Genomic DNA, 57,501 nt, shown 5'->3' on the forward strand with positions numbered 1-57,501 from the left:
GGTGGCTCCCAAGCGCGCCACTACTGGCCCCCGAGCGCAATATCCGCGCTACCGGCACCCGGCTCCCGGAGGCAATACCGGTGGTCCCCAGTGAGACGAACGTTTACTCCGGCCGGGCTGTTGTCAGTCAGTCGTCGTCGCCGCCGTACCAGTCGAGCAGCCATCTGAGGTGCGTCGATTGCCCTTTAAGTTCTCGTGCGATTTTCCCCTGGGGTGGCTGTCCGCTGAGCTGGGATTGCACATGGGTGAGGTCGAACTTGAGTGCGCGCTTGGTGCGGTTGAACTCGGTTCTACATCGGTCGGAGCAGAACCTGGCCGGTGCGCCTCGAGATGTCTCGTCGTAGGTGACGAGGGCAGCGCACGTGGGATTGCGACAGGGGCTGGCGGTCGGGTACTTGGCGCGACTGGCCCGCAGGTCAGCGACAGAATCGCCTCGCGCCGGCTGAATAGCAGGCATTTGATGGTCCTTGCGTGACTGAGAATCATCTCAGTTTAAGTGGTTGCGAGATTCCGATGAGGTCAGAATACCTGCTAGACGCGGCAGATGTGCGATGGTCACTGTCCGTGTTGAGCATTAATTCAGGTCTCTCCTGCGTGTCGATCTGACGTTGGAAAGAGTCAGTTCTACGGTCGGTCTATCAGTGACCTACGACACGGTGCGTTAGCGCCGAGAAGGAGTGCCATCAGGAGCTATCACGCCGAGAGCGCCGGGGCGCGTGGTACCCCGAGCGGCCCGTAGGGCAACACGGGCGCTCGTAAATCGCAGAAGCCGGGAGCTGCAACTCCCGGCCTCCGGACGCGATGCGAGTGCACCGCTTTCAGTTCACGACTCCTTCGAAAGGAGCTACGTCTATGTTGACGTACGCAGAATTCGCAGTCAATGTTCGCTCCCGGCGTGTCGCCGCTGTCCAGGGGGTCAGATCCCATGGGTAGGTGGCCTCGTCAATCGACGACTGGGGTAGTTTCCGCGGCAGGACCTTCTTTCGTCAGTCAGTTCGACGTCGCTGCCGATTCACCTAACGCGACACAGGACAGGCGGGCGCGGCTTGGTCGGGCCGCCGTGCAAGTGGAGGGGCCGTGGGCGGTGGAGGCTCGCAAGCACGCACTGCGACTTCGGCTAGCAGCGCCCCCACCGCTGATGGACCGCAACGACGTGACGGCGTTGGGCGAGTTGGCCCGGTATTTGGCCTCGTGGGCCGACGGGCGCGGGTATCTCGACCCCGAGGCTGCATTGCGCGCCGCTGAGATCGATCGCTGGGCGGCACGAGAGATCGCGGCTGGCAGCCCAGCGGGGAGCATCCGCAGCCGGCGCGGTCGCCTCGTTGAGGCCGCGCGACAATTGCACCCTCTGGAGTTCGGGCCCCCGCGTGGTCCGGGCCCGGTACCGCGACATTCACGATTCTCTCCTCTGACGGAAGCAGACCTTGCGGCAGCACGGCACGTCCTGTCCGTGGCCCCAGAGGGAATTAGGACCAAGGCTCAGCTGTGCATCGCGTTCGGTCTGGCGGTGGGAGGGCGAGAGAGCGAACTGCGCGCACTGCGAGGGTGCGACGTCTATAGCGAGACTGTCGACGGCGAGGAGCGCATCATCGTCAGGCTAGTCAATCGCGAGGGCCGGGAGCGGATTGTCCCGGCCTTGGACCCTGATGCCGGTGAGTACTTGTCCGCCCGTGCCGAGGCAGTCGGAAGTGGCCTGCTGATCGGCTCCCCTGATAAGAACGCGTTAAACCGAGCCCAGGAGCACATGCGCAAGCGTGGCGTCAATATCCAATTCTCGGTTCGCGCTCTTCGCTACCTCTGGCTGCTGCGCTTGGCAGAGCTCGCTCTTCCCCTGGCGGTGTCGCTACGGATGGCCGACACGTGGAACACCGAAGTGTTCATCGATATCGAATGTTCGCTTCGCGCTTACAGCATCGCAGACACCCTCCGCCTGATTGATCACGCGAAGCAGGGAGATTCGAAATGACGAACGGGAAAGAGGCCGACGCCGGTCGCTATCGCAACAGCAGTGTCAGCGCAGCAGTTGATCTCGTATCTCGGTCTAACGCAGTGGGGATGATCACCGCCTGGCAGCGAGAAGACGGGATCGTGCAACGACCGGCACACCGCCACCCTCAATTCACCCTCCAGGCCGTCCTGGTCGCAATGGTCCTGATTCCAGAAATCGGGGTGACCACGACCGTGCGGGAGATCCTCCGAACCATCTATTCACTGACCGACCTCCAATTGAGCACGGTGGGGATGACGATCAATAGTGAAGCGCGCGCGGCGTTCGATGACGATCCGAAGAATCGGGAAGAAGCTAGGTTTCGGGCCTGGCTACACGCGCAAGTGACCTGTATCGACTCGTTCTGGGACCTGCCTGCACGGACTATGAGCAACGGCGACTTTGCTACCGCGCTCGCAGCCCGGACCCCAGATGAGCGCGCATTGGCGAGCAGACGCAACCTCCGTGCGGGTGAGCTCGTCAACAGCCTGATTGCAGCATCGATCGACTGGCCTGGATTGGCGAGGTGGCGCGGTGACATGGTTGCCGACGAGACGATCCTTGACCTTGCCGCTGTAGGAGAAGGCATGGGATCGAAGCCCGACAAGATCAAGTCGGCCGTTTCTCGCGCACGCTTCTACATCCGCCAGGACAACAACGAAGTTCGCGGCGACGGTGCCTCGGCTACGCGAACCCGAAAAATGGCCTTCGGCATCGGGGTGACCGCGGTGATGGCGATTGGGCCCATCCGCGCACCGGGGGCTGTACCCCGCACCATCCTGGCGGTGGAAGTCGGCGGGCCCACATCAGGAGACGCAGCCGCATTAATGCGATGCCTTGAGCGAATCGATGGCTGGCCGCAAACGCCGAAGCCCAGATCGCGCCAGCGAAATCGACTTCTGGGAGTCGACATGGGCTATCGCGCTAAGCCCGAATTGGCGCACTTCCTCTTGACCCGCCGGATCGATCGCATCCACCGGTATCCGAAGTCAGACAAGCACGCAGGACGCCGCACCACCTTCATCCTTCCCTCGGTATGGCCCACAGAGGAGATCCGTGACCAGAAGGCACCAACGCTGCCCGGGCCGGTGCTGGCATGGGGAGACTTCTACTGTCCAGCTGCAATGGATCGACTCGTCGGAAACCCGACTCACCGGCTCCGACAGATCAACGAAGATCCCGCAGGCCTGGACCGGTACGACAAGATGCTTGCCGAGCGCCTCCCGTTCGTCATGGGACGCCTGGATCGCCCGCGGCTCCGTGACATCAAGCGAGCCGCCCGCCTACCGGGAGAGGCGAAGGACCTCAGGTGGAAATGCAGGCTCCAATGCCCGGCTGAACAAGGCCGCGTGCGATGCCCTCTCAAACCGCACAGCCTCGACGGCGACCACACCAAACCACTGGCGGCGCCGGACTGGGACCCCAGCCGGTACCAGTGCTGTCAGTCAGAAGTAACCGTCACCCTCAGCGAGCGGCAACTGTCGTCATTCCAACCCGGGCCGACACCAGGCAGCTTCGAATACCAGAGCATCCTCGATACCTACCGGTCACGGACCGAAAGTAGGTTCGCTCACCTGAAGCACCCTTGCGTAACCGCGGTGAAACGCACCAACGTCGGACCACGCAGAGAACCCCTGCTCATGCTGCAGATCGGCATCGCCATCGCAGTCAGCAACCTCAAGCTTCAGCGGAACTTCAAACAGTAGTGCCCCATAGTGTGGTGTAACTCGGTGGCCGAGATCGTCTCCGACATCCGTGTCGTTGACGGATGTAGAGCGGCCACCGCGTGATCCTTCGAGTCAACCGTCTAAAGAATCCTCGAGGAGTCATCGCGATGACCGCACCCCATATTGTCGACCCTGCAGGCCTGCTTGGCCAAGCCCTATCCGATGCATCACCGGATCTGATGCGTGAGCTGCTGCAGACCATGATCAACGCATTGCTGTCCGCCGACGCCGACGCCGTGTGCGGCGCCGAATGGAACGCTCGCACCGCCGAGCGCACCAACCGGCGCAACGGCTACCGCCACCGGCCCCTGGACACCCGCGTCGGCACCGTCGACGTCGCCGTGCCGAAGCTGCGCTCGGGCAGCTACTTCCCCGAGTGGTTACTCGAACGCCGCAAGCGGGCCGAGTCCGCGCTGATCACCGTCGTGGCGGACTGCTACCTGGCCGGGGTCTCCACCCGCCGGATGGACAAACTCGTCAAGACCCTGGGCATCGACTCGCTCTCCAAGTCGCAGGTCTCCCGCATGGCCGAACACCTCGACGAGCAGGTCGCCGCGTTCCGGCACCGCCGCCTGGACGAGGCCGGGCCATTCACTTTCGTCACCGCCGACGCGCTGACGATCAAAGTCCGCGAGAGCAACCAGGTCGTCAAGGCCGCCGTCCTGCTGGCCACCGGCGTCAACGGCGACGGCCACCGCGAGGTCCTGGGCATGCAGGTCGCCACCAGCGAGACCAAGGCCTCGTGGAACACCTTCTTCGCCGACCTGGTCGCCCGCGGCCTGGGCGGGGTACGACTGGTGACCTCCGATGCCCACGCCGGGCTCGTCGAGGCGATCGCGGCGAATTTGCCGGGAGCCGCATGGCAGCGCTGCCGCACCCACTACGCGGCCAACCTCATGGCCGTGTGCCCCAAGTCGATGTGGCCGGCCGTGAAGGCGATGCTGCACAGCGTGTATGACCAGCCCACCGCCACCGCGGTACACGAGCAGTTCGACCGGCTCCTGGAATACGCCGACGGCAGGCTGCCCGACATGGCTGACCACCTCGGCGATGCCCGCGAGGACCTCCTCGCGTTCACCACGTTCCCCGACGACGTCTGGCGACAGATCTGGTCCAACAACCCCACCGAGCGACTCAACCGCGAGATCCGCCGCCGCACCGACGTCGTGGGCATCTTCCCCAACCGCGAGGCCATCGTCCGCCTCATCGGCGCAGTCCTGGCGGAGCAGACCGACGAATGGGCCGAAGGACGCCGCTACCTCGGACTCGAAGTCCTGGCCCGCTGCCGACTCACACTGACCACCGGCACCAGCTCGACGACGGAGGTGACCACCGATCCACTGATGCAACTACCCGCCTGATCACCAACGAAGGATCAAAAACCAGTTACACCACTACTAGGGGCTTGACCCTTCAAACCAGACCACACGGACGTGATCGAACGGAACTTCAAGCTGACAGACCGCGCCCTCGGACGGAAGGCCACGCGCAAACCATATCGATCCTGACCTGACCTACCCCCTCAGCCGGCTGGACCCCGACCGTCAAACGACGGCCGGGGCCCAGCCGCGTCCGTCACAGGCGATCCAAGCGGTACTTTCCGGGCATCCTCGGCAGCTCACGCCTACGGCGCGATCTCGGCCGGTGTGCAACAGCGCCGACAGAATCGGCGTTGACTGTCGGATGTGGCGGAAGATCGCGACTCAGGGCACAAAGCTGCAGGTCAGGTCTCGTAACCACGTGGAGTGATCCTTGCGGAACTTTCGGGCAAACCTTGCGGTTTCGCCGCGTGAAAACCACCCCAGTGCTCGACGTTTCAACTCCTCACCACAGAAATGCCCCGAATGCTGGTTCTCCAGGATTCGGGGCATTCCACGTTTCTAGGGTGCCGGTTAGTCTGGGACCCTAGAAACGGACTCTAGAAGAAGTTCATCCCAGAGGAGATGAGGGCCGGCCCCTCGCTGACAATGCTCCCCATGGGGTTCTCGGCGCCACCGACGGCGATGGTCCTGGTGACCGGGACGTTGTCCGTGGCGCAGTAGGTGATGAGCGAATGCACGCCGGTCGGGACGTCTTCGGCGGACAGGGTGACCGGACGGGTCACCACAGGGAAGGCGACGGGGTTGCCCGAGTCGGTACGCAGGACCGTGGTCCTCTCACCGGAGAGAGTGCCGACGATGTTGTCCAAGCTGATGTTCTTGATCATGTCGGCTATGCCCTGGGCATCGTCGCGCTCGGCGATCACGGCGACGCATCCGTCGACGGGGGCGGTGAGCCCGGCCTTGAAGGTGGCCGAGACGGCGTTCCCGTCGACGTTGTAGCTGGCGGTGGCTGCAGAGGCGATACCGGCGGCGCCGACGGTGACCGCCGCGGAGGCGGCTAGGGCTGCGGCGACACGCGTGGCGATTCGAGAAAAACTCATGGGAGCTCCTGGTGAGTGGGTGGGTGCAGGGTGGAAATGGTCGTGGCCCTCCGGCGACGGAGCCGGTTCGGACTGGCGAATAGTGCGCGGGCGGGACTCGTCGGCCTCACCGTCCTTGTTCTCTATCGGGAGCCCGCTGGTCGCACGAGCGGAATTTCGGTTCGTCCCTGCGGCAGCAGGCAGCGGGGACGAACCGGGCCTCTAGCTGCCCAGCGACCCGAGCGAGACCGCGCTGTGCAGGCCCACGCCGGCCGAGCCTATCGAGCCGATCAGCCCGATCAGCCCGATCAGGCTGAGTGAACCGGCGGCCGGCACTCCCGGATCGGTCCCGGGGTCCGATTCGTCGGTCACGGTGAGCGTCTCGGTGGCGGTGCTCGGAGCGTAGGCCTCGGGATCCGTCGGGAGGAACTCGGCCCGGACCGTGTAGCTGCCACGCTCCCCGGCGACGTGGACCAGGGTGGCGACGCCGTCGATCACCGGAACGATCCGCTCGACGCCGTCGATTGTGAAGCGGACGGTTCCCTCGGCGTCGGCGGGGTCCACTGTGGCGGTGAGGGTGACCTCCGCGCCCGCCTCGGCCGTCCCGGAGTCGAGCGCGAGGCTCGTGACCTCAGCGACGGCGTCGGCCTGCACCACCACGGCGCGGGTGTCGGTGCTGCCGCTGTAGCGGTCCGTGTCGGACGGGATGAAGGTCGCGGTGATGCTCAGCTGGCCTGCCGCGGTGGCGGGGAGCTCAGTCACTGCGACGCCATCCGTACCGACGGGAACCCTGATGCTGGTGCCCCCGGCGGTGAACTCGATCTCGCCCCCGACACCGGCCGGCGTAACGCTGGCCGTGGCCGTCACAGTCTCGCCGACGGTCACCTCGGCAGCATCCAGCGTGAGCGCGGTGTGGGTGGCCTCGGCATCGACGTTGACGGTCTCCGTGTCTGAGCTCGTGGTGTAGCGCTCGCTGTCGACGGGGACAAAGGTGGCGGTGATGGTCCCTGTTCCGGCTGCCTCGGTGGTGAAGTCCGCGGTGGCGGTGCCGTTGCTGACCGTGACGGTCTGGGTCTGGTCGCCGTAGTCGAAGCGAACGTGGCCGTTCGCGTCGGCCGGGGTGACGTTGGCGGTGGCGGTGATGGCGCCGCCCGCGGTGATCTGGACCGGGTCGAGTGTGAGTGCGGTGGTGGTGGTTTCTACCTCGACGTCGACCGTCGCCTGGGCCGCGCTGCCGCTGTAGCGGTCAGTGTTGGCCGGGGTGAAGGTCGCTCCGACCGGGTACGTGCCTGCGGCGGTGAAGGTGTGGTCAAGGGTGGCCACGCCGTCGCTCACGGTGGCGGCGTACTCATCGTTGCCGATGGTGAAGGTCACGGTGCCGGCCGCGCCTGCCGGAGTGACGGTGGCGGTCAGTGTGGTGTCCTCACCGGCGCGGGGGTCGGCCCCCACGGTGAGCTCCGTCTGGGTGGCCTCGGCCTCGACGTTGACCGTCTCCGCGTCGGAGCTGGTGCTGTAGCGGTTCGGGTCGGTGGGCAGGAAGGTCGCGGTGACGGTGTCTGTTCCGGCTGCCTCGGTGGTGAAGTCCACGGTGGCGGTGCCGTTGCTGACCGTGATGGATTGCGTCTGGTCGCCGTAGTCGAAGCGAACGTGGCCGTCTGCGTCGGCCGGGGTGATGGTGGCGGTGGCGGTGATGGTGCCGCCGGCAGTGACCTGGACCGGGTCGAGTGTGAGTGCGGTCTGGGTTGCCGCCGCGGTGATGTCGACGGTCTGGGTGTCACTGCTGCCGCTGTATCGCTCCAAGTTGGCCGGGATGAAGGTGGCGGTGACGGTCAACTGTCCGGCAGCCTCGGCCGGGAGCACGGTGGTGGCCGTACCGTCGGCGCCCACGGGGACGCTGATGGTGGTCTCGCCGTCGGTGAACTCGATTTCACCCCCGGCGCCGGCCGGGGTCACGGTGGCCGTGGCCTGGATCATGTCTCCGGCGGTGACCTCGATCGCGTCAAGGGTCAGTTCGGTCTGGGTCGCCTCGGATTCCACGTTGACGGTGGCCTGGCCCCCGCTGGCGATGTAGCGGTTGGCATCGGTCGGGGTGAAGTGGGCGGTGACGGGATACTGGCCTGCGGTGGTGAAGGTGTGTTCCAGGGTGGCCACGCCGTTGACCACAGCCGCTGGGAGTTCCTGGCCGTCGATGGTGAAGGTGACGGTGCCCGCTGCGTTCGCCGGGGTGACGGTCGCGGTCAGCGTGGTCTCCTCGCCGGCGCGAACCGGATCGGCGTCGACGACGAGCGAGGTCGAGGTGGTGATCTGCTCGAGCACGTTCACGGTCTGACTGTCCGAGCTGCCGGCGTAGCGCTCAGGGTCGGCAGGGATGAAGGTGGCCGTCACCGTCACCTGACCGGCGGCTGAAGTCGCGAGATCAGCGGCGGCGGTGCCATCAGCGCCCACGGGAACGCTGATGGTGGTGTCACCGGTGGCGAACTCGACTTCCCCCTCGGCGCCAGCGGGGGTGACACTTGCGGTTGCCCGGACAGTGCCCCCTTCGATGACCTCGGTCGAGTCCAGCGTGAGGCCGGTCTGGGTGGCCTCGGCGTTGATCCCGACTGTCTGGGTGTCACTGCTTTCGGTGTAGCGCTCGGTGTCGTCCGGGAGGAAGGTGGCGGTGATGGTGCCCGTTCCGGCGTTGCCGGCGGTGAAGGTGGTGGTGGCCTGACCGTCGGTGACCTCGACGGTCTGGGTCTGGTCGCCGTAGTCGAAGCGGACCTCGCCGTCGGCGTCGGCCGGAGTGATCTGCGCGGTGGCGGTAATGGTCCCGCCTGCGCTGACCTCGACCGGGTCGAGGGCCAGGGTGGTCTGTGTTGTCTCCGCCTCGACGTTGACCGTCACCTGACCCGAGCTGGCCAGGTAGCGGTCGGTATTGGTCGGGGTGAAGTCGGCGACGACGACGTGCTCGCCCGCAGTGGCGAAAGTGTGGTCGAGTGTCGCGGTGCCGTTCGTGACGGTCGCCGGGTAGGTCTGGTCGTCGATAACGAAGTCGACGGTCCCGGCTGCGGTCTCCGGAGAGACGGTCGCCGTCAGCGTGGTCTCCCGGCCGGCCCGGACCGGGTCCGCCTCCACAGAAACCTCGGTCGAGGTCGAGGTCTGCTCGAACACGTCTACGGTCCGGCTGTCGCTGCTCTCGGTGTAGCGCTGTGGATTGGTCGGGATGAAGGTGGCGGTCACCGTCATCTCGCCCGTCGTATTGGCGGAGAGCTCGGCCGTGGCCGTGCCGTCGGCGCTGACGGGGACGATGGTGGTCGTGTTACCCGAGGCGAACTCGATCTCGCCCTCTGCGCCGGCCGGTGTGACGCTGGCGGAGGCCTGGACGGTGCCGCCTGCCAGGACCTCGACCGGATCGAGAGTCAGATCGGTCTGGGTGGCTTCGGTCTGCACTCGAACGGTTCCGGTGGCGTTGGAATTGTGCCACCTTGCCGAGGTGGTCGGACTGAACGATGCGGTCACCGGGAAGTTGCCGGCGGTATCGAATGTCGTTGTGGTGGTCGCAACGCCATTGCTGACGTTGGCGGAGAGATCCTGCCCACCGACAGCGAAATTCACCTGCCCGGTGGGGGTGTTGCTGCCCGCAGTGGAGTCGACGCGAGCCGTAAGGGTGACCTCTTCGCCAACGCGTATCACCGTGGGGCTGACGGACAGCGAGGTCCTAGTGCCGACCTGGGGAACGGTGAATCTCATGACGTTGTTCGTGGGGCCGTTCCAACTGCCGCCGGTCCCCAGGTGAGCCATGATTCCGAACTGGTAGGTGGTTCCGCCCTGCGTGTTCTCGGGGATCCGCATGGTCAGCCACCCGTCGCGAGTGCTACCTCGGCCCACCGACCGGTCGACGAGGCTGGGCTGCCCGCCCCAGAAGTTGTTCTGGGCTCGGCCGTGGTCGCCGACGCCGCCCATGTGATTTCCGCCGCCGCCGACACCCACAAACCCACTGGGCATCGTCACGCCGTAGGTGTTCAGGACCGATGGTGTGAAGGGAAATCCGGACTGGTGGTTACGCGCGAGCATGTTGATCCGAATCGTGGCGCCGGGCAGGCGGCTGTTTTCGGCGGTGGCGAGCGTCGCCGTGAAGTCGAAGTCGCCGAGACGGGTGGAACCCGACTGGGCTGAGGCCACAGGCGCGAGCCCGAGCACGAGCGCGAGCGCCGAAAGCATGACGATCGCGACTCGCGCGATTCGATTGGTCGGAACCGCGGTGCGAGACCGGGCTGGGCGGGTGTCAGTTGACATCGAGAGACTCCGGACAGGTTCGGCGAGGGGAAGATTTGAGTGATCGGTAGTCGCGTCGATCCGGCCGGCTAGTGAGCGTGATCTCGACGAAGTAACGATCTTCATCCACATCTTAGCGGTAGAAACTCCTTAGTGAACCTATTTCGGTCAGGCTTCGAACGGTGAGTGACGATCGGGGACTCGTGATCGCAGTGGGCGGTCTGCGGAGTGCTTGGCTCGTTCGCGGAACGTCAAAGTGCCAGGTTGAGCGGACACAGTTAACGGAATGGGTACGCGATGCGACGTCCGGTACAACAGGTGTGGAGCAGCTGATGGACGAGCGTCCCCGTGGGAACGATTCGTCTCAGTTCCCTTGCGCGACTGAGAATGGCCTATATAGTCCGTTCAGACAGTTAGACAAGCGCCCAGCCCCTCCGGGCGCGCCCTCCCACATTCGAGGAATCTCATGCGCCGCGTTTTCGCGTGGTTCTCCGCCGTCGTCGTCACGCTCGGCGTCGCCACCGTCCCGACGGTGGCCACCGCTCAGACGTCCCGGTCAACCACATCATTCGCCACCACCTGCTACATCGCCGCGCCCAGCGTCGCCGGGATGGGCGGACCGATGGACATCACCCCACAGAACCCGGTGCAGATCCATGTGACCGCCCCCGAGGCGGTCGACGTGGGCGACACCTTCGACGTGACGTTCGAGATCGATCCGATCAACGTCGCGCTCGACAGCCTTCCCTCGGCAGTCAGCCTTCAGAGAGCATCTCGACTCAAGCTGGATCTGCAGCGCCCTGCTGGAACCAAATTGCTCGGCTACAACTTCAGCGGCGGCAACATTCCCATCGCGGACGGTCAGGTAATCACGGTCAACGAGAGCGGCGCGCCCGATGCCAACGGCAACGTCCTTCGCCTGACCAACAGGGGCCACAACACGATTGGTAACGGCGGCAACGTCTCGCAGTCGAGCCACGCTGGCCTCGGTATGAACTTGGCCGGAGCCAACTCGCTGGACTTCGAGTTCCCCCGGGTGACGCTCACCTTTGAGGCTGAACGCGCCGGAAACGCCGCGATCGGTGTACGCACACAGGGCAACGCAGCAGGTTACGGACCGAACCCGGCAAGCTTCCTCACGCTGCTCGCGTCTGCGAGTGTGCCGCTTCTCGGTACGCAGTGGGTCCCCGGTTTTTGCAGCCCGAGAGGGTCGTCCACGGCGCCGATCGACCAGAATGCAGCGGCTATGAAGACCGTGGAGATCGTGGGTCTTCCCACCTCGGCCAGCCTCACCGGCCCCGACACCGTGTACCTGCGTACCCCTGCCGAGTTCATCGCCACCGTCGAGCCGAACATCCCGGGCGAGGTCACCTTTGTCAGCGGAGGCCAGCGCGTGACCGTCCCGGTATCTTCCGGCGAGGCTCGTGCGGAACTCACCTTCACCTCGCAGCCCGAAGGTCCGGTGCGCGCGATCTTCACCCCGACGGACCCCCGATACGCCACCGCGGTCTCTGAACTTCCGGTCACTGTGGAGCGACTCGCCACTGAAATGACCCTCAGCGCGCCCGCGACTGCGGACGCGAACACCCGAACCACGCTGTCGGTGAGCCTGCCCAGCGAGGCCCGTGGCACCGTCACTTTCACCGGGGGCGGTCAGGAGCGCACCGTGGATGTCCGTGACGGCCAGGCCACGACCAGCCTGACCTTCACCGAAGTCGGGCCCGCCGAGGTCGAAGCGGTGTTTACCCCTTCCGCGACTTCTGCCTACGCATCGGCCACGGCAACCGCCTCGATCGTCGTACAGGAGAGCACCAGCACCACGCTGGTCCTCAACGGGTTGGACACGCCGGCCTACGTAGCCGACCCGGTGACCTTCGAGGCCGTCATCAATCCGGCCGAGGGGACCGAGGACCCTCAGGGGCGGGTCGAGTTCATGGCCGGTTCGCAGACGCAGATCGTTGACGTCGTGGACGGACGCGCAAGCGCCGAGTTCGTCTTCGGACGTGCGGGCGATGTGGAGGTCTTCGCGACCTACCACCCGGCCGGGACCGAACAGTCCCGGGCAACCGACGCGGGGACACTCCAGATCCTCGACGCCGTCGCCACCGACTCGCAGCTGGTCGGGCCCGCCCGGGCCGAGCCCGGTGAGACCACCCCGTACACGATCGTCGTCTCCCCGGCCGGGGCCGAAGGCGTGGCTGACGTGCGGATCGATGGCCGGGTCGTTGCCGCCGATGTGGCGATCGTCGACGGCGAGGGCCGCATCGACCTTGCGTTCCCACCAGCAGCCGCCACGGATCGACAGGTCGCTATCGAGTTCACCCCCACCGATATTCGGGTCCTCCGGCCGCACACCTCGGTGCACACGGTTCGGGTTGAGGCGTCGACGATCAACGAAGATGCACTGTCCATGACGGTGACCGGCCCCGATGGCGAAGTGCAGGCAGGAGAGACCACCGCGTTCCGCGTGGTGGTGGCTCCGACGGACGACACGGCCTCTTCGGCCACGCTTAACGGCTACCTCACGGTCAGCAACAACGGGGAGCCCGTTCTGGACGCCGAGGGCGAGCCGGTTCGGATCGCCGTGACCCGCGGCATCGCCGACGTGGACGTCACCTGGACCAGCGGGTACCCGCAGGCCAAGTTCCTCCAGTTCACCTACCACGCCGCCGACGGGACAGAGCTGGTCTCCGGCGGGACCAACGTCACCGTCATCGGGGAAGGGACCGGCGGCGACGACGTCACCGTCAGCCCGGGACCCGGCGGAGGCTCGCTGGACCTCGGCTCCCTCATGGGCGATGGCGCCGGTTCACTCGATGCGGGCAGCCTGACCGGCTCGCTCGGCAGCTGACGGCCAGGAAAAGGACACAATCATGCTTCGTAAACTCGTCGTCGCCCTATCGGCGATAGCCCTGGTGGTGGGACTGGCTCCCACTGCAGCGGCGCAGAACACCGGATCCGTTCGCATCGGTGACTTCACCTTTAACGCCTCCATCAACTCGGGTCAGAGCCAGCTCCGCCCCGGTGGGCACGTTCGAATTGATCTCACCGCCACCAACACGCATGGTGAATGGCAAGGTTGGCCACCTGCTGCCCCGGCCCGGGTTCTGAACACCTACGGGGTGACTATGCCGAGTGGATTCACGGGTCTATCCGGCGGCGGCTCCAATATGACCAACCTTGGTGACCATAGCCAAGCCAACTACTGGGGTGGGCAGCCGAGCGCGACTGATCGATTAGTCAATCGCGATAGCTCTCGCTCCGGCTGGCTCAGCGTCCGCATTCCCGAGGACGCCCAAGGGGGGAGCACCCATCAGTTCGGGCTCCGCGCCAATCTGGAAACTCTCCAGAACTGGCAACCGACCCGCGAGAATGTCATTCGTTTCACGCTGCCGGCGGTGGCCACCAACACCTCGGTGACCGCCAACCCCGCCACCGTGGAGGAGGGCACCAACACCACGCTGACCGCCGACGTGTCCGCGGTCCACGGCAGCAACGGCGTCACCGCCGGTGACATTGTGTTCGAGGTGAACGGCACCTCGGTCGGATCCGCGCCGGTCGGACCGGACGGTAGGGCGAGCATCCCGTATACGGTGCCGCTACTGGACAACCGGGACCCGATCACGCAGAACGTCACGGCCCGCTATTCGGGTGATGCACCGAGGTTCGCCGCCTCAACCTCCACCACGACCGTCCGGATCGAGCCCGAGGCGAAATCCGAGGTCACCAGCACTGTCGACCTGGCCGCGACGCGTGGACTGGTCGAGAACGGACGACTACCGGTTACGCTCGACGTGGCGATCGACACGAGTGACGGTCTGGACCTACCCGAGGGCGCCGAGGTCGAGATCCTGCGCGACGGCGTCGTCGTCGACACTCTCGCCGTCGACGGGGTCACGGCAACCTTCACCGATGACCTCGACGCCACCACCGACGCGACCTACGTCTATACGGTCCGTCTGCTGGAGACGGAGACCTACGACACCATTTACCGCTCGGCGGAATCCGAACCGGTGGAAGTGGAGGTCGCACCCGAGGTCACGCCCGAGGTGACGGTAGGCGTCGACTCGGCCGCCGTTCTCATCGGACGCGCCGTCGACATCACCGCCACGGTGACTGCAGACGGAACCCCGCTGCCGGCCGGCACCGTGGTGTCCATCCGGTCCAACGGTCGTGACATCGGTACCGTCACGACCGACGACGACGGCAACGCGGTCCTGGCCGGCCACGAGTTCGACACCCCCGGTGACAAGCGCATCGTCGCCGTGTTCGACGGTGGCCGGATTGGCGGCACCACCTACGGTGCCGTCACCTCCGCCCCCGCCACGGTGACGGTCGAGGCGCTGCCCGAGATCGACACGGGCACCACCATCGAGTTGGAGACGGTGGCCACCGCAGGCGACGAGGTCACCATCACAGCCGTGGTGTCCCGCCTCGACGGAGGGGACCTCACCGACGCGGGAACCGAGAACCTCGGCTCTGTGTGGTTCTTCCGGGACGGGGACGCAATCGGCTCGGCTCCGGTCGTGATTGACACGGTCACCGGTGAGGCGACCGCGGTGTTCACCCACCGGTTCGCCGAACGCGGAGAATTCCGGATCACGGCCGACTACTCCGGTGCGTCCGGCTCGGACGAGGTGATCGCCCCGTCCGAGACCACCGAGGCGACCGTGGTGACGGTGTCGCCGTCCGACATCGTCATCGACGAGCCGGGGCCGCCGTCCAACGAGCTCGAATTGAGCTTCGGCTCCCTCGATCTGGGTAGCGTCATGGACGCGATAGGAGAAGAAGGTCTGAGCAGCCTGGGAGGCCTGGTCGGTGGGAACTGAGCTATCCCGAGCTCTGCTCGACTGAGGAGCGGCCCGACTCCTATTGGGGGCGGGCCGCTTCTCTTGATCGAGTCACCACGGGTGCCAACCGGGCGGCTTTCCCCTACGGCGCGCAGGCTTGTGTCTCCAACCTGAATCGGGTTCAATTGTTGGCGTGACGTAGGCTCACGCAGAAGTTCTCCCGAGGTCGGCGCCACCATGCCGACGCTCCGGAGAGCGAGGCAATCCCGGTGGACGGAGCAGAGATCACCCTCTCGCCCGCGCCACCCGTGAGCTCGCATCCCACGGTTGGTATCCCACAGCTCGGATCCCACCGGTGCCCGGCGTGATCGGCGGACCATCCCACGCCGGGACCCGGACACGATGTAATGAACGGACATTGTCTGAGTCGGCGCACGCGCGTCGGCTCGCCACAACGCTGTCGAACCACAACGCTGTCGAAGGAACCCCAATGGCCTCGAGCCTCGAAGAGATCCCCGATATGTCCCCGCAGACCGAGGTGAAGGACACCGCTGCCGCCCCCTCGGTAATCGGCGTGGTCGCCGAGTCCGATGCTGCGGAGAACCGGGTCGCCGCGACGCCGGCGACCGTCGCCAAGCTGATCGGCCTGGGCTACCGGGTCGTGGTGGAGAACGGGGCGGGGACCCGCGCCGAATTCTCCGACGCGGCCTACGCCGAGTCCGGCGCGGACCTGGTCTCCGGTGACGTGGCCTGGTCGAGCGACGTCGTGTTGAAGGTCGCGGTGCCCACCGAGACCGAGGTCGCGCGGCTTCGGTCCGGCGCGACCCTGGTCGGTCTGCTGGCGCCCGCACAGAACGAGCGACTGCTGTCGGTCCTCGCCGAGCGCGGGGTCACCGCCCTGGCGATGGACGCGGTCCCGCGCATCTCGCGGGCCCAGTCGATGGACGTGCTGAGCTCGATGGCCAACATCGCCGGCTACCGCGCCGTGATCGAGGCCGCCCACCACTTCGGCCGGTTCTTCACCGGCCAGGTCACCGCGGCGGGCAAGGTCCCGCCGGCCAAGGTGCTGGTGGCCGGTGCCGGTGTCGCGGGTCTGGCGGCGATCGGCGCGGCCAGCAGCCTGGGGGCGATCGTCCGCTCCACCGATCCGCGTCCCGAGGTGGCCGACCAGGTCAAGTCGATCGGCGGCGAGTACCTGCCCGTCGAGGTCCCGGATGAGGAGAAAGAGGTCTCCACCGACGGGTATGCCAAGGCCACCAGCGAGGCCTACGACCGCGCCGCGGCGGACCTGTACTCGGCCCAGGCGGCCGACGTGGACATCGTCATCACCACCGCGCTGATCCCGGGCCGGCCGGCCCCGCGTCTTCTCACCGCCGCGGATGTGGCGTCGATGAAGCGCGGCTCGGTCATCGTGGACATGGCCGCCGCCCAGGGCGGAAACGTCGAGGGCAGCGTCGCCGACGAGGTCGTGGTGACCGAGAACGGCGTGACGATCATCGGGTACACCGATCTCGCCGGTCGCCTGCCCGCACAGGCCTCGCAGCTGTACGGCACCAACCTGGTCAACCTCACCAAGCTCGTCACCCCGGACAAGGACGGGCGGTGGGCGCTGGATCTGGACGACGTCGTCCAACGCGGGGTCACCGTGGCCAAGGGCGGCGAGATCATGTGGCCGCCCCCGCCGGTGCAGGTCAGCGCCGCCCCCGCCGCGGCCGCCGCCGCGCCGCTCGAGCCGCGCCCGGAGAAGAAGAAGCTCTCGGCGGGGGCCAGGCTCGGACTGATCGCCACCGGAATGGCGCTGCTGCTCCTGCTCACGGCCGTCGCGCCGGGCGACATCCCGCGCCACATCACGGTGTTCGTCCTGGCGATCGTGATCGGCTACTACGTGATCGGCAACGTCCACCACGCGCTGCACACGCCGCTCATGTCGGTGACCAACGCGATCTCGGGCGTGATAGTCGTGGGCGCGCTACTGCAGATCGGGATCGACAACACCGCCGGCCTGGTCCTGGCCACCATCGCGATCCTCGTCGCGTCCATCAACGTCTTCGGCGGCTTCGCCGTGACGCGCCGCATGCTCGGCATGTTCTCGAAGGGAGCCTGAGGAGATGTCACTCGTGACCGCCGCCAATGCGGCCTACCTCGTCGCCGCGCTGCTGTTCATCATGTCCCTGGCCGGCCTGTCCAAGCACGAGACCGCCCGTCGGGGCCTGAGCTTCGGCATCGCCGGCATGGCGTTGGCGCTCCTGGCCACCGTCGCGCTGGTGATCGACCACCAGCCCGCCACCATCGGGATCGTCCTCATGGTGGTGGCGGTGCTCATCGGCGCGACCCTCGGGCTGTTGCGCGCCCGCCGGGTGCAGATGACCGAGATGCCCGAGCTGATCGCCCTGCTGCACTCCTTCGTGGGCCTGGCCGCCGTGCTGGTGGGCTGGAACGGCTACCTCGAGCCCGAGCTGCACGGTGAACTCACCGGTTCGCTGCTGGACATCCACCACGCGGAGGTGTTCATCGGCGTGTTCATCGGCGCCATCACCTTCACCGGCTCGATCGTGGCCTACCTCAAGCTGTCGGGGAAGATGAAGTCCGCGCCGCTGGTGCTGCCGGGCAAGAACCTCATCAATCTGGCCATCCTGGTGGCGTTCATCGCGCTCACCACGGCGTTCGTCATCAGCCCGGCACTGTGGATGCTCGCCCTGGTCACGGTGCTGGCGCTGGCCCTGGGCTGGCACCTCGTGGCGAGCATCGGCGGCGGCGACATGCCGGTCGTGGTCTCGATGCTCAACTCGTACTCCGGGTGGGCCGCCGCCGCGACGGGCTTCCTGCTCGGCAACGACCTGCTCATCGTCACCGGCGCACTGGTCGGCTCCTCGGGTGCCTACCTGTCCTACATCATGTGCAAGGCCATGAACCGGTCGTTCTTCTCCGTCATCCTGGGCGGCTTCGGCATCGAGGCCGCCTCGGGCGAGGGCAAGGACCACGGGGAACACAGCGAGATCGACGTCGCGGGTGCGGCCGAGATGCTCGCGGGCGCCTCGAAGGTGATCATCGCCCCGGGTTACGGCATGGCCGTCGCGCAGGCGCAGTACCCCGTCGCCGACCTCACCCGCACCCTGCGCGAGCGGGGAGTGGACGTGCGCTTTGCCGTGCACCCGGTCGCCGGTCGCCTGCCCGGGCACATGAACGTGCTGCTGGCCGAGGCCAAGGTGCCGTACGACATCGTGTTCGAGCTCGACGAGATCAACGACGACTTCTCGGACACCGACGTGGTCCTGGTGATCGGCGCCAACGACACCGTCAACCCGGACGCCGCCGAAGACCCGGGCAGCCCGATCGCCGGCATGCCCGTGCTCCACGTGTGGGAGGCCGCCGATGTGATCGTGTTCAAGCGGTCCATGGCCGCGGGTTACGCGGGTGTCCAGAATCCGCTGTTCTTCCGCGACAACACCCAGATGCTGTTCGGCGACGCCAAGGACCGTGTCGACGACATCCTGGGCGCGCTCAAGGAGCAGCCGGTCGGGGCGGGCCGCTAGAACCGGTCGGAGAACCCGGCACGACGACGAGGAGGCGGTCCCACCAGGGGACCGCCTCCTCGTCGCTGTTAGGGGTGAGCAGCAGCTACGGGCTGACTAGGTCGAGGAGGTGGGCGGGGACGCGGTGGCCGCCTCCGACTCCTCCTCCTCGGCCACGACCACGGCGTCGGTGCCGAGTCCGTCGCCCTCGAGCCCGTCCTGGAAGTAAGCCATCTCGCGGTGGTAGGCCTTGTCGAGGCCCTCCAGCTCGTCCTCCTCGGTGACCCGTAGACCCATCGTCTTGTCCAGGACCAGCGCGATGAGCAGCGTCACGGTGAAGGAGTAGGCGAGCACCGCGGCGGTGGCCAGCGTCTGGGCCCCGAGCTGCCCGAACCCGCCGCCGAACAGCAGTCCGGCCTCTCCGACGGGGGAGGCGGGATCGGCGATCACACCGATGAGCAGGGTGCCGATGATGCCGGCGACCATGTGCAGTCCGGCCACGTCGAGGGAGTCGTCGTAACCGAGCCGGTACTTGAGGCCCACCGCGTAGTGGCAGACCACGCCGCAGATGAGCCCGATCGCGATGGCGCCGAGCGGGCTGACCGCCGCCGCGGCCGGGGTGATGCCCACGAGCCCGGCCACCAGGCCCGAGGCCACGCCCAGAGTGGTGGGGTGCTTGGCACGGACCTGCTCGGTGATCATCCAGGCCAGGGCGCCGCAGAGGCCCGCGACCACGGTGTTGAGCGCGGCCACGGCGGCGGTGTTGCCCGCGGCGACCGCGGAGCCGGCGTTGAAGCCGATCCAGCCGGCGAACAGCATGCCGGCGCCGAGGAAGGTCAGAGGAACGCTGTGTGGCCTGCTGATCGTGGGGAATCCGGCGCGTCGGCCGAGCACGAGCACCAGGGCGAGCGTCGCGACGCCGGCGTTGATGTGGATGGCGGTGCCGCCCGCGAGGTCGATGGCGCCCAGGTTGTTGGCGATCCAGCCACCCGTGACCGAACCGTCGTCGGAGTCGAACGCGAACACCCAGTGGGCCACGGGGAAGAACACCAGCACCGGCCACACGATCGCGAACACCAACCAGGTGGAGAAGCGCATCCGGTCCGCCACGCCGCCGGCAACGAGGGCGACGGTGATCCCCGCGAACAGCAGGAGGAAACCGGCGAACAGTGCCGGCGGCAGGCCCGGGGTCTCGGGCTCGGCCATGATGCCCCTCAGCCCCAGGTACTCGAGCGGGTCGCCGAGAAGTCCGACGCCCCCGATGGAGTTGCCGAAGGTCAGTGAGTAGCCGACCAGGACCCACAGCACGGCCATCACGGCGACCGCGCCGATCGTCATCATCATCATGTTGAGCGTGCTGCGGATGCTGACCATACCGCCGTAGAACAGGGCGAGGCCGGGGACCATGAATGCCACCGCGACCATGGCCGCGAGAACCCAGGCGGTGTCGGCCGCCGCTATGGCTACGTCCATCATTCTCTCTTCTCTCTGAGGCCACCGGGAGCGGGGCGACGTTGGGATCGTGCGTTTCACAGTGTGATCCGGGGTTGCTTTCTGCCAGGTACCGCGACGGTTGCCATTCGGTTACCGCACCGGAGCCGCACAGTGCCGGGGGCGGGTGTTTCGACGAAACCTGCACTACGACAGCCATTCTGGCGAGCTCGAACACGTAACACAGCGGTAACCACAGCGGGGTTTAGTGACAGTACATTTTGATCACCACGCAGAAACCCACGGATCAGGAGACGTCATGACAGTCACCGCAGACCCCTCCGTCGGGGTCGCCGACCGTGCGAACGGCGCGAGCAGGCAGTCGTCGTTCCCGACACTCGACCCCGACCGGGCCCCCGAATCCGCTCCCGGCACCCTCGCCCGGCTGGTCGCGGACTCCGGGACGCGATTCGTCCTGGCCGTGTTCACCAACCTCCGGGGCAAGCCGTGCGCCAAGCTCGTCCCGGCCTCCGCGGTGGATCAGCTGGAGGCCGGCGAGCTCGGGTTCGCCGGGTACGCCGCCGACGCGATCGGTCAACAGCCCAGGGATCCCGACCTCTTGGTGGTCCCCGACCCCCGCTCCTTCACCACCCTCGACTTCGTCAAACCCGGATTGGCCCTGGTGCACTGCGACCCCTGGGTGAGCGGGGAGCCGTGGCGATTCGCGCCGCGCGTCATCCTGGGCCGGATGCTCGCGGACGCGGCGAACGACGGGCTCGAACTCAAGGTAGGCGCGGAGGTCGAGTACTTCCTGGTCCGCAAGAACGCCGACGGGTCCCTGCGCACCGCCGACCCCAAGGACGACGAGTCCCACCCGTGCTACGACGCCCGCGGCGTGACCCGCATGTACGAACACCTGGCCGGTGTCTCCGACGCGATGAACGTGCTGGGTTGGGCGAACTACGCCAACGACCACGAGGACGGCAACGGGCAGTTCGAGCAGAACTTCGCCTACGACGAGGCGATGGTCACCGCCGACCGGGTCATGACACTGCGCTACATCATCTCAATGCTGGCCGAGCAGCGGGACATGATCGCCACCTTCATGCCCAAGCCGTTCACCGACCGCACGGGATCGGGGATGCACCTGCACATGTCCCTGTGGCGCGATGGGGACCCGGTCTTCCCCGCCGCCGGTGACGACCCGTACGGGCTCGGACTCTCGCCCACCGCGTACTCCTTCATCGCCGGAGTCCTCGCCCACGCCTCGGGGATGCACTCGGTCCTGTGCCCCACGATCAACTCCTACAAACGTATCGGGGCGCGCACGACCGCGTCGGGGGCCACCTGGTCGCCGACCGACGCCACTTACGGGGGCAACGACCGGACCCACTACCTGCGCGTCCCCGACGGCAACCGCGTCGAACTCCGCGGCGGCGACGGCTCGGCCAACCCCTACCTGGCCGTGGCGGTGCAACTGGCCGCCGGCCTCGACGGCGTGCGGAAGGACCTCGACCCCGGCCCCCCGGCCACGGTCACGGAGACCACCCACACCCTGCCGCCGACGCTCCTGCACGCCGTGGAGGAGATGTCCCGGGACGAGGTGGTCCGAGCCGCCCTCGACATCGTCGGCGACGGCGTGGCGGAGTACTACGCCGACCTCAAACGCGAGGAGTTCACCTCCTGGCACAACACCGTCACCCAGTGGGAGATCAACGAGTACCTGACCGCGCTGTGAGGCGCGGTGGCGGCTCGTGGGCCGCCAGGCCCGTCGGCCGCCAGCCCCCGACCCCCGACCCCCGACCACGACATCACCAGGAGAACCCCATGTGCGGCATCGTCGGACTCCACCTGCGCGACCCGGACCTCGAACCCCGGCTCGGCGACCTGCTCACCACCATGCTCGGCGAGATGACCGACCGCGGTTCGGACTCGGCGGGAGTCGCCGTCTACGGCAACCCCGACTGGACCCCGGCCGGATCGGCCACCGTCACCGTGTTGGCCGACGGCGTCGACGCGCTGACCCTGTCCTCGCGTGTCGGCACCCACCTGGGGTGCGAGGTGCGTGGTCGTGAGCTGGGCGCGACCGTGCTCCTGTCCGCCGGGACCGGGACCGGCCCCGAGGCCCTGGCCTCCGCTGTGCGCGCCGCCGTCCCGGAGGCCGTCCTGGTGGGGCTGGGAAGCGAGCTCGCCGTCCTCAAGGGCGTCGGCCTGCCGCTGGACCTGGCCGCGGGTTTCGGACTGCCGGGAGCCTCCGGATGGCAGGGTGTCGGGCACACCCGGATGGCCACCGAGTCCGCCGTCACCCCGGCTGGTTCCCACCCCTTCTCCGTGGGCCCGGACCAGTGCATCGTCCACAACGGGTCCTTCTCCAACCACGCCTCGGTGCGGCGCGAACTGGCCCGGCGCGACATCCACTGCGACACCCTCAACGACACCGAGGTCGCCGCCCGGTTCGTGGCGGCGCAGATCGCACTCGGGGCCGGCATCGACCAGGCACTGGCGGAGATGGCCGGCGTCCTCGACGGTTTCTACACGCTGCTGGTGTCCACCGCCGAGGAGTTCGCGGTGTTCCGGGACCCGATCGCCTGCAAGCCGGCCGTGATCGCCGAGACCGACCGCTACGTGGCCATGGCCTCGGAGTACCGGGCGATGGCGCATCTGCCGGGCATCGACGAGGCGCACCTCTACGAGCCCGAACCCGGCCGCGTGTACCACTGGCACCGCTGACACCGGCACCGCTGAACCCGCCCACCGGCGCGGCCCCGGCACCACCACAGCACCGCGGACACCCCACCAGGAAGGAAGAACGATGACCGTCATGCCGGAACAGGCCTACGCGCCGGAGGACCTCACACCCGACGGGTATGCGCGGACCACACCCTCGCAGGTGATCGACGTCCGGGAGACCGGGTTGCGCGAGACCAACCGGATCCTCCAGGAGTCCGACGGCACCGGCCGATATCTGCTCACCGAGCCGAGGGGGGCGCACGCGCTGGCCGTGGGTCTGGACCACCCGGACGAGATCGTGATCGACGGGCCCACCGGGTACTACACCGCAGGGATGAACGACGGCGCCCACGTCACGGTCAACGGGAACGTGGGGGTCGGGGTCGCCGAGAACATGATGTCCGGGACGGTGCGGGTCACCGGGTCGGCCTCGCAGTCGGCGGGGGCGACGGCCCACGGCGGCCTGCTGGTGATCAGCGGAGACGCCGGTGCCCGGTGCGGCATCTCGATGAAGGGGGTGGACATCGTCGTCGGCGGGTCGATCGGCCACATGAGCTGCTTCATGGGCCAGGCCGGACGCCTGGTGGTCCTGGGTGACGCCGGCGACGCGCTCGGTGACTCCCTCTACGAGGTCCACATCTACGTGCGGGGCCGGGTCGAGTCCCTCGGCGCGGACTGCGTCGAGAAGGAGATGCGACCCGAACACCACACCGAGCTCGGCGAGTTGCTCGACCGGGCCGGCGTCACCGGGGTCACCACCGGTGAGTTCCGGCGCTACGGCTCGGCCCGCACCCTCTACAGCTTCGACGTGGACAACGCCTCCGCCTACTGACCGCCCCGCCGCCATCCCCGACAGGAGCCCGACATGCCCTTCGACGGCCACATCCGATCCGATCAGGCCACCCACGCGCAGATCCCCGCCGGTGTCGACGACCCGACGTTGCGCGAGTCCGCCACCTTCCCCCGCTCGGTGATCCACGAGATCCAGCGCGCCGCGGCGACCGGGATCTACGACATCCGCGGGTGGGGCGCCAAGCGCAAGGTCCCGCACTTCGACGACCTGCTCTTCCTGGGCGCCTCGATGTCCCGGTATCCGCTCGAGGGCTACCGCGAACGCTGCGACACCGACATCACCCTGGGCACCCGGCACGCCTCGAAGCCTGTTCACCTGGACATCCCCGTGACCATCGCCGGGATGAGTTTCGGGGCACTGTCAGCGCAGGCCAAGGAGGCCCTCGGGCGCGGGGCGAGCGCCGCGGGCACCTCCACGACCACCGGCGACGGCGGCATGACGGCGGAGGAGCGCGGTCAGAGCTCGACTCTGGTCTACCAGTACCTGCCCTCGCGATACGGGATGAACCCCGTCGACCTGCGCAAGGCCGACGCCATCGAGGTGGTCCTGGGGCAGGGCGCCAAGCCCGGCGGTGGGGGCATGCTCCTGGGGCAGAAGATCTCCGACCGGGTGGCGCAGATGCGGACGCTGCCCAAGGGGATCGACCAGCGTTCGGCCTGCCGGCACCCGGACTGGACGGGCCCCGACGATCTCACCATCAAGATCCTCGAGCTGCGCGAGATTACCGGATGGGAGAAGCCGGTGTACGTCAAGGTCGGTGCCACCCGCACCTACTACGACGTCAAGCTCGCGGTGAAGGCCGGCGCGGACGTGGTGGTGGTGGACGGCATGCAGGGCGGCACCGCGGCCACGCAGGACGTGTTCATCGAGCACGTGGGTATCCCCACGCTCGCGGCGATTCCGCAGGCGGTGCAGGCCCTCCAGGAGATGGACATGCACCGGAAGGTGCAGCTCGTCGTCTCCGGCGGGATCCGCTCGGGTGCGGATGTGGCCAAGGCCATGGCGCTGGGCGCGGACGCGGTGGCCATCGGGACGGCTGCGCTGATCGCGCTGGGGGACAACGATCCCCGGTACGAGCAGGAATACCGCGCGCTCGGTTCGGCGGCGGGGTTCTACGACGACTTCCAGGACGGCCGCGACCCCGCCGGCATCTCCACGCAGGATCCGGAGCTGGCGCGGCGGCTGGACCCGGAGGCGGCCGGTCGACGCCTCGCCAACTACCTTCACGTGCTCACGATGGAGGCGCAGACCATCGCCCGGGCGTGCGGCAAGTCGCACCTGACCCATCTGGAACCCGACGACCTGGTGGCGCTGACGATGGAGGCCGCCGCGATGGCGCGGGTGCCGTTGGCCGGGACCGACTGGATCCCCGGTCGCGCGGGGCGGGAGATGTAGATGACCGTCGCATCGGGGGACCGGACGGTGCCGAGCCCGGCGCCGGTGACGGGTTCGGACTTCCGCCAGGGGGAGTCGATGACTACCGTCGAGGACATGGGAGCCGGCCGGGACGACGCGCGGAGGGTCGTCCACCAGGCGACGCCGCGTGAGCTCCCGGTGGACGTGCCGACCGGCAACGATCTCGAGCGGATCATCGGTTTCCACGTCCGCAGGCTGCGCCTGGGCGAGGGCCTGGGAGTGGCGGAGATGGCTCAGCGGATCGGGATCTCCAAGGCGATGCTGTCCAAGATCGAGAACGCGCAGACGTCGTGCTCCCTGAACATGCTCGCCAAGCTGGCCACCGGCCTCGACGTCCCGGTGACCTCGCTGTTGCGCGGCGCGGACACCAGGCGCGACGCGGTGTTCACCCCCGACGGTCAGGGCGCCACGATCGTCGGACGCGGCACGTCGGCGGGGCACGACTACGAGCTGCTCGGTGCGCTGCGTGGGTCCAACAAGCGCATCGAACCGGTACTGGTGACCCTGACCGCCGAGTCGGAGGCGCATCCACGTTTCCAGCACCCGGGCACCGAGCTGCTCTACATGCTCTCCGGCGACATGATCTACCACCATGCCGAGTCGGAGTACCGCCTCCGCCCGGGGGATTCGTTGCTCCTCGACGGCGAGGGTGTCCACGGCCCGGTGGCGATGCTCGAGCTGCCCATCCGATTCCTCTCCGTGACGGCCTACCCCGACGGCGTCGACGGCTGAACGGCCCCGTTCCGCAGAACCGCTGACCCGCTGAACCGCTGACCCGCTGAACCGCCGGGCCCCCGAACCGCCGAACCGCTGAACCGCCGTACCGCGGCACCCCAGCGCCGCAGACCGCGGCACCTGACTCACGCCACCCCGATCGGGGCCGTGGCACACCCATCCCGTCTCCACCCTCCGACACCCCGAGGAGCACGACATGACGACATCGGTCGCCACCACCGTCACCTCGCTGATGTCCGCGATCGCGGACGTCGGCACCGACCCGTCCAGGGGCGGGTACAGCCGCCCCGTCTACTCCGTCGCGGAGCTCGAGCTGCGCGAGTGGTTCCTGGCCGAGGCGGCCGCACGCGGCCTGGACACCGAGACCGACCGCAACGGGATCATCTGGGCCTGGTGGAACCCGGCCCGCCACCCGCTGGAGGACGCGGTGGTCACCGGAAGCCACCTGGACTCCGTGCCCGGGGGAGGGGCCTTCGACGGCCCACTGGGCGTGGCCTCGGCGCTGGTGGCGGTCGACCTGCTCCGGGCCCGGAATCTGCAGCCGCGGCGGGCCCTGGCGCTCACCGTCTTCCCGGAGGAGGAGGGTTCCCGGTTCGGGCGGGCGTGTCTGGGTTCGCTGCTGCTCACCGGTGCGATGGACCCGGACACCGCGGCGGGACTGACCGACGACGACGGCACCACCTACGCCGAGCTGTGCGCGGCCAACGGGGTGGACCCGACCGCCCTGGGCCGTGACGACGAGGCGCTGGGACGCATCGGGCGCTTCGTCGAACTCCACGTGGAACAGGGCCGCGGTCTGATCGAGCTGGGCAGCCCGGTGGCGGTGGCGTCGTCGATCATCGGTCACGGCCGCTGGCGGCTGACCTTCACCGGCCAGGGCAACCACGCCGGCACCACACTGCTGGCGGATCGCCGGGACCCGATGATCCCGGCCGCCCGCACGGTGCTGGACGTCCGGCGGATCGCGCGCGTCCACCGGGGGGCCAGGGCCACCGTCGGGCGGATCGTCCCCACCCCGGGCGGAACCAACGTCATCGCCTCCCGCGTCGACCTCTGGCTGGACGTGCGCCACCCCGACGACGCCGTGACCGCGCGGATCGTCCACGAGATCACGGAGGCGGCCTCGATGGCGGCCGCGCACGAGGGCTGTGGGAGCACGATCGTGCAGGAGTCGCTCAGCGGTTCGGTCTCCTTCGACCCGGTGTTCCGCGACCGACTGCTCGACGAGCTGCCCGGGGTCCCCGTCCTGGCGACGGGGGCCGGTCACGACGCAGGCGTCCTGGCCGCCCATGTCCCCACCGCCATGCTGTTCGTCCGCAACCCGTCCGGGGTGTCGCACTCCCCGGAGGAGCACGTGGAGGACGCCGACGCCGAGCGGGGTGCCGAGGCCCTGGCCGACGTCCTCGCCGATCTGCTCACCGCCGAGCACTGAACCCCACGCACCGCTGACGCGTGCCGATCACCGACCACCAGCACGGAGAGAGTGACTCCCATGACCGCCACAGCGCAAGTGACCACCACAGTGAAGTTCCTCGTGATCGGCGGCGGCCTCGAGGGGCTGTCGATCGCCTGGAACCTGACCGAGCGCGGCGAGACCGAAGTACTCGTCGTGGAGAGGGACACCCTCTGTTCCGGGATGACCGGCAAGTCCAGCGGCATCGTGCGCTGCCACTACGGGTCACCCACCATGGCGGCCCTGAGCTGGCACAGCATCCCGGTGTTCGAGAACGCGACCGAGTTACTGGGCGACGATATGGCGTTCCGCCAGTGCGGGTACGCGGTGATGGTGGGTGAGGAGAACGTGATCCCGCTCCGGGCGAACGTGGCCATGCAGCAGAGCCTGGGGATCGAGACCGAGCTCATCCCGCCGGACCGGATGGCGGAGCTGTGGCCCGGACTGAACGTGGACGACGTGGCAGCGGCGGCGTGGGAGCCACGCGGTGGTCGCGGGGAGGCGTACATGACGGGGATGGCGTTCGCCGCCGCCGCCCGCCGACGTGGGGTCCGGGTCCGCCAGAGCACCCGGGTCACGGCGCTGGTGCGGGGGCGCGGAGACCGGGTGGTCGGGGCGGAGCTCGCCGACGGCACCACCGTGTACGCCGAGCAGGTCGTCCTCGCGACCGGCGTGTGGGCGCCGCAGCTCGGCGCCACCGTCGGTCTGGATATCCCCGTCCGGGCCCAGCGCGCCCAGCTGGTGCTGGTCGACCAGGGTGAACCGCTGGAGCAGGTGCCCACGCTGTCGGACCTGGTGGGGCTGCAATACCTGTGCCGCGAACCCAACGGGGAGATCCTCGCCGGTAACTCCGACCACCACTCGCCGCAGTACATCGATCCCGACGGTTACTCGAACCGGGCCGACGAGTCGACCGTCGAGAAGGTCGTGGAGCGGCTCATGCACCGCCTCCCCGACATGCCGGAACCGTCGATCACCGGCAGCTACGTCGGGGCCTACGACACCACTCCCGACTACAACCCGGTGATAGGTCCGTCACCACTCGACGGGCTGTTCCTGGCGGTCGGCTTCTCCGGGCACGGGTTCAAGATGTCGCCCGCGGTCGGTCGGCTGGTCGCGGAGCTGCTGCTCGACGGGACCACGACGATGTCGGGCGTCGACCCGGCGGACTGCCGCTTCTCCCGGTTCGCCGAGGGCAGTCCCACCACCAGCCTCAACCCGTACGTGGGCGCGGGCGAGATGCGCTGACCCCGGGTCGGGCCCGGGCCGTGCGGGCCGCGGTGGTGTGGTCATCCCGCGTGGATCTCCCCCTCCACGAGGTGCGCGACGTGCCCGGTCACCCAGATGCCGGTGCCGGGGGCGTCGTCACATCCGGCGGCGATCTCCACGCGCCCCTCACGGCCGAGCACGGTGCCCTGCCGGGCGGTGTAGCGCGGGGGAAGCGTGCCGTTGCCGGTCAACCAGACCGCCAGTCCCGCATGGAAGCTGCCGGTCACCGGGTCTTCGAGCATGTCGGCCGAGACGGGGAAGAAGCGGACCTCGACCTCGACCCGGGGCTCATGGCCCGTCGGGTCCCCGTGCGTCGGGTAGGGGCCGACGACCCCGACCCGGTCCCCGTCCAGGGCCCGCATGTCGGGCCTGACCGCGAGGACCGCCTCGGCGTCGCGGAGCAGCAGTGCGCAGGAACCGGGACCGTTGTCCACCCAGGCGTGGTCCACCACGTCGTCGCGGTTCAGCCCCAGCCCCGTGGCCAGTCGCGCCACCTCCGACTCCTCGAGGGGACCTGATCTGAGCAACTCCGGCGCGGCGAAGGACCAGTCGCCGGCGCCCTCGTCGCGGACGGTGACCGGCCCGATCCCGCATTCCTAAACGGTCCTGCCCGGTACCCGGGGTCGGCCACCCGCCGAGTGCCACGCGGCGCACGCGCCCAGCGTGGGGTGACCGGCGAAGGGCAGTTCGGCGCCGGGGGTGAAGATGCGGACCCGGTAGTCGGCCGCCTCGGTGGTGGGGGTCAGCAGGAAGGCGGTCTCGGACAGGTTGGTCCACCTGGCTATGGCCGCCATCTCCGTCTCGGACAACCCGTCGGCGTCGTGGACCACGGCCAGGGGGTTGCCCCGGAACGGGACGTGGGAGAAGACGTCGACCTGTGAGAACCTCATCCCCCGACGCTACGCCCGCCCGGCTGGAGGACTCCGATGAACCGGACGCGTCGGCCTACCCGGTCTCTAGCTCCCCTTGAGCACGTGGGTGCACGTCAGGCGCAGCTTCTCGAGCTGCCCACCGTGCTCGAGTGCGCGCTCCACCAGCGCCTCCAGGGTGGGACGGGGAAGTCGCGGGTCGTCGATATCGAGCAGTGCCCTGAATCCGAGCTCCTTGCCCCGCACGGCGATGGTGAGTGCCTCCACCTCGAGGAGATTGCTGAGGGGGGACCTCTGGGCGAACCTCTGGTTGGGCTTGAGCTGGCCGAGCTTCTCCGCTGCCCGGGCCGGGAGGTCCTTGAGCGCCGACGGCGCCGTGCCCACCAGCGTCATGAGCTCTTCGAGGTTCCGGAGGTCCTCCTCGGTCTCGTCGCCGATACGCGAGAGGACCGCACGGATCTCCGGGTCGTCGTGCTCCTTGGCCACCCGCCGGAAGAGGTCCACCCCGGCGGCGGCCCCGGCGTGGTGGTCCTGCATATACGTGTGCAACAACTCGGTGGCCATGAGAGTGACGGTACGTCGATTCGGCGGCGGGGCAACCGCGAGACCTGTGGTGTCAGCGACCGAGAAGCCCCTTGGCGATGTGCGTCACCTGGATCTCGTTACTACCGGCGTAGATCATGAGCGACTTGGCATCCCTGGCCAGCTGCTCGACGCGGTACTCGGCCATGTAGCCGTTGCCGCCGAACAACTGCACTGCGTCCATGGCGACGTCGGTGGCGGCCTCCGAGGAGTACAACTTCATCGCGGACGCCTCCGCCAGCGACAGGGGCTTGCCCGCCCTCGCCCGCTCGATGGAGTTGAAGACCATGTTGCGCACGTTCATCCGCGCCACCTCCATCTTCGCCAGCTTGAGCTGGATCAGCTGGAAGCGACCGATCTCCTGGCCCCACAGGGTGCGCTCGCGGGAGTAGTCCACGCACAGTCGGTGGCACTCCTCGATGATGCCCAGCGCCATGGTGGCCACCCCGATCCGCTCGGCGGTGAAGCTCGACTTGGCGGATTCGCGCCCGTCCCCGCCCCGGTGCTCCTCGGTCTCGCCCAGCAGTCGGTCGCGGCCGAGGCGGACGTCGTCGAAGAACAGCTCGCCGGTGGGGGAGCTGTGCAGGCCCATCTTCTTGAACGGCGCACTCTGCGTGAGGCCGTCCATCCCCTTCTCCAGAACGAACGTCAGGACCTTGCGGTCGCGCCTGGCCGCCACGGCGTCGGTGCCATCGGCACCGGCGGCTGCGCCCTCGTCGAGCTTGGCGTAGACGATCATCACGTCGGCGTGCGGGCCGTTGGTGATGAACGTCTTGCGGCCGTTGAGGATGTAGTCGTCGCCGTCCCGTCGCACGTAGGTCCGCATCCCGCCGAAGGCGTCGGACCCGGAGTCCGGTTCGGTGATCGCCCATGATGCGACCTTCTCCATGGTCACGATCCCCGGCAGCCAGCGTTCCTTCTGCGCCAGCGTCCCGCGCGACATGATGGTGGTGGCACCGAGTCCGATGCTCACGCCGAGCGCGGAGACCAGTCCCATGCAGGCCCCGGAGAGCTCGCTGATCACCACGGCCATGAGCGAGTCCTGTCCCTCGAGACCGCCACCGGAGCCGGACCCGCCGCCGTCACCACTGCCCGCACCACCGCCTGCACCGCCGGAATCGGTCCCCGACTCGCGCGCCCGTTGCGTGGCCAGCATCTTCTCCACGCCGTCGGCGGCCATCGTGTCGATCCCGAACTCCGCGAACAGCCTGCGGATGATCGGGTACGGCGGCATCTCACCGCTCTCCAGGGCATCGAGATTCGGGCGGATCTCCTTGTCGATGAAGCCCCGCACGGCCTCACGGATCATCAGGTCGGTCTCGGACCACTCGTACATCGGTGTCTCGTCTCCTCGTTGCCACACCTCACGGCTGGAACACGTTCCTCCCCAGTCTGTCGCGGTCCGCCGCACGGGGCCGGGTTTCCCGCAGAACGCCGGGGCGTTCGGGCACACTCGGAGGCATGAGCGCACTCCACGAGAACGCATCCCACGGGGCTGACGAGAACCTGGCCCGCAACAGTCAGGCGGGCCGCGGTCAGCTGGGGAGGGTCGGACTGTGGACCGGGTCGCTCGAGGGCGTGCCGCCGGCCGGGATCCCCGATCTCCTCGGGGAACTCGACGAGCAGGGCTGGGGGTCGCTGTGGTTCGGCGAAGCCGTCGGGCGCGAAGCCTTCACCGCAGCTCAGCTCTATCTGGGCGCGACCCGCCGGATGGCCATCGGCACGGGCATCGCCAACATCTACGGCCGGGACGCCTCGGCGGCGGGGGCGGCCGCGCGCACCATCGAGGCCATGCACCCCGGTCGGTTCGTCCTGGGCCTGGGCGTGTCCCACGCCCCGCTGGTCGAACGGCACCGCGGGCACAACTACGGGCGTCCGCTCTCGGCGATGCGCGAGTACCTCGACGCGCTCGACCGGACGCAGCCCATGGCGGTGGGGGAGGACACCATGCCGCCGGTGGTCCTGGCCGCGCTCGGACCCAAGATGCTCGAGCTCTCCCGGGACCGCACCGCCGGAGCCCACCCGTACCTCACCCTCCCCGAGCACACCGCGCGGGCGCGCGAGATCCTCGGCGGCACCGGGGAGGACGGACCGGCCCTGGTCGTGGAACACGCCGCGGTAGTCGCTGCGGGTGTAGAGGACGACGACGAGCTGTGGCGGTCGCGGGCGCGGGACCACCTCAACATCTACACGGGGCTGCCCAACTACCGGAACTCGTGGACCCGCCAGGGATTCGACGAGTCCGACTACGTCCGCGGCGGCAGCGACCGCCTCAAGTCGGCCATGGTCACCCGGGGGGTCGAGGCCACCCGGGCACGGGTGCAGGAGCACCTGGACGCGGGCGCCTCGACGGTGCTCGTGCAGGTGCTCGGGGACAACATCCTGGTACCGCCGATCGAGGACTGGCGGCACGCGTACGAGGGACTCCTGGCCTGAGGGAACCAGGGGCGGGGTCAGCCGGTGTAGCCGACCGTGTCCACGACGATCGGTCCCGCCACGGCGCCTCCGGTGGTGGTGAGTCGGTATTCGACCCGTCCTGCTCCGGTGGAGATGATCGCGTCGTACGGGTGCGCGATCGGATCCGGCACCCCGAGGGAGATCCGCGGGTGGGGGATCTGTGCGACCTTCTGCCCGGTCGCGCCGGTGTCGAGGTTGCGCCACGAGAGCGTGGCGGTGAGGTTGCAGGGGCCCACCCCGACCACCGCGAAGGCCCAGCTCACACTGGCCGAACCGGGGTAGCCGTCACCCTGCAGTGAGGTCGACACACCCCCGGCGCAGGCGCCGGTGGGAGATCCGCCCCAGGCGACCAGACGGTCCGGGGCGGGCAGGAGTTGTGCGATGGCCTCAGAGGAGCCCTGCGCGTTCGCGGTGGCCGGGGCCGCGAGGGCGGCGGAGAGCGCGACGGCCGTGGCGGCGAGGGTCGCGGTCACGGTAGCGGTGGGTCGGCGGGAGGCCCGCCGGGTCGTGCTGGTGGTGTTCACCTCTGCCATGGTGGCACCGGGTGATGTGGACCACAAGGCCCCGGGGTGGAATGTCAACACGTTCGACACCTGTCTGTAGTGTCCGACTAAAGGGTTTCCGAGAGGACACATCAATGGGCGGCAGGACGCGGGGCGGGGACGCCGTACGGGCGGAGCAGAACGGACTGATCGTCGTCCTGGCCTTCGGCGGGATCGTCATGTCCCTCACCCAGACCCTGGTGATCCCGCTGCTGGGGATGCTGCCCGCCATCCTCGGCACCTCGGCGACCAACGCCGCGTGGGTCGTCACGGTGACCCTGCTCGCCGGAGCGGTGGCCGGCCCCATGATGGGCCGCCTCGGCGACCTCTATCCCAAGAAGAACGTCCTGATCGGCGTCACCGCGGTGATGGTCATCGGGTCCGTCCTGTGCGCCCTGTCCACCTCGCTGTGGCCGATGCTCATCGGGCGTGCGCTCCAAGGCGTGGGGATCGGCGTGATCCCGATCGGCATCGCGACGATGCGCGAGGTGCTGCCCGCGGCGCGACTCGGCCCGGCAATCGCCCTCATGAGCTCCTCGTTGGGGGTCGGTGGCGCGCTGGGGCTTCCGGCGGCGGCCGCGCTCGCCCAGTACGGCTCCTGGCAGTGGATGTTCTGGGGCTCCGCCGTGCTGGGTCTGGCGATCATGGTGCTTATGGCCCTGCGGATCCGGTCGCTGCCGGCCGCCAAGCCAGACGGAACCCTGGACCTCATCGGTGCCGTGGGTCTGGCGGTGGGTCTGATCTCGCTCCTCTTGGCGGTGTCCAAGGGTGCAGATTGGGGCTGGGCGTCCGCGTTGACGCTGGGCCTGCTCGCGCTGGCGGCTCTGGCGTTTCCGGTATGGGGCTGGTGGGTGCTCCGGCATCCGTCGCCGCTCATCGACCTACGCGTGGCGGCCCGCCGACCGGTCCTGCTGACCAACATCGCCTCGATCCTCGTGGGCATGGGTCTGTACGCGCAGCTGCTCGTCATCCCGCAGATCCTCCAGCTCCCGGTGGCCACCGGCCACGGGCTCGGGCAGTCGATGGTCGCCATGGGGCTGTGGATCGCGCCCGGCGGGTTGGCGATGATGGCGGTGTCCCCCATCAGCGGACGTCTCATCACCACCCGGGGTCCCAAGCCCACGCTTATCCTCGGCTCTCTGGTCATCGCATCGGGGTACGCCTCGGCTATGTTCCTCATGGGCTCGACGTGGGGCGTCATGATCGCGGCCGTCATCACCAGTTCCGGCGTGGGTCTGGCCTACGGCGCCATGCCGGCGCTCATCATGTCGTCGGTGCCGCACTCCGAGATGGGGTCGGCCAACAGCGTCAACACCCTCATGCGCTCGATCGGCACCACCACGGCCGCGGCGGTACTCGGGGTGATCCTCACGCAGATGTCCATGGACTTCGGGGGGCTGTTCGTGCCCACCGAGACCGGTTTCCGCGTGGGCCTGCTGCTCGGGTGCGGCGTCGCACTGGCCGCTGCAGCGGTTGCCTCCATGATCCCGCCGCCGTGGGAGACGGAGGACTGACCCGCGGCGCCTCAGGCCCCGCGGCGTCCCAGGCTTGCGGTGCGTGTCGGGACCGATCCCACAGCGTGACCGGGAGGCGGTCCGACATTCCGCCAGCGTAAGTCGAAGGGGCGACGCAGATGGGGCGGGTCAGTACGCGCCGGACAGGATCTGGTCCGCCTGGTCCCCGCTGATCTTGGTGGTCGATCCGCAGGCCGTGCACGTGGCGGAGAACGACGAGCCCAGAGGGATGATCGGGATGAAGAACACCGAGAACGCTCGCTTGTTGCGGTCGACCCGCTGGGCGGCGCGGTTGCCGCAGTGCGGACACGCGGCCTGAGCCAACCCGAGGTTCCGGGACGAGTTCTTGAAGCCGAAGATGACGAGCATGCGCCCAGCGTGACACCCGGCCGTCTCCCCCGCACCCGGTGCCGCGTGCATCCGGCCCTCCGCGCGCCCGGTGCCGCGTGAACCAGGTCGCGTGGGTGTCAGCTCCCGGCGCGGGCGATGATCTCGCGGGCCAGCTCGACCGGACGCTCCTCGGGTATCCAGTGGCTCACGCCGCTCATCTCGACGAAGCGGTAGTCGGCGTCCACGTAATGGGCGGTCCGCTCGGCGCCGCCGCGACCGAGGGCCGGGTCGTGGTCGCTCCAGACGAAGGTCGTGGGCACCCGGACGCGGGCGGTCGCCTTCTTGGGCGAGGCGAAGGGCACCGCGCGGTACCACCCCAGTCCGCCGGGCACGGCGCCGGCGGCGACCATCTCGGTGCGGAAACGCCCGATCATCTCCGGCGTCATACCCATCCCGGCCAGAGCCCGTTCCGGCCGGTTGCCGCGCGAGGTGAGCAACCGCTCAGGCAACCAGGGGAGCTGGAATAGTCCGATGTACCACGAGCGCAGTAGCTGGTCGGAGACGATCATCGCCCGAAGGAAGGCCGCCGGGTGGGGAACCGACACCGCGGTGAGCGACCGGACCCGGTCGGGGTGCGCAGCAGCCACGCCCCACGCCACGGCCGCGCCCCAGTCGTGGCCGACGACGTGGGCGGCGGGGAGGTCGGCACTGTCGAGCAGCGCGATCACGTCGCCCACCAGTTCGGGCAGTCGGTACGCCCGCCGGCCCCTGGGGCGGGCGGTGGCGCAGTAACCCCGCTGATCCAATACCAGCGTGCGGAATCCCGCCGCGTGGAGTCGAGGTGCCACCTCGTCCCAGCTGCTCGTGCGCTGCGGGAAGCCGTGGAGGAGGACCACTGCCTCGCCGTCGGCCGGGCCGGAGTCGATCGCCCGGAACCGGAGAGGGCCGCGGGTGAAGGTGATCTCTTCGGACCTCGGCGGTTCGGAACCCAGTGGAGTCGGACCTGGGGTGCTCGGGTCAACCACGGACGTATCCTCTCCGGACGGCCCGCTCGAGGATGCCCAGTGTCGCTTTGAGTGCCGACGCGTCCAGCACCGGAAGGATGCCGGAATCGCGCCACTTGGGATGGGCGTCGGACCAGTCGTAGTAACTCACGACCTCGGTACGTTCCCCTGTGTGATCCCCGCTTTCGTCCCCGCCGCCGAGCGGGGTCAGGCGGTACCCGTAGGTGTGGCCGATCGGCGGCTTGATGGTGCCGTCGATGGTCCAGGCGATCTCCTCGCCCGGTTCGAATCGCGTGATGATCACGGTCACGTCGTACCGACCGAGGTCGTAGTCACCGAGGGACTCCCGGTCCATGTGGACGACGAACCGGTCGCCCGACGCCGTGACCGTCGACCCCTCGGCGGACTGGAGCATGCCCGAGGAATCGATGGCCACGTGACCCTCGGGATCGCAGAGCACGGCGAACACCCGGTCCGCCGGCGCCGCGATGACCCGACTGGCCTCGAGGCGTGTCCCGGGGGCGGCGTCGTCGGCCCCGGACGAGCTGGTCGATTCGCTGTCCGTCATGCCGTTGACGCTACCCCCGGGGCATCAGCCCCTCACCTCGATCCGGGACATCAGGCCCGCGCAGGCGCCGGACCTGCGCGGGCACCAGCCCCCGCGGGAATCAGATCCGAGCGGGATCCGGCCGGTCCCACGCGCGGTGGGTCGCCAGCAGCGGCTTGAGCGCGGGCAGGACGCCGGCCGCCTCGTCCACCACCACGACACCGGGGGTGTCGGCGGTGAGCCCGAAGTCGACGAACTGGTCGACCGGTGCGAGTGAGGCGATCGCCTTCTTGTGGCGGAACATCTCGCTGATCAGAACGTCCGTGTTCGGGTCGGCGGGCAGGTCCACCACCACCAGCGCGTCGAACTCGATGGACCGCTGGGTGCGATAGGTGCGGGACACCGTGACCGTTGCGGGGTCGTCCGGATCGCCGCCGCCGAGTTTGCCGCCGGTCGGGGCGATCACGAGCGGGACCATGTCGTCGTCGAACACGGCCTGTTCGAGTACCTTCACCGCGGCGACGTCGGAGGCCTCGGTGACGAGGATCCCGATGAGGCGCCCGTCGGAGGGCCACTCGCGGCCGATCTGGGACAGCGCGGGGCTGGTGACGACCTTGGCCACCGGGACCTTGGCAGGCGCGGGGAGACCGAGGCCGGTGGCGACGGTGACGGCGAGATCGTGGTCGATGTGGGCCAGCTGCTCGACCTGCCGGACCTTGATGTTCTCCTCGTAGCACTTGCCCAGCTCGAAGGTGTACGCGCCGGCGATGTGCTCCTTCTCCACCTCGGTCATGCTGTTGTAGAAGAGCGTGGCCTGCGAGTAGTGGTCGTCGAAGGACGCCGGCGCATCCCTGACCACCTGGGCGTCGGCGATGTGCTGCGCCACCTCGACGAGGGCACCGTCGTCGGCTCCGGCCAGGAACGGGCAGCCGCCGTCGAGGCTGTTCGGCTTGTACGGCGCGACCCCCACGTGGTCGGCGGTCTGGTGCATGCCGTCCCGCAGCATGTCGTTGACCGGGGCGTGCGGGCGGTTGATCGGGATCTGGCCGAAGTTCGGCCCGCCGAGGCGGGAGATCTGCGTGTCCAGGTAGGAGAACAACCGACCCTGCAGGAGCGGGTCGTTGGTCACGTCGATGCCCGGCACCAGATGGCCCGGGTGGAAGGCGACCTGCTCGGTCTCCGCGAAGAAGTTCTTGTTGTTGGCGTTGAGCGTCATGGTGCCGATGATCTGGACCGGCGCCAGCTCCTCCGGGACGAACTTGGTCGGGTCGAGCAGGTCGATGCCGTGGAACATCTCGCTCACCCCGTTCTCGTCGACCGTGTCGGGGAACACCTGGATACCCAGGTCCCAGCTGGGGAACGCGCCCGCCTCGATGGCGTCGGCGAGGTCACGACGGTGCAGGTCCGGGTCCATGCCGGCCGCGATCTGGGCCTCCTCCCACACCAGCGAGTGCACGCCGAGGTGGGGCTTCCAGTGGAACTTGACCAGGTTGGTCTCACCGGCGGCGTTGATCAGCCGGAACGTGTGGACGCCGAAGCCCTCCATCATCCGGTAGGAGCGGGGGATGCCCCGGTCGGACATGTTCCACATGGCGTGCGCCTGGCCCTCGGTGTGGAGGGAGACGAAGTCCCAGAACGTGTCGTGTGCGCTCTGGGCCTGCGGGATCTCACGGTCCGGGTGGGGCTTGCCGGCGTGGATGACGTCGGGGAACTTGATCGCATCCTGGATGAAGAACACGGGGATGTTGTTGCCGACCAGGTCCCAGGTTCCCTCCTCGGAGTAGAACTTCGTGGCGAACCCGCGGGTGTCCCGCACGGTGTCGGCGGAGCCGCGTGAACCGAGGACGGTGGAGAAGCGGACGAAGACCTCGGTCTCCTTGCCCTCCGCGAACAATCCGGCCCGGCAGACGCTCGCCGCCGCGCCGTTGGCCGTGAAGACACCGTGCGCACCGGTGCCGCGGGCGTGGACCACGCGCTCCGGGATCCGCTCGTGGTCGAAGTGGGTGATCTTCTCCCGCAGGTGGTGGTCCTGCAGCAGGGTCGGGCCCCGACGGCCGGCCTTCTGGGAGTGGTCGGTGTCGGTCAACCGTGCGCCCTGGGCGGTGGTGAGGAACTCGCCCTGCTGGCGTGCGGCGTCCTCGGTGTCGGCGGACTCGGCCCCGGTCGGGCTGAACGGCGTGGCGCCCTTCTGGTCCGGCTTGGGGGGCAGGGGGCCGGTCGGGGAGGTGGGCTCCTCGAGTGACGGGGGCGTGGGGGCCGGGACGCCGGGCACGACGTCTCCGCCGCCGATGACCTCGTCGGCGAGCTTGCCGGCGGCGTCGGCGACCTTCTTGGCAGCGGCTCCGGCCGTCTTGGATGCGGCGGACTTCTTGTCAGACATGTGACTCCTCCGATGGGTTGGGTGTGAGTTCACGGGTGTCACACCGACTCTTCCACTCGCGACGAGTTGCGCAACCAGTCGCGGAGGACATGGATGGGGAGTATCGTCCGGCAGCCGATCACACCTTCCGACGGGCACGGACGATCCACCTTCTGACGGGCACGGACCCGCTTAAGGTGATCACCATGACGACCCCGGGACCCTATGGCGACGACGCCGGTCCGGCCGCGATCGCCCGAGCCCATCTGCCCTACCCGGTGGTCCTCGCGGCGGCGTGGTCGGCGTGCCTGCTGCTGATCGCCGGAGGCGGCTGGATCCTCGGCGAGGCGATCGGCCGGGTCTCGTTGATCGTCGCGCCCGTCGCCATCGCGGTGTTGCTCGCGGCCATGCTCAGGCCCCTGGTGGACCGCGTGCCCGCGCGGGTCCCGCGGGCGGGGGCGGCCCTCGTCGTCGTCGTCGGGGTCCTGGTCCTGGTCATGGGAGCGCTGGCGGCGGTGACCACCCAGCTCGCCACCGGGTTCCCCGAGATGAGGGAGAAGATCAGCAGCGGCACCGACGCCGCCCTGCAGTGGCTGGAGGACGGCCCCCTCCACCTGACCGCAGATCGGCTGCAGGAGGCCGTCACCCAGGTGCGGACCTGGCTCGAGTCCAACTCCGAGGCCGTGGCCGCGGGTGCGGTCCAGTTCGGCCACAGCGCCGTCGACGCCGTGGCCGGCCTGCTCATCTGCCTGGTCACGCTGTTCTTCTTCCTCTACCACGGCGAGAAGCTGTGGGAGTTCTTCGTCCGCTGGTTCCCGCGGGCCAGCCGCGGCCAGGTCGACGGGGCGTTCCGCCGTGGCTGGGGCAGCCTCGGGGCATACACCCGGACCCAGCTCACGGTGGCCGCCATCAACGCGACCGGGGTCGGCCTCGGTGCGCTCGTGCTGCGCGTGCCGTTCGTGATCCCCATCGTCGTGGTGGTGTTCCTGGCGTCCTTCGTGCCCATCGTCGGCACCCTCGTCGCCGGCATGATTCCGACCGCCCTCGCGCTCGTGGACCGGGGGCTGGTGATCGCGATAGCGATGCTGGCGATCGTCGTGGTGGTGCACCAGATCGAGTCCCACCTGCTGCAGCCCATCCTCATGGGGCACGCCGTGGCGCTCCATCCGCTGGCCGTGATCCTGGTGGTGGCCACGGGAACGTACCTGTTCGGGGTGGTGGGCGCGCTGTTCGCGGTGCCCGTCACCGCCATGGCCAACACCGTGGTGAGATACCTGGCCGCGGGGGAGGGGCCGGGTGGGGAACCCGCCGGGGAATCCGCCGGGGGGCCGGGGCTGGTGCCCGACCGCGCCGAGGTGTCCGGGCCCGACTCCGACGACGACGACGCCGGGCGCCGGGACGACGACGAGGCCGGGCGCCGGGACGACGACGAGGCCGGGAACGAGCGCGCCGTCCCCGGCGGCGACCCCACCACCCGCTGACCAACCGCCCCACCGAGAGGATCCGATGACCTTCAGCATGGAACTGACCGAGGAGCAGCGCGAGCTGCAGAACTGGGCTCACGCCTTTGCCGAGGAGGTCATCCGGCCGGCCGCCCACGAGTGGGACGAGCGCGAGGAGACGCCGTGGCCGATCATCCAGGAGGCGGCAAAGATCGGCCTGTACGGCTACGAGATCATGGCGACGCTGCGGCAGGACGCCACCGGGCAGTCGTACCCGATCCTGTGCGAGGAGCTGTTCTGGGGCGACGCCGGGATCGGCATGTCCATCATGGGCACCGGGCTCGCCGCCGCGGGTATCGCCTCGGCCGGGACCACGGAGCAGATCTTCGAGTGGGTACCCCGCTGCTACGGCACCGAGGCCGAGCCGGCGGTCGGCGGGTTCTGCTCGTCCGAGCCGGAGGCCGGCAGCGACGTGGGCAACATGCGGACCCGGGCCCGCTACGACGAGGCCACGGACGAGTGGGTGATCTCCGGCCAGAAGGCGTGGGTGACCAACGGCGGCGTGGCCTCGGTGCTGGTGGTGCAGGCGGTGGTGGACCCGGAACTCGGCTCCCGCGGCCAGGCCGCCTTCGTGGTGGAGGCCGGGACCCCCGGGATCGTGGCCGGCAACAGACTCAAGAAGCACGGACTGCGCGCCTCGGCGACGGCCGACATCTTCTTCGACGACGTCCGGGTGCCGGGCTCGGCGCTGCTCGGGGGCAAGGACACGCTCGACGAGAAACTGGCCCGGGCCCGCGAGGGCGAGCGGACCGGGGGCCAGGCGGCCATGGCCACGTTCGAGCGGACCCGCCCCACCGTGGGAGCGATGGCCGTGGGCATCGCCCGGGCCGCACACGAGTACGCCCTCGAGTACGCCAAGGAGCGGGTGGTGTTCGACCGACCGATCATCGAGAACCAGGCCATCTCGTTCCTGCTCGCGGACATGGCGGTGGAGATCGACGCCTCGCGACTGCTGGTGCGCAGGGCGGCGTGGTTGGGCGCGACGCGGCAACCCATGGCCCGGGCCGAGGGCTCGATGTCCAAGCTCAAGGCCGGTCGTACCGCCGTGTGGGCCACCGAGCGCGCCATCCAGATCCTCGGCGGGGTGGGCTACACCCGCGAGTACCCGGTCGAGCGGATGCACCGCGACGCCAAGATCTACGACATCTTCGAGGGCACCGAACAGATCCAACAGCTGGTGATCGCCCGTGCGATCTCCGGATTGCGCTTGCCGTGAGTCCGGGGGGTTCCCGGGGAACCGGGTCCGCGGTCGAGGTGGTGCGGTCGAGCGTGGTCCGCGCCCCGCGTGACGAGGTGTGGGCCCGCGTGGTCACCGCCGAGGGGGTCAGCGACGAGTTCCGGCCCCTGCTGCGCATGCGGTTCCCGGCGGGACTTGCGGGGGCCTCCATCGCGGACCTGCCGCTGGGACGGTCGATCGGGCGGGCCTGGATCCTGCTCGGCGGGGTCATCCCGGTGGAGTACGACGACCTGGTGGTGGTGGAGATGGAGGCGCCCCGGTACTTCCAGGAGCGCTCGGAGCTCGGGTCGTGTCGGGTGTGGGAGCACCGACGCGAGCTCGACTCGCTGGCCGACGGCTCCACCCGGATCACCGACACCCTGCGGGCCGTGCCTCGTGCGCTCGTTCCCGGACCGGTCGTCCGCGCGGTGGTCAGCGCACTGTTCGACCACCGGCACCGGCGGCTCGCCCGCGGATTCAGGTGAGGGTTCCGGCGCGGTGTGATAGAGAGAACTGCTCGCCAGGCCCCTGATGGCGCACAATGGGGTCTGGTACTCCTGGCGACGAGGTACGGCGCGGAGTCCGTCCCCGAGGGGGAATGCGACATGCAGAACGCCGATGTACACAAGACCGAGATGCAGCGGACAAGGCTCCACGGCCGCGAGCTGGCCTACCGCGAGGCGGGGGCGGGCGCGGGAAAGCCCACGCTGCTGCTCATCCACGGTATGGCGGGTAGTTCCATCACCTGGCGCGAGCTGATCCCGCGTCTGGAATCGAAGTTCCACATCATCGCCCCCGACCTGCCCGGTCACGGGGAGAGCTCACTCGACTTCGACGACTATTCGCTCGGTGCGATGGCGTCGGCCCTGCGCGACCTGCTGGTGGTCAAGGGCATCACGCGCTGCACGGTCATCGGCCAGTCGCTCGGTGGCGGCGTGGCCCTGCAGTTCGTCTACCAGTACCCCGACTTCTGTGAGCGCATCGCGCTGATCGGCAGCGGCGGCCTGGGCAAGGAGGTCAACTGGATCCTGCGCCTGCTCGCGGTCCCCGGCGCCGAGCTCCTGCTGTCGGCGGGCGCAGCCCCGTTCGTGGTGTCCGCCGGGGACAAGGCCCGCGGATTCTTCAGCGGCAAGGGTGTCCGCGCTATCGCCCTCCAGGAGCCGTGGGCGGCGTACGAGTCCCTCGGCAGGCCCGGCCACCGGCGCACCTTCTTCAAGACGCTCCGGGCCGTCGTGGACAACAAGGGCCAGGCCGTCTCCGCGAACAACCGGCTCTACCTGGCGGCGCAGCTGCCGTTCCAGCTGATCTGGGGCGACCGGGACCCGATCATCCCCGTCTCACACGGGCACACCACCCACGAGGCGATCCCGGGCAGCCGGCTCGCGATCGTCGAGGGCACCGGGCACTACCCACACGTCGAGGATCCCGCCGCCGTCGAGCGGATCCTCACCGACTTCCTGGAGTCGACCGAGCCCGGCCACATCGATCACCAGCTCCTCAGCCAGCTCGTGACCGCGGGCGGCGACGCGGACCAGTAGGGGCTCCGGAGCGCGGACCGGTGGGGGCCCGGAAATGACGTCAGCCCCGGCTCCCCTCGCGGGGGGCCGGGGCTGAGCCGGGGCTGTTCTGAGCCGGGTCTGTCAGGCCTCGGCGTCGACCGCGTCGTCCTCGACGGTGTCGTCCCCACCGGTGTCATCGCTGCCGGTGTCGCCGCTGCCGGTGTCACCGTCACCCGGGACCTCGGCGTCGATGCCACGGAGGATGTCGATCGCACCGGGGATGTCGCCGGTCATCGCGGTGGAGATGGCCAGATCGGCGTTCGCCTCACACTCGTCGCCCGACAGGCCGGGGGCCACGCCGCCCACGGAGCCGAGGAAGTCGTACGCGGAGATCGTGCCGCAGAGCTGCAGCGCGATGTCCGACACCTCGGCAGGGGTCTCGACGTCGTCGAGGTCCGTCTCGCCGGCCGCGGGGGCGCCCACCGAACCACTGTCGAGGCCGGGGAGGTCGCTCTGGGCGGCGGCCAGGCCGGCACCGGAGAAGGACAGTGCAGCAGCGGAACCGATGATCGCGATGGTCTTCTTCATGGTGGTCACCTTTCGATCGAGCACCGGGATCTCCCGGAGGCACGGCGGTCACCGTAACGGCGATGGCCAGTCGCATGCTGTGACGGCGCTCACATCGTCCCGATCCGCGGTCGATGGAATCCGGCGATGCGCAGGAGCAACGCCGCCCGGACAAATTCTTCTTCATCTCGCCGAGTGTTTGCCGCGCCGCCGCTCTACAGGGATGCTTATTCCATGAGCGGAACCGCCGAGATCTATGACGCAGTCCTCAGCCCGGGCAAGATCGAGCTGCTCCGGGCGTGGATCCGCCACCAGTCCTGGTTCGACGGCGACCCGGCGCGACTCGAGCAGGTGACCGCCTACCGGTTCGTCGACCCCGACGGCGAGGTGGGCATGGAGTCCTTCCTCGTCACGGATGGCACCCGCACGTTCCACGTCCCCGTCACCTATCGGGGGGCGGAACTCCCGGAGGCGCAGGACGCCCTGGTCGGGACCATCGAGCACTCTGTCCTCGGGCGGCGCTGGGTGTACGACGCGCCGGCCGATCCCGTGTATGTCGCCGAGGTGCGCCGGGTCGTCAGCCACCGGGACGCCGCCGCCGACCATCTGGCGGTGGAGGACGGCACCATCACGCCGTCGCCGGTGAACATCCGCGGCGGCGGGGACGGGTCCGTAGGAGACGCCGACGCCGATGCCGCACCGCAGGTCATCCGGGTGATCGACGAGGAGAACGACGCCGAGGCGGACTGCCCGCTCATCGGATCCCCGGGCACACTCAGCGGAACCTGGCAGGACGCCGACGGCTCGCACACCGCGGTCTTCGTCGTCGTCCCCTAGTCCGAACCCTGGCCCGTCACCCGGCCCGCGCACAGGCCCCGCCCTCGCCGGTCCGGACCGCTACGCGAACAACGCCGCCCCCACCTCGTAGGAGGTGGGGGCGGCGTTGCGCGAACCGGGCGTCTCAACCGGGCGTCTCGCCCGGGTTGCCCAGACGAGTTGCTCAGACGGGGGTCCAACCGGGGACTGCCCGCCCGGGCCGGGTCGGGCTCAGGCCTCCTTGATGGCCGAGAGCTCGATCTCGAGGGTGACCTTCTCCGAGACGAGCACGCCACCGGTCTCGAGCGCGGCGTTCCAGGACAGACCGAAGTCACTGCGGTTGATCACGGTGGAGCCCTCGAACCCGGCACGGAGGTTGCCGAAGGGGTCGGTGGCGGTGCCCTCGAACTCGAAGGGGATGGTCACGGACTTCGTGGTGCCCTTGATGGTGAGGTCTCCCGTGACGTCGACGCCGCCGGAACCGTTCGGGGAGATGGTGGTGGAGTGGAAGGTGATCTCCGGGTGGTTCTCCATGTCGAAGAAGTCATTGGACTTGAGGTGGCCGTCGCGGTCGGCGTTGCGGGTGTCGATCGAGGAGGCGTTGATGACGACCTCGGCGGTCGCGCCCTCGACGCCCTCCGCAGGGACGGTGACCTTGCCCGTGTAGTCGTTGAACGACCCGCGGACCTTGGTGACCATCGCGTGGCGGGTGACGAAGCCGAGGCGGGTGTGGGTCGGGTCGAGGTTCCAGGTGCCGGTCAGGTCGGTGAGGGTGGCGGTCATGGTGACTCCTTCAGAGGATGTCCCGGCTGGACGCCGGGGCGTTTGGTTGTTGTGTCACCTACAATAACGCGCCGATGGTGATGCGTCAACAAGCAATGCGGAGAAGGCGGTCAACCGAGGTGACGGCGCAGGAAGTGCAGTGCGTGTGTCACCGCGAGCTCGTGGCACTGTCGCCCGGGGAAGAGGTCGAAGTGGTCACCCGGGTAGTGGCGCACCTCTGCGCGGGCAGCGAACGCCGCGTTGCCCGCGGAGTGTGGTGGCGCACTCCGGTCGAGGTCGGCGATCTGCATCAGGACGGGGAGCCCGGCGAGATCCCCGGCTCTCGCTCCGGGCCGGAAGGAGCCCAGTACCGCCCCGACCCCGCCCCCGATCTCGTTGCGCCAGGTCGGTCCCGCGACCGAGCGGTAGGCATCCTCGTACCCCTCCAGGGAGAGCACTGCGTTCGATCCCGGCGGGCCGACCAGCGGGACCATCGGCTCCGTGCGGCCCAGGGCCGCCGCCGCCTTGGCCGCGAGTGTGGTGCCGGCCGAACGGAGCAGGGTGCCCGGCTGGTGCTGACGCGCGGCGGCCACCGCCGCGGCCCGACCGTCGAGTAGCGGGACCACCGCGATCACCCCGGCGATGGTCGACGACCCACCCGGATCCCGCGCCACCTCGAGCGCGTGCCCGCCGCCCAGTGAGCACCCCCACAGCACGATCCGGTCGGCGTCGACGTCCGGCCGGTCCGAGACCGCGGCGACCGCCGCCCGGAAGTCGTCCTGCTGCCGGGACGGCGACACGACCTGGCGGGGTCCGCCACCGGACCGGCCGAAACCCCGGTAGTCGAAGGCGAAGGCCGCGTACCCGGCCGCCGCGAAGGCCTCGGCGAACGGGAGCAGGCCCGAGTCGGCCGTGCCCCCCAGACCGTGGACCATGACCACGCAGGGTGCGGGATCGGTCCCGCCCGCGGGGAGGAACCAGCCACGGCAGGTGTCCCCGCCGGAGCGGAACTCGAGGTCGACTGGAGTGATCTGACTGGTCACGAGTGTTCTCCTGGATTGTCGACCGACGGGTCCGGACGGCCGTAGATGGCCCGGACCCACAGGTCGGAGGCGGTGGCGATCATGGGTTCCCGATCCGCACCGGGGTCATAGACGAGGTGTTCGAGCACCGATTCGTTGATCTGGATGAGGGCCGTGGCGAGCGAATCCGCATCGGCCCCATCGGGGGCCCGGCCGGCCGCCCGCTCCGAACGGATGTACTCGGCGATCGGTGCCGCCAGCTCGGCCCGTCCCTCGTCCCAGAGGCGGCGCATGGGCTCGTGCGTGGTGCGCGCGGTGAGCAGGGCCCGGTAGACGTGCGCGTTGTCGACCATCCGGTCCGCGAGGCGGCTCAGCGTGGCGGACACGCGGGACCGGAAGCGGCCGTCGGAGTTCACCAGCATGTCGTTCGACTTGGCGGCGGTCGCCTGGATGGAGGAGAGCAGCACCGTCACGGCCGCGGCCTTGGAGTCGAAGTAGAAGTAGAACGCCGAGCGGGTGATCCCGGCCGCGTCGGTGAGATCGGCCACGGAGATGTCGTCGAGTTTGGTGGTGCGCAGTTGTCGGTCGAGCTCGGCCAACAAGGCCTCCCGTCGACGGTCCCCACGCGGGGAACCGTTCGAGCCCTCACCACCGGTGCCGCCCGCGCTCACGCGGTCGCCGCCGACCGGATCATCCCGCCGAGGCGTGACGCGCGCTCCCTGCCCTGGGGGATCTCGTGGGTACGCAGATCGTGTTCGTAGAGGAAATAGTCCACCTGCTGCTGGTGTCGCGGGGTGTCGAGCATGTGACCGATGTACTTCTTCTCGTCGGCCACGATGACCTGCTCCATCTCCGCCCGCCCCGGGGTCCGGTACAGGCCGGCCGCCCACGCGGCGGCCAGCCGGGCCTGGGCCTCGACGAACGGGAACAGAGTGGGTGTGGACTGGGCGAAGCCGACCATCACGAGGTCGTCGATCCCCGGCGAGAACATCCGCTTGTAGAGCGGCACGTGGTTGTGCGCGTCGGCGCTGAGGAACTCGGGGTCGAAGAACGGGAACGAGGTGTTGTAGCCGGTGGCCTGGATGACCACGTCGAACTCCTGGGCCGTGCCGTCCTCGAAGTGCACGGTCCGTCCCTCGAAACGAGCGATGTTGCCCTTGGCCGTGATGTCCCCCGAGCCCAGCCGCAGCGGCAACTCGACGGACTGGGTGGGGTGGGCCTCGAAGAACTTGTGGTTGGGCTTGGGCAGCCCGTAGGACTCGGGTCGACCCGCCGACATCGGCTGCATGGCCTGGATGGCCTTGCGCTGCCACGAATAGGGCAGGAACGGGAACGTGGCGAAGTACTTGTCGGCCGGTTGGCCGGCGATGTACTTCGGGACGATCCACGCGCCCGACCGGGTGGAGATCACCACCTCGTTCCGCATCACCTTGGAGGACAGTTCGACCGCGATGTCGGCGGCGCTGTTGCCCAGGCCCACCACGAGGACGCGCTTGTCCATCAGCTCCAGCGGGTCCCACGGGTCGACGTAGGCGTGCGAGTGGATCATCTCGCCGGTGAACTCGCCCGGGAAGTCGCCGAACCGCGGGTCCCAGTGGTGTCCGTTCCCCACCACCAGCGCGTCGAAGCGACGGGTGCCGGTGTGCTCGGTGGTCAGCTCCCAGCCGCCGCCCTCGAGGCGCTCGGCGTGCAGCACCCGGTTCTCGAACTCGATCGATCGCAGCAGGTCGAAGGCCTCGGCGTAGTCGTCGAGGTACTGCTTGATCTGCGAATGGTGCGGGAAGTCCGGGAATTCCTCGGGCATGGGGAAGTCGCGGAAACTCAGCTGGTGCTTGGAGGTGTCGATGTGCAGCGACCGGTACGCGCTCGAACTCCCGTTGGGGTTGTCGAACGCCCAGTTGCCGCCGATCCGGTCGGAGGCCTCGAAGCACACCGCCCCGATGCCGTAGTCCTCGAGCATCTTCAGGGTGGTGAGACCACTGATGCCCGCGCCGATGACGGCGACGGTGGGGATGGATGTCATGGGAACCTCTTCGGGCCGGGGGACCGCCGCGCCGGAAAGCTATGGCGCGAATCACATTGCGGTCCTAGATTATGGCCAGGGATTGACGGGCGTCAACAGCGTCCCTGGCGCGCTGACGGGGCACCTCGCCCCGGGCCCCATCCCGGACGGAGGCGGAAATGGCAGACGACACGACCGGTAGGCGGCACGCGGTGGTGGTCGGCGGCGCATCCGGGATCGGATGGGCCACGGCGCGGCAGCTCGCCTCGGACGGGTGGCGGGTGACGGTGGCCGACGTCAACGGCGACCTCGCCGAGGCGCGCGTGGCCGAGCTGGCCGAGCTGGCGGACTCGGCCGGCCTGGGGGCCTCGACCGGCCCCCACGGTCCGGGTCACGACCACAGGGTCGTCGACGTGGTGGACGAGTCCTCGGTGGAGGCGCTGTTCTCCGGCACCGGCCCCGAGCTGGTTGTCACCACAGCCGGGGTGAGCACGCTCGGGCTGGTCACCGACCACGACACCGCGGAGTTCAGGCGTGTCGTGGACGTGTGTCTCACCGGCGCGTTCCTCGTGCTCAAACACGCCGGACGGGTGGTCGGCGAGGGCGGGTCGATCGTCGCCATCGCCTCGCTCAACGCGCGGCAGCCCGGCCGGGGGATGGCCGCGTACTGCGCGGCCAAGGCCGGTCTGGTGATGCTGGCCCAGGTCGCCGCACTCGAGCTCGGGGAGCGGGGGATCCGGGTGAACACGGTCTCACCCGGGTTCCTGGTCACCCCGCTCACCGAACCGGTCCTGCAGATCCCCGGGCTCGCCGAGGAGTACGCCGAGAACGCGGCGGTCCCGCACCGGGGCACCGCGGAGGACGTCGCCCGGGCGGTGCTCTACCTCGCGGACTCGCCCTGGATGACGGGGGAGGACCTGGCCGTCGACGGCGGCGCCCAGTTGCGCCGCTATCCGGATGTGCTCGGTCTGGCCACCAAGGCGTTCTCGTGAGGCCGGGTCGGGGCCGCCGGGGAGACGGCCGCCGCAGGGGAAGCCGCGGTGACGGCCGTGGTGCCGCGGCGCTGCCAGGGCGGTCCGCGATCGTCACCGGCGGCGGCTCGGGGATCGGCGCCGCGCTGGCCCGCGCCCTGGTGGCGGCCGGGGCCCACGTCGTAGTGACGGACATCGACCCGGTGGCTGCCCGGCGGGTCGCGGAGGAGATCACCGCGGGAGCCGGCGGCGCCGGGGGCGGGCCCTCGGGCGCGACGGTCACCGGAACCGCCCGGTCGGCGGCGCTCGATGTCACCGATGCCCAGGCGGTGTCCGACCTGGTCGGCGAGGTGGTCGCCGAGCACGGGGGCCTGGACCTCATGTTCGCCAACGCCGGCATCACCTGGGGAGGGGACACCGAGCAGCTCACCCTGGGGCAGTGGGACGCGATCATCGAGGTGAACATCCGCGGGGTCGTGCACTGCGTCCACGCGGCGTACCCGGAGATGATCCGCCGGGGGTCGGGGTCGATCGTGCTCACCGCCTCCATGGGCGGGTTGTGCCCTGCGGGCCTGATCACCAGCTACGCCATGACCAAACACGCCGTGGTGGGGCTCGGGCTCTCGCTGCGCGCTGAGGCGGCAGGCCACGGCGTCGGTGTGACCGTGGTGTGCCCGGCCGCGGTGGACACCGCGATCCTGGACAAGGGCGAGCTCGACGGCTTCGACGGCCGCCACTACTACCTCGAGGGTCAGGGCGTACGGGAACCGCTGGACCCGGATCTGTTGGCGGAGAGCGTCCTGCGTGGTGTCCGGGAGAACCGGGCGCTCGTGATCGAACCCGCGCGGGCCCGGGCGACGTGGCGGCTGCAGCGCCTGTCGCCCGCGCTGATGGACCGGATGCTCACGAGGTACGTGCGCGCGACGAGGCGCCGGCGGGACGAGGGTCCCGCCGGCGCCTGAACCCGGCGCGTCGCCAGGCGCCCCGGTTGTCGTCGACTCAGGGCGCGACGTGCCTCAGTGCTCGTCGGCGTCCGACTCGGCCTTGGTCGCGTGGACGGTGCCGTGCTCGTGCTCCGGCGGGGCGTAGATCGAGTAGACCTTGAGCGGCTCGTCGCCGATGTTGGTGACGTTGTGCCACGACCCGGCGGGCACGAGGATCACCCAGTCGTCGCCGACCTCCTCGTCGAACTCCAACCGGTCCTCGGCCGGCCCCATCTGGACGCGGCCGCGACCCTGTTCGACCCGCAGGAACTGGTCGTGGTCCTCGTGTACCTCGAGTCCGATGTCGTCCCCGGGGGCGATCGCCATGACCGTCATCTGCAGGTTCTTGCCGGTCCACAGCGTGGTCCGGTAGTTGGTGTTGCCGAGGGTCTCGTCCTCGATGTTGACGACGTAGGGGTGGGGTCCGTGATCGGTGGTGGTCATGGTGTGGTCCTCTCGCTGTCGTGCACGTCGGCTCGCGCCGGGTCGCCTCCATCATGCCGGGCGCGGTCGGCTCGCGATCCGGCTCCCTTCTGCCACGGCCACCGCCCGGAGATCTCCAGCTCGAGCGACCAGCTGAGGAAGGTCCTGATGAGCACGACGAGCGCGAGCAACCCCACCGAGTTGTAGCTCGGTGAGATCGCGACGGTCCGGATGATGTCCGCGGCCACCAGGAGTTCGAGGCCCAGTAGGATCGCGCGGCCGAGTCGGCGACGGAACGCGGTGTAGACGTCGCCCTCGTGGCCGGACCGCCGACGCGGGTCCAGGGCGAACAGTGCCGCCACCAACGCCCCCACCACGATGGCGGCCACGCCGGCCGCATCCATCGTCTTGCCGACCAGTTCCACGGCCTCGGTGAACGTCATGAACGAACTGTAGACCCGCCCGGCCGGGACGTCAGGGGTGTCCGCGGACCCTATGGTTGACAGGTCAACTAATGTGATGGCATGACTCAGCACACCACTTCCGACACGACCCCCTCGTCGTCACAGTCCGTCGCCTTTGGCCTCGACACCTTCGGTGACACCACCGTCGATCAGCAAGGCGCGCGGGTCCACCACGCCCAGGTCATCCGGGACGTCGTCGAGCAGGCGGTACTGGCCGACCAGGTGGGCGTCGACGCGTTCGGGGTGGGGGAACACCACCGGCCCGACTACGCCGTCTCCGCCCCGGATGTGGTGCTCGCCGGCATCGCGACCCGGACGAAGCGCATCACCCTCGGCTCAGCGGTCACCGTCCTGTCCAGCGACGACCCGATCCGCGTGTTCCAGCGCTTCTCCACGATCGACGCCCTGTCGAACGGGCGCGCCGAGGTCGTGTTGGGGCGCGGGTCCTTCACCGAGTCGTTCCCCCTGTTCGGCCTCGACCTCCAGCAGTACGAGCAGCTGTTCAGCGAGAAGTTGGACCTGTTCTCCGCGCTGCTGCCCGAGACGCCGGTCACGTGGTCCGGGGAGCTGCGGCGCCCCCTGGTCGACCAGCGCGTGTACCCGGAGACCGAGGGTGGGCTCTCCGCCTGGATCGCGGTGGGTGGCAGCCCCGAGTCCGTGGTGCGCGCGGCCCGGTACCGGATGCCCCTGATGCTGGCGATCATCGGCGGGGCCGCCGGTGGGTTCGCCCCCTTCGCCGACCTGTACCGCCAGGCCAACGCGCAGCTCTCGGGCGCCGACGCGCCGCGGTTGCCGATCGCCGTGCACTCACCGGGCTTCGTCGCGGAGACCGACGAGAAGGCCGCCGCCCTGGCTATGCCGCACTGGCTGGTCAACCGCAACAAGATCGGCCGTGAGCGCGGATGGGGGGACGCGGTGGAGGCCGATTTCCACCGCGAGGTGCGGTCCGGGGCGATGTACGTGGGCTCACCCGAGACCGTCGCGCAGAAGATCGCCGCGACCGTCCGCACGCTGGGCCTGGACCGCTTCGACCTCAAGTACGCCAGTGGACCCACCCCGCACGAGCACCTCATGAACTCTGTCGACCTCTACGGTCGCAAGGTCATCCCGCGCGTCCGGGAACTGCTGACCGGGGCCGGGTACGAGCCTGGTGTGCCGCAGCAGGTGTCCCGCGTCTGACGGCCGGTCCCGGTCGGACCTCGATCTGCGCCGCGCCGGGGAGAGGCCTACCGTGGGGCCATGCTCTTCGCGTTCTCCGTCGCACCCACCACCACCGAGGACGCGACGGCGTCCATGAGCGAGGCCGTCGCCGAGGCGGTGCGGGTGGTCCGCGCGTCCGGTCTGCCCCACGAGACCACCTCGATGTTCACCACCATCGAGGGCGACTGGGACGAGGTCATGCCCGTCGTCCGCGCCGCCACCGAGGCGGTCCTGGCGGTCTCCCCGCGCGTGAGCCTGGTGCTCAAGGCCGACCTGCGACCCGGCCGCTCCGGTGAGCTGCGCGGAAAGGTGGACCGGGTGGAGCACCGCCTGCAACACGGCCTGGCGGCGGACCCTGGGGGTGGGACGACAGACGGCGACGACGACGAGGTGGTCGCCTCGTGACCTCCCGCACTCCCTCGGATCACTCTGTGAACGACTCCGGATCCGCCGGCCCGCACGGCGCGGACGGCCCGGCCCCGCGTGGTGCGCAGACGGTCGCGTACGTGGCGGCCACCGCGCTCGGCGGGATCGGCGCGCTCGTGGTGGCGGCCGTAGAACTGACCTCCCCCGAGGCCGGCACCCTCGACGTCCTGCTGTGGAGCGCGCTCGCGGTGTTGCTTTTCGCCGCGGCCGCCCGCCGGTGGTGGTTCGGGGCCAGCGGCGAGGACCGCTCGCGTCGCATCGCCTCCGAGCTCGGGGCGGCCGAGGTCGCCGAGGCGGTGCAGTCCTCGTCCGGTGAGGTCGACGCGGTCCGGCGACTCCGGGTGGCGCACCCCGGTCTCGGGCTCCGGGACGCCTACGAGCTCGTCCAGCGCCACCGCGGCGACCGTCGGAGCGTGGAGGGCCGCAGCAGCGGTATCGGCTGACCCGGCTCCGGCCCTCTCGAGGCCGGCGATCTCATCAGGCTGAACTCAGCAGGCGCCCGCGCCGCCGAGTGCCCGGGCGACCATCGAGTGGGTCCGCGGGTCGAGCGCCATCCCGCCGTGGGAGGTCGGGCCGCCGCCGCAGGCCTGCTCCGGGACCCGCCACCCGACGCCGGGCCCCGGCACGAAGCTCCGCTGTGGTGGCAGGAGATGGTCGCCGCCGGTGGCGATGAGCGTGTACGCGACCCCGGGCAGGAACGGGGTGCGGTCGAGTCCGTACCAGGCGGTGAGCATGGGGCTCCCGGGCGACAGTTCGGCCAGACCCCGCAGGTTGGCGGCCCATAGCGCCGCGCCGGCGAGCCCCGGCGGCAACTGGTGGGGGATCAGCCCGCTGTTGTCGGCGCCCCAGTACCCGCCCACCGAGACCACCCTGCCCACCGCGCCGGGACGCAACACCTTGGTGGTGTACCCCGCGATCGAGGCGCCCTGGGAGTAGCCCACCAGGTCCACCTGGGCCGCTCCGGTGACCGCGCGCACGTGGTCGATCACCCCGGCGAGCTGCGGACCGGACGCGCCGACGATCGAGTCGAGACCTCCCCGGGCGGGGTTGCCCGCGTACGCGCCGAGGGTCGGTGCGATCACACAGAACCCCTGCCTCCGCAGCGGCTCGCCCAGTCGCGGCACGGTGTTGGGGCCGTTGTCGAACGTCCCGTGGACGAGGATCACCGGTCGCGGGTGGGCCGGGGTCGGTCGGCACGTGACCGGGGTGTCCACGGCGGCCGGCGGGCCGGGGGCGCCGATGGGTCCGTTGATGCCGTTGAGTGCCTCGGTCACGTACGGCCCGAGCTCACCGGTGGGGTCCAGGTCCCCGACGAGGCCCGTCAGTGCGTCCTCCACCGGCCCGGCGGCGGCCTGCGGGACGAGCGTGGGCGCGGCGGTGATGGTCGTGACCGCTGCGGCGACGGGTACGGCCAGCGCGGCGGCGACGAGGGCGCCAGCCAGTCGGGAACGCAGGCGGCGTGGGGTGCGGGAACCGAGCATGGTGACTCCCAAAGAGTGTGAGGTCACACAAGTATGCGAGTGCCGAGCGGGATCGGGTACCGCACGGACCTCACGTTCTCTTCGCTCGGGACGACTACTGCGGACGCCGTCGGCCGGGCGAGTGCCTGGGTCTGGTCGAACTCAGGTCGCGGACGCCAAGGTGACCTCTGCTCTCAACAAGGCTCAGTGCAACGCTCGAAAGGTGCCCCACGATCAGCTCGACGGGAGGCCTTACTGGGCCAGGACCTTGTTGACCAGGCGCGTCGCGAAGTTGGGCGAGAACTTGGAGATGTTCGCGAGCACGGTCGTCTGCTCACCGACGCTGTAGGACGTGCGATGAAAGCGGCGGTCAAGGGTCGTCGGGTGGACGGACTGCCAGACCTTGTCCGCGACCTGCTCGGGAGTGATCTTGATGCCGAGCGTCCTGGTCGTCTTGGCCTTGGGGTCCGCGAGAGCGGTCTTGGCCCACAGCGGCCAGATCCCCACCACACGCACGCCGTGCGGTGCCCACTCGAGCTCCAACGCCTCGGTCAGTCCGGCGACATAGAATTTGGCGGCGCTGTACGTGGCGATCCCGGGCTGACCGTAGATCGCAGACGCGGACGCGATGTTGACCAGGTGTGACCCCGGCGTGGCCTTGAGGTACGGGAACGCGGCTTTGGCGCCGAGCGTCACGCCCAACACATCGATGTCGATCTGGGCCTTGACCGCGTCAGCCGAGATCTCCTGCAGATCGCCAGCGACGAGAACGCCCGCGTTGTTGTCCAGGACGTCGAGGGTCCCACCGGTGTGCGAGGTGAACTCGCCCAGCGCCTTCTCCCATTGCTGCATGTCGCGGACGTCGAGCTCTCCGGTGATCCAGTCGGGATGCCTCGACCGCACCGTGGCCAGAGCGTCCTTGTCGACGTCGTACACCCCGACAGTCCATCCCTCGCGGCCGAATCGCTCCGCCGTTGCCAGACCGATTCCAGCCGCCCCGCCCGAGATGAAGATCGATGCCATTCCCTGTCCTCCACACGCAAGTCCGATGCGGCGTCCCGCCCGGAGATATCCGACTCTCGACAGTACCGAGCACCGGACGGGCGAGGGAAAGCTGTATAAGTGTCGATCCGAGGAGTCGCGACTCGCGATCACCGCGTGGGATGAGTGTCAGCGCTTCATGAGGGCGAACACGCCCCATCCGAGGTACTCACGCGTGAAACGCGTGTAGCGGGCGGGCGCGGTGGCGAGTTCCTCACGCACCTCCGGGACCAGATCGTCGTCGGGGTTCCGGTCGAGCCAGAGGCGCAGGTTGAGCCATTGGGCCGCTGTGTACCGGTCCCAGCTGTCCTGGTCGGCGAGCATCATCTCGACGATGTCGTACCCGAGATCATGAAACGTCCCCATCAGGTCTGGGAGCTCCTGAAAGTCGGCGATGGCGGTGGCCTGGCAGGCGACGGCCGTCTCCTTGTCCGGCGGGGTCCGCCGCCAGTACGGCTCGCCGATCAGCATCACGCCTCCGGGACGCAGGCTGCGATCGAGCAACTCTGTCGTCCCGGCGACACCGCTGCCGATCCAGGTGGCACCGACACATGCGGCCAGATCAACCGGCTCGTCCGCCACATGGCCGGCGGCGTCACCGTGGATGAACTCGACACGGTCGGCCACGCCGAGTTCGGCGGCGCGGGCTCGGGCTGCCTCGGTGAAGACCGTGCTGATGTCCACACCGGTGCCCGTGATCCCGTGATCACGGGCCCAGGTGCTCAACATCTCACCCGAGCCGCTGGCCAGGTCCAGTGCACGCGTTCCTGGGGCGAGCCGGAGGGCTGCCCCTAGGGCGGCGAGCTTGACCTCGGTCAGTGGATTGTGGATCCGATGGCTGCTCTCGCGGATGGTGAAGATACGGGGAAGGTCCATGACCGCAACTCACCTCCATAGACAGCCATTCATCAGCGGTGTTGGTGGTCCGAAGGTATCACCCGCCGCGGGCGTCGACGTCAGGTAGAGGCCCCGGTTTCGCCTCCTGCCGCACGGACCTCACGTTCTCGCGGCTCGGAACGACTACCTCCTGAGACCGGTGGCCGGGATGAGTGGCCGGGGCGTGTGAACGAGGCGGAAGGGACGAGGGGAGGATCTGACACATGAGGGCAGCCTTCGACGGTGCGGTGGTCCGGCACGGGCCGACCGTCCTACGAGTGTGCCGTGCGGTCCTGGGCCCCGGTCCCGATGCGGATGACGCCTGGTCCGAGACGTTCCTGTCCGCGCTGCGGGCCTGGCCGGACCTGCCGGAGGAGACCAATGTGGAGGCGTGGCTGGTCAGGGTCGCCCACCGCCGCGCCGTGGACGTGGTGCGCAGATCGGCGCGCATCGCAGCCCCGGCGGGAGGTGTGGACGACGTCGCCCTGCTCGAGGAGTGGGCGGGCGGTGGCCGCGGGAGGAGTGGCCGCGGGAGGAGTGGCGGCGGGCGGAGTGACGGCGGGTGGAGTGGCAGCCGTGCGGGCGACGACGACGAACTCGGCGACCACCAGATATGGGGCGCGGTCGCCGCTCTGCCCACCCGGCAGCGGCTCTGTGTGGCCTACCGGTATCTGGGCGGGCTGCCGTACGCCGAGATCGCCGCGCTCACCGGCGGCGGTGAGGCAGCCGCCAGACGGGCGGCCGCCGACGGGGTGGCGGCCCTGAGGCGGACCGTGGAGCGAGAGACCGTGCCTGACCAGACCGTGCAGACGACACCAACGATGGAGGAGCCATGACCAGGGACGACGTCATCGACACACTCCGCGGCGCTTCCGCGGACACGGGCCGGTTGCGCGACCGCCTGGCGCGGCAGGCGCAACAGGAGGGGCTGGTGGACGTGCTGTTCCGGTCCGTCGACTCGCCGATCGGCGGGTTGCTCCTGGCGGCGACCCCGCAGGGTCTGGCGTACGTGGCGTTCGAGGGCGAACCCCGGGACGAGGTCCTGCAGATGCTCGCCGCGAAGATCGGGCCCCGGGTCGTGCAGGCGGGTGCCTCCGGATCGCCGGACGAGGCCACGGGTGGTGTCGATGCCACGGGAGTCCTCGATGAGGCCACCACGCAGATCCACGACTACCTCGCGGGTCGTCGGCGGGAGTTCTCCCTGCCGCTGGACACCGTCCTGGCCTCCGGGTTCCGCGGTCTCGTTCAGCACCGACTCCCGGAGGTGGGATACGGACACACGGCGACGTATCGAGAGATCGCCACCGCCCTCGACAAGCCCGGGGCGGTGCGCGCGGTGGGCACGGCGTGCGCCACCAACCCGCTTCCCCTGGTGTGGCCGTGCCACCGGATCCTGCGGTCGGACGGCGGACTCGGCGGGTACCGGGGCGGGCTCGAGGTCAAGAGGCGTCTCCTGGCGATGGAGTCCGCTGCGTGACCGCGGGACAGGTCGCGGCGCTCTACGGAATC

The 57,501-nt window shown here is 69.2% G+C and carries 49 protein-coding genes and 1 pseudogene (1 of these 50 cut by a window edge); 29 read left to right on the forward strand and 21 right to left on the reverse strand.

What is annotated here, in order from left to right:
* The first annotated feature begins 1,138 nt into the window (after positions 1-1,138).
* The 3 genes from A6048_RS18145 to A6048_RS00265 all read left to right on the forward strand — a co-directional run bounded on the left by A6048_RS18145 (position 1,139) and on the right by A6048_RS00265 (position 5,075).
* Entirely contained in the window at positions 1,139-1,966 is an 828-nt protein-coding gene (locus A6048_RS18145; RefSeq protein ID WP_146166404.1) for a hypothetical protein, read from the forward strand.
* Positions 1,963-3,693 (forward strand): hypothetical protein, encoded by a 1,731-nt coding sequence (locus A6048_RS18150; RefSeq protein ID WP_159110193.1) that lies wholly within the window; start codon positions 1,963-1,965, stop codon positions 3,691-3,693. Before A6048_RS18145 ends, A6048_RS18150 begins: the two co-directional genes overlap by 4 nt.
* Positions 3,694-3,821: 128 nt before the next feature.
* On the forward strand, positions 3,822-5,075 hold the full coding sequence (locus A6048_RS00265) for an IS256 family transposase (protein ID WP_107749438.1): 1,254 nt from the start codon (positions 3,822-3,824) through the stop codon (positions 5,073-5,075).
* A gap of 557 nt (positions 5,076-5,632) precedes the next feature.
* Here A6048_RS00265 and A6048_RS00270 read toward each other — a convergent pair.
* On the reverse strand, positions 5,633-6,136 hold the full coding sequence (locus tag A6048_RS00270; protein WP_107747723.1) for a hypothetical protein: 504 nt from the start codon (positions 6,134-6,136) through the stop codon (positions 5,633-5,635).
* Between the two features lie 201 nt (positions 6,137-6,337).
* Positions 6,338-10,315: a beta strand repeat-containing protein gene (locus A6048_RS00275; RefSeq protein WP_159110257.1), complete on the reverse strand. Its 3,978-nt coding sequence runs from the start codon at positions 10,313-10,315 to the stop codon at positions 6,338-6,340.
* 520 nt (positions 10,316-10,835) lie between these two features.
* On the opposite strand from A6048_RS00275, the gene A6048_RS00280 reads away from it, so the two are divergent.
* The 4 genes from A6048_RS00280 to pntB all read left to right on the forward strand — a co-directional run bounded on the left by A6048_RS00280 (position 10,836) and on the right by pntB (position 18,692).
* A complete protein-coding gene (locus A6048_RS00280) occupies positions 10,836-13,220 on the forward strand; it encodes a hypothetical protein (protein WP_107747725.1) in 2,385 nt (794 codons plus the stop codon).
* A gap of 22 nt (positions 13,221-13,242) precedes the next feature.
* Entirely contained in the window at positions 13,243-15,198 is a 1,956-nt protein-coding gene (locus tag A6048_RS00285) for an Ig-like domain-containing protein (RefSeq protein ID WP_107747726.1), read from the forward strand.
* A gap of 481 nt (positions 15,199-15,679) precedes the next feature.
* Positions 15,680-17,263: a Re/Si-specific NAD(P)(+) transhydrogenase subunit alpha gene (locus A6048_RS00290; RefSeq protein WP_107748046.1), complete on the forward strand. Its 1,584-nt coding sequence runs from the start codon at positions 15,680-15,682 to the stop codon at positions 17,261-17,263.
* A gap of 4 nt (positions 17,264-17,267) precedes the next feature.
* Complete coding sequence (pntB, locus tag A6048_RS00295; protein ID WP_107747727.1) at positions 17,268-18,692, forward strand: Re/Si-specific NAD(P)(+) transhydrogenase subunit beta; 1,425 nt, start codon at positions 17,268-17,270, stop codon at positions 18,690-18,692.
* A gap of 96 nt (positions 18,693-18,788) precedes the next feature.
* Here the strand turns inward: pntB and A6048_RS00300 are convergent, their stop codons facing one another.
* Positions 18,789-20,144, reverse strand: a complete 1,356-nt coding sequence (locus A6048_RS00300) for an ammonium transporter (protein ID WP_107747728.1) — start codon at positions 20,142-20,144, stop codon at positions 18,789-18,791.
* Between the two features lie 277 nt (positions 20,145-20,421).
* Here A6048_RS00300 and glnT point away from each other — a divergent pair, with 277 nt between their 5' ends.
* The 7 genes from glnT (at position 20,422) to A6048_RS00335 (ending at position 28,537) form a co-directional block, all read left to right on the forward strand.
* A complete protein-coding gene (gene glnT / locus A6048_RS00305) occupies positions 20,422-21,840 on the forward strand; it encodes a type III glutamate--ammonia ligase (RefSeq protein ID WP_107747729.1) in 1,419 nt (472 codons plus the stop codon).
* Between the two features lie 89 nt (positions 21,841-21,929).
* Positions 21,930-22,832, forward strand: coding sequence for a class II glutamine amidotransferase domain-containing protein (locus A6048_RS00310; RefSeq protein ID WP_107747730.1), 903 nt, complete (start codon positions 21,930-21,932; stop codon positions 22,830-22,832).
* Positions 22,833-22,923: 91 nt separating this feature from the next.
* Positions 22,924-23,664, forward strand: coding sequence for a GltB/FmdC/FwdC-like GXGXG domain-containing protein (locus A6048_RS00315; RefSeq protein WP_412523698.1), 741 nt, complete (start codon positions 22,924-22,926; stop codon positions 23,662-23,664).
* Between the two features lie 33 nt (positions 23,665-23,697).
* Entirely contained in the window at positions 23,698-25,080 is a 1,383-nt protein-coding gene (locus tag A6048_RS00320; RefSeq protein WP_235027661.1) for an FMN-binding glutamate synthase family protein, read from the forward strand.
* Between the two features lie 96 nt (positions 25,081-25,176).
* Complete coding sequence (locus A6048_RS00325) at positions 25,177-25,833, forward strand: helix-turn-helix domain-containing protein (RefSeq protein ID WP_107748048.1); 657 nt, start codon at positions 25,177-25,179, stop codon at positions 25,831-25,833.
* A 199-nt stretch (positions 25,834-26,032) separates the two neighbouring features.
* Positions 26,033-27,268 (forward strand): allantoate amidohydrolase, encoded by a 1,236-nt coding sequence (locus A6048_RS00330; protein ID WP_107747732.1) that lies wholly within the window; start codon positions 26,033-26,035, stop codon positions 27,266-27,268.
* A gap of 78 nt (positions 27,269-27,346) precedes the next feature.
* On the forward strand, positions 27,347-28,537 hold the full coding sequence (locus A6048_RS00335) for an NAD(P)/FAD-dependent oxidoreductase (RefSeq protein WP_107748049.1): 1,191 nt from the start codon (positions 27,347-27,349) through the stop codon (positions 28,535-28,537).
* A 41-nt stretch (positions 28,538-28,578) separates the two neighbouring features.
* Here the strand turns inward: A6048_RS00335 and A6048_RS00340 are convergent.
* The 3 genes and pseudogenes from A6048_RS00340 to A6048_RS00350 all read right to left on the reverse strand — a co-directional run bounded on the left by A6048_RS00340 (position 28,579) and on the right by A6048_RS00350 (position 31,345).
* A pseudogene (locus A6048_RS00340) lies at positions 28,579-29,448 on the reverse strand (PhzF family phenazine biosynthesis protein).
* Between the two features lie 66 nt (positions 29,449-29,514).
* On the reverse strand, positions 29,515-29,991 hold the full coding sequence (locus tag A6048_RS00345) for a DUF892 family protein (RefSeq protein ID WP_107747733.1): 477 nt from the start codon (positions 29,989-29,991) through the stop codon (positions 29,515-29,517).
* Between the two features lie 52 nt (positions 29,992-30,043).
* A complete protein-coding gene (locus tag A6048_RS00350; protein WP_107747734.1) occupies positions 30,044-31,345 on the reverse strand; it encodes an acyl-CoA dehydrogenase family protein in 1,302 nt (433 codons plus the stop codon).
* A 125-nt stretch (positions 31,346-31,470) separates the two neighbouring features.
* Here A6048_RS00350 and A6048_RS00355 point away from each other — a divergent pair, with 125 nt between their 5' ends.
* Positions 31,471-32,445 (forward strand): TIGR03620 family F420-dependent LLM class oxidoreductase, encoded by a 975-nt coding sequence (locus A6048_RS00355; protein ID WP_107747735.1) that lies wholly within the window; start codon positions 31,471-31,473, stop codon positions 32,443-32,445.
* Between the two features lie 17 nt (positions 32,446-32,462).
* Here A6048_RS00355 and A6048_RS00360 read toward each other — a convergent pair whose 3' ends face one another.
* Complete coding sequence (locus tag A6048_RS00360; protein ID WP_107747736.1) at positions 32,463-32,999, reverse strand: hypothetical protein; 537 nt, start codon at positions 32,997-32,999, stop codon at positions 32,463-32,465.
* A 104-nt stretch (positions 33,000-33,103) separates the two neighbouring features.
* On the opposite strand from A6048_RS00360, the gene A6048_RS00365 reads away from it, so the two are divergent.
* Entirely contained in the window at positions 33,104-34,522 is a 1,419-nt protein-coding gene (locus A6048_RS00365) for an MFS transporter (protein WP_107747737.1), read from the forward strand.
* Positions 34,523-34,651: 129 nt separating this feature from the next.
* Here A6048_RS00365 and A6048_RS00370 read toward each other — a convergent pair whose 3' ends face one another.
* The 4 genes from A6048_RS00370 to A6048_RS00385 all read right to left on the reverse strand — a co-directional run bounded on the left by A6048_RS00370 (position 34,652) and on the right by A6048_RS00385 (position 38,783).
* Complete coding sequence (locus A6048_RS00370; protein WP_107747738.1) at positions 34,652-34,891, reverse strand: zinc-ribbon domain-containing protein; 240 nt, start codon at positions 34,889-34,891, stop codon at positions 34,652-34,654.
* A gap of 98 nt (positions 34,892-34,989) precedes the next feature.
* Positions 34,990-35,844, reverse strand: coding sequence for an alpha/beta fold hydrolase (locus A6048_RS00375; RefSeq protein ID WP_425320811.1), 855 nt, complete (start codon positions 35,842-35,844; stop codon positions 34,990-34,992).
* A 25-nt stretch (positions 35,845-35,869) separates the two neighbouring features.
* Positions 35,870-36,424 carry an SRPBCC family protein gene (locus A6048_RS00380; RefSeq protein WP_107747740.1) on the reverse strand — a complete coding sequence of 185 codons (555 nt, stop codon included), beginning with the start codon at positions 36,422-36,424 and terminating at the stop codon, positions 35,870-35,872.
* Positions 36,425-36,524: 100 nt separating this feature from the next.
* Positions 36,525-38,783: a catalase gene (locus tag A6048_RS00385; protein ID WP_107747741.1), complete on the reverse strand. Its 2,259-nt coding sequence runs from the start codon at positions 38,781-38,783 to the stop codon at positions 36,525-36,527.
* A gap of 185 nt (positions 38,784-38,968) precedes the next feature.
* Between A6048_RS00385 and A6048_RS00390 the strand changes: the two genes are divergently transcribed.
* From A6048_RS00390 to A6048_RS00405, 4 genes are all read left to right on the forward strand, one after another.
* On the forward strand, positions 38,969-40,243 hold the full coding sequence (locus tag A6048_RS00390) for an AI-2E family transporter (protein ID WP_107748050.1): 1,275 nt from the start codon (positions 38,969-38,971) through the stop codon (positions 40,241-40,243).
* 25 nt (positions 40,244-40,268) lie between these two features.
* On the forward strand, positions 40,269-41,480 hold the full coding sequence (locus A6048_RS00395) for an acyl-CoA dehydrogenase family protein (protein WP_107747742.1): 1,212 nt from the start codon (positions 40,269-40,271) through the stop codon (positions 41,478-41,480).
* Positions 41,477-41,965 carry an SRPBCC family protein gene (locus A6048_RS00400; protein WP_107747743.1) on the forward strand — a complete coding sequence of 163 codons (489 nt, stop codon included), beginning with the start codon at positions 41,477-41,479 and terminating at the stop codon, positions 41,963-41,965. Before A6048_RS00395 ends, A6048_RS00400 begins: the two co-directional genes overlap by 4 nt.
* A 120-nt stretch (positions 41,966-42,085) precedes the next feature.
* Complete coding sequence (locus A6048_RS00405) at positions 42,086-43,018, forward strand: alpha/beta fold hydrolase (protein WP_235027664.1); 933 nt, start codon at positions 42,086-42,088, stop codon at positions 43,016-43,018.
* Positions 43,019-43,120: 102 nt separating this feature from the next.
* Here A6048_RS00405 and A6048_RS00410 read toward each other — a convergent pair whose 3' ends face one another.
* Positions 43,121-43,567 carry a hypothetical protein gene (locus tag A6048_RS00410; RefSeq protein WP_107748052.1) on the reverse strand — a complete coding sequence of 149 codons (447 nt, stop codon included), beginning with the start codon at positions 43,565-43,567 and terminating at the stop codon, positions 43,121-43,123.
* A gap of 213 nt (positions 43,568-43,780) precedes the next feature.
* On the opposite strand from A6048_RS00410, the gene A6048_RS00415 reads away from it, so the two are divergent.
* Positions 43,781-44,383 carry a maltokinase N-terminal cap-like domain-containing protein gene (locus A6048_RS00415; RefSeq protein WP_107747744.1) on the forward strand — a complete coding sequence of 201 codons (603 nt, stop codon included), beginning with the start codon at positions 43,781-43,783 and terminating at the stop codon, positions 44,381-44,383.
* A 210-nt stretch (positions 44,384-44,593) separates the two neighbouring features.
* Here the strand turns inward: A6048_RS00415 and A6048_RS00420 are convergent, their stop codons facing one another.
* From A6048_RS00420 to A6048_RS00435, 4 genes are all read right to left on the reverse strand, one after another.
* Entirely contained in the window at positions 44,594-45,145 is a 552-nt protein-coding gene (locus A6048_RS00420; RefSeq protein ID WP_107747745.1) for a YceI family protein, read from the reverse strand.
* Positions 45,146-45,255: 110 nt separating this feature from the next.
* On the reverse strand, positions 45,256-46,167 hold the full coding sequence (locus A6048_RS00425) for an alpha/beta hydrolase (protein ID WP_107747746.1): 912 nt from the start codon (positions 46,165-46,167) through the stop codon (positions 45,256-45,258).
* Positions 46,164-46,817 (reverse strand): TetR/AcrR family transcriptional regulator, encoded by a 654-nt coding sequence (locus A6048_RS00430; RefSeq protein ID WP_107747747.1) that lies wholly within the window; start codon positions 46,815-46,817, stop codon positions 46,164-46,166. Before A6048_RS00430 ends, A6048_RS00425 begins: the two co-directional genes overlap by 4 nt.
* Positions 46,814-48,169, reverse strand: a complete 1,356-nt coding sequence (locus tag A6048_RS00435; protein ID WP_107747748.1) for a flavin-containing monooxygenase — start codon at positions 48,167-48,169, stop codon at positions 46,814-46,816. Before A6048_RS00435 ends, A6048_RS00430 begins: the two co-directional genes overlap by 4 nt.
* 158 nt (positions 48,170-48,327) lie before the next feature.
* On the opposite strand from A6048_RS00435, the gene A6048_RS00440 reads away from it, so the two are divergent.
* The gene (locus A6048_RS00440) at positions 48,328-49,140 is read left to right on the forward strand and encodes an SDR family NAD(P)-dependent oxidoreductase (RefSeq protein ID WP_162533916.1); all 813 of its coding nucleotides are present in this window, start codon (positions 48,328-48,330) and stop codon (positions 49,138-49,140) included.
* 71 nt (positions 49,141-49,211) lie between these two features.
* Positions 49,212-50,081, forward strand: coding sequence for an SDR family NAD(P)-dependent oxidoreductase (locus A6048_RS00445; RefSeq protein ID WP_107748054.1), 870 nt, complete (start codon positions 49,212-49,214; stop codon positions 50,079-50,081).
* Between the two features lie 54 nt (positions 50,082-50,135).
* Here the strand turns inward: A6048_RS00445 and A6048_RS00450 are convergent, their stop codons facing one another.
* Together A6048_RS00450 and A6048_RS00455 are read right to left on the reverse strand one after the other, a co-directional pair.
* The gene (locus tag A6048_RS00450) at positions 50,136-50,546 is read right to left on the reverse strand and encodes a cupin domain-containing protein (protein WP_107747749.1); all 411 of its coding nucleotides are present in this window, start codon (positions 50,544-50,546) and stop codon (positions 50,136-50,138) included.
* Positions 50,543-50,968 carry a DUF1622 domain-containing protein gene (locus A6048_RS00455; protein WP_107747750.1) on the reverse strand — a complete coding sequence of 142 codons (426 nt, stop codon included), beginning with the start codon at positions 50,966-50,968 and terminating at the stop codon, positions 50,543-50,545. Before A6048_RS00455 ends, A6048_RS00450 begins: the two co-directional genes overlap by 4 nt.
* Positions 50,969-51,049: 81 nt before the next feature.
* Here A6048_RS00455 and A6048_RS00460 point away from each other — a divergent pair, with 81 nt between their 5' ends.
* The 3 genes from A6048_RS00460 to A6048_RS00470 are packed head-to-tail and all read left to right on the forward strand — an operon-like array spanning position 51,050 to position 53,058.
* Positions 51,050-52,168, forward strand: a complete 1,119-nt coding sequence (locus tag A6048_RS00460; RefSeq protein ID WP_107747751.1) for an LLM class flavin-dependent oxidoreductase — start codon at positions 51,050-51,052, stop codon at positions 52,166-52,168.
* 60 nt (positions 52,169-52,228) lie between these two features.
* On the forward strand, positions 52,229-52,594 hold the full coding sequence (locus A6048_RS00465) for an MTH1187 family thiamine-binding protein (RefSeq protein WP_107747752.1): 366 nt from the start codon (positions 52,229-52,231) through the stop codon (positions 52,592-52,594).
* A complete protein-coding gene (locus tag A6048_RS00470; RefSeq protein ID WP_107747753.1) occupies positions 52,591-53,058 on the forward strand; it encodes a hypothetical protein in 468 nt (155 codons plus the stop codon). The genes A6048_RS00465 and A6048_RS00470 overlap by 4 nt, the downstream gene beginning before the upstream one ends.
* Before the next feature lie 45 nt (positions 53,059-53,103).
* Here A6048_RS00470 and A6048_RS00475 read toward each other — a convergent pair whose 3' ends face one another.
* The 3 genes from A6048_RS00475 to A6048_RS00485 form a co-directional block, all read right to left on the reverse strand.
* A complete protein-coding gene (locus A6048_RS00475; protein WP_235027304.1) occupies positions 53,104-54,123 on the reverse strand; it encodes an esterase/lipase family protein in 1,020 nt (339 codons plus the stop codon).
* A 204-nt stretch (positions 54,124-54,327) separates the two neighbouring features.
* Entirely contained in the window at positions 54,328-55,098 is a 771-nt protein-coding gene (locus A6048_RS00480; protein WP_107747755.1) for an SDR family oxidoreductase, read from the reverse strand.
* Positions 55,099-55,245: 147 nt separating this feature from the next.
* A complete protein-coding gene (locus A6048_RS00485; protein ID WP_107747756.1) occupies positions 55,246-55,992 on the reverse strand; it encodes a methyltransferase domain-containing protein in 747 nt (248 codons plus the stop codon).
* A gap of 224 nt (positions 55,993-56,216) precedes the next feature.
* On the opposite strand from A6048_RS00485, the gene A6048_RS00490 reads away from it, so the two are divergent.
* The 3 genes in view from A6048_RS00490 to A6048_RS00500 are tightly spaced (each overlapping or abutting the next) and all read left to right on the forward strand, a layout consistent with a single transcriptional unit that may run on beyond the window.
* On the forward strand, positions 56,217-56,828 hold the full coding sequence (locus A6048_RS00490; RefSeq protein WP_107747757.1) for an RNA polymerase sigma factor: 612 nt from the start codon (positions 56,217-56,219) through the stop codon (positions 56,826-56,828).
* A complete protein-coding gene (locus A6048_RS00495; RefSeq protein WP_107747758.1) occupies positions 56,825-57,469 on the forward strand; it encodes a methylated-DNA--[protein]-cysteine S-methyltransferase in 645 nt (214 codons plus the stop codon). Before A6048_RS00490 ends, A6048_RS00495 begins: the two co-directional genes overlap by 4 nt.
* Positions 57,466-57,501, forward strand: the 5' portion of a protein-coding gene (locus A6048_RS00500) for a LysE family translocator (RefSeq protein WP_107747759.1). The gene runs 621 nt beyond the window's last position; only the first 36 of its 657 coding nucleotides appear in the window; the start codon lies at positions 57,466-57,468; its stop codon lies beyond the right edge, outside the window. Before A6048_RS00495 ends, A6048_RS00500 begins: the two co-directional genes overlap by 4 nt.

This window comes from Dietzia psychralcaliphila, from assembly GCF_003096095.1.
Lineage (GTDB): Bacteria > Actinomycetota > Actinomycetes > Mycobacteriales > Mycobacteriaceae > Dietzia > Dietzia psychralcaliphila.

Bases quoted from the DNA above. Each gene is read 5' to 3' on its own strand.
- A6048_RS00300 (WP_107747728.1), bottom strand. From the start codon at position 20,144: ATGGACGTAGCCATAGCGGCGGCCGACACCGCCTGGGTTCTCGCGGCC.
- A6048_RS00380 (WP_107747740.1), bottom strand. From the start codon at position 36,424: ATGACGGACAGCGAATCGACCAGCTCGTCCGGGGCCGACGACGCCGCC.
- A6048_RS00440 (WP_162533916.1), top strand. From the start codon at position 48,328: ATGGCAGACGACACGACCGGTAGGCGGCACGCGGTGGTGGTCGGCGGC.
- A6048_RS00320 (WP_235027661.1), top strand. From the start codon at position 23,698: ATGCCCTTCGACGGCCACATCCGATCCGATCAGGCCACCCACGCGCAG.
- A6048_RS00415 (WP_107747744.1), top strand. From the start codon at position 43,781: ATGAGCGGAACCGCCGAGATCTATGACGCAGTCCTCAGCCCGGGCAAG.
- pntB (WP_107747727.1), top strand. From the start codon at position 17,268: ATGTCACTCGTGACCGCCGCCAATGCGGCCTACCTCGTCGCCGCGCTG.
- A6048_RS00485 (WP_107747756.1), bottom strand. From the start codon at position 55,992: ATGGACCTTCCCCGTATCTTCACCATCCGCGAGAGCAGCCATCGGATC.
- A6048_RS00420 (WP_107747745.1), bottom strand. From the start codon at position 45,145: ATGACCGCCACCCTCACCGACCTGACCGGCACCTGGAACCTCGACCCG.
- A6048_RS00385 (WP_107747741.1), bottom strand. From the start codon at position 38,783: ATGTCTGACAAGAAGTCCGCCGCATCCAAGACGGCCGGAGCCGCTGCC.
- A6048_RS00355 (WP_107747735.1), top strand. From the start codon at position 31,471: ATGAGCGCACTCCACGAGAACGCATCCCACGGGGCTGACGAGAACCTG.
- A6048_RS00330 (WP_107747732.1), top strand. From the start codon at position 26,033: ATGACGACATCGGTCGCCACCACCGTCACCTCGCTGATGTCCGCGATC.
- A6048_RS00495 (WP_107747758.1), top strand. From the start codon at position 56,825: ATGACCAGGGACGACGTCATCGACACACTCCGCGGCGCTTCCGCGGAC.
- A6048_RS00310 (WP_107747730.1), top strand. From the start codon at position 21,930: ATGTGCGGCATCGTCGGACTCCACCTGCGCGACCCGGACCTCGAACCC.
- A6048_RS00315 (WP_412523698.1), top strand. From the start codon at position 22,924: ATGCCGGAACAGGCCTACGCGCCGGAGGACCTCACACCCGACGGGTAT.
- A6048_RS00285 (WP_107747726.1), top strand. From the start codon at position 13,243: ATGCTTCGTAAACTCGTCGTCGCCCTATCGGCGATAGCCCTGGTGGTG.
- A6048_RS18150 (WP_159110193.1), top strand. From the start codon at position 1,963: ATGACGAACGGGAAAGAGGCCGACGCCGGTCGCTATCGCAACAGCAGT.
- A6048_RS00370 (WP_107747738.1), bottom strand. From the start codon at position 34,891: ATGCTCGTCATCTTCGGCTTCAAGAACTCGTCCCGGAACCTCGGGTTG.
- A6048_RS00325 (WP_107748048.1), top strand. From the start codon at position 25,177: ATGGGAGCCGGCCGGGACGACGCGCGGAGGGTCGTCCACCAGGCGACG.
- A6048_RS00490 (WP_107747757.1), top strand. From the start codon at position 56,217: ATGAGGGCAGCCTTCGACGGTGCGGTGGTCCGGCACGGGCCGACCGTC.
- A6048_RS00265 (WP_107749438.1), top strand. From the start codon at position 3,822: ATGACCGCACCCCATATTGTCGACCCTGCAGGCCTGCTTGGCCAAGCC.
- A6048_RS18145 (WP_146166404.1), top strand. From the start codon at position 1,139: ATGGACCGCAACGACGTGACGGCGTTGGGCGAGTTGGCCCGGTATTTG.
- A6048_RS00280 (WP_107747725.1), top strand. From the start codon at position 10,836: ATGCGCCGCGTTTTCGCGTGGTTCTCCGCCGTCGTCGTCACGCTCGGC.
- A6048_RS00410 (WP_107748052.1), bottom strand. From the start codon at position 43,567: ATGAAGAAGACCATCGCGATCATCGGTTCCGCTGCTGCACTGTCCTTC.
- A6048_RS00435 (WP_107747748.1), bottom strand. From the start codon at position 48,169: ATGACATCCATCCCCACCGTCGCCGTCATCGGCGCGGGCATCAGTGGT.
- A6048_RS00275 (WP_159110257.1), bottom strand. From the start codon at position 10,315: ATGCTTTCGGCGCTCGCGCTCGTGCTCGGGCTCGCGCCTGTGGCCTCA.
- A6048_RS00480 (WP_107747755.1), bottom strand. From the start codon at position 55,098: ATGGCATCGATCTTCATCTCGGGCGGGGCGGCTGGAATCGGTCTGGCA.
- A6048_RS00450 (WP_107747749.1), bottom strand. From the start codon at position 50,546: ATGACCACCACCGATCACGGACCCCACCCCTACGTCGTCAACATCGAG.
- A6048_RS00270 (WP_107747723.1), bottom strand. From the start codon at position 6,136: ATGAGTTTTTCTCGAATCGCCACGCGTGTCGCCGCAGCCCTAGCCGCC.
- A6048_RS00290 (WP_107748046.1), top strand. From the start codon at position 15,680: ATGTCCCCGCAGACCGAGGTGAAGGACACCGCTGCCGCCCCCTCGGTA.
- A6048_RS00360 (WP_107747736.1), bottom strand. From the start codon at position 32,999: ATGGCAGAGGTGAACACCACCAGCACGACCCGGCGGGCCTCCCGCCGA.
- glnT (WP_107747729.1), top strand. From the start codon at position 20,422: ATGACAGTCACCGCAGACCCCTCCGTCGGGGTCGCCGACCGTGCGAAC.
- A6048_RS00405 (WP_235027664.1), top strand. From the start codon at position 42,086: ATGCAGAACGCCGATGTACACAAGACCGAGATGCAGCGGACAAGGCTC.
- A6048_RS00460 (WP_107747751.1), top strand. From the start codon at position 51,050: ATGACTCAGCACACCACTTCCGACACGACCCCCTCGTCGTCACAGTCC.
- A6048_RS00390 (WP_107748050.1), top strand. From the start codon at position 38,969: ATGACGACCCCGGGACCCTATGGCGACGACGCCGGTCCGGCCGCGATC.
- A6048_RS00345 (WP_107747733.1), bottom strand. From the start codon at position 29,991: ATGGCCACCGAGTTGTTGCACACGTATATGCAGGACCACCACGCCGGG.
- A6048_RS00465 (WP_107747752.1), top strand. From the start codon at position 52,229: ATGCTCTTCGCGTTCTCCGTCGCACCCACCACCACCGAGGACGCGACG.
- A6048_RS00350 (WP_107747734.1), bottom strand. From the start codon at position 31,345: ATGTACGAGTGGTCCGAGACCGACCTGATGATCCGTGAGGCCGTGCGG.
- A6048_RS00365 (WP_107747737.1), top strand. From the start codon at position 33,104: ATGGGCGGCAGGACGCGGGGCGGGGACGCCGTACGGGCGGAGCAGAAC.
- A6048_RS00395 (WP_107747742.1), top strand. From the start codon at position 40,269: ATGACCTTCAGCATGGAACTGACCGAGGAGCAGCGCGAGCTGCAGAAC.
- A6048_RS00455 (WP_107747750.1), bottom strand. From the start codon at position 50,968: ATGACGTTCACCGAGGCCGTGGAACTGGTCGGCAAGACGATGGATGCG.